Consider the following 57,194-nt stretch of genomic DNA (forward strand, 5'->3'; position numbering starts at 1 on the left):
TACAGGAGTTGCTGTGACTGATGCTGAAATCGCGAAATCAAAGGGATTTTCATCCGTATCATCATTGACAAATTGCAACGTACCTGATTTATTTCCTGCTGCTGTCGTATCGACTTGAACTTGCAGGTTAGCACTTGCACCTGCTGCGAGAGTTGTCGGTAAATTTCCAACTAAGCTAAATCCAGTTGGTAGGGTAAGGTTGCTGAGGTTTAAAGCTGCTGTACCGAGATTTTGGACTGTAAAGGTTTTGGTGAGAGTGCCACCAATTAATGCACTGCCAAAGTCGATCGCACTTATCGTACCATCAACTATATCTGTTGTGCCGTCTAAAACTTGGATTTCTGGTAATGGTGTAGCTGTGACTGATGCTGAAATCGGGAAATCAAAGGGATTTTCATCCGTATCATCATTGACAAATTGCAACGTACCTGTTTTATTTCCGGCTGCTGTCGTATCTACTTGAACTTGCAAAGTCGCACTACCAGCGGCTGCAACTGTTGCAGGTAAATTTCCGACAATGCTAAATCCGGTTGGTAAAGTCAGGTTGCTAAGGTTTAAAACTGCTGTACCAAGATTCTTGACGGTAAAGGTTTTGTTGAGAGTCGCACCGACTGTGACACTGCCCAAGTCGATCGCACTTGCAGTACCATCAACTATATCTGTTGTTCCATCTAAAACTTGAATTTCTGGTAAGGGAGTTACGTCGTTATCGGTGTTAGTCACCGCGACATCTGTGGGATTAAATCCGTTGTAATTAGTGTCCGTACTGGTAGCGGCGGCGGTGACAATGTTATAGGCTTTATTCCCATCTACTAGATTGTCATCAACTCCCGTTGCGGTGACTGTTTGGGGAGTATTCCAATTCGCTGAGGTGAAAGTGACTGAAGTTGGGGAAACTGTTCCTTCGGCGGTGTTATCGCTGGTTACACCTACTGTCACATCTGCCGTCGGTTGAGTGTTGAGTTGAACTGTAAATGTAGCTTTCCCTCCGGCTTCTGTGGTGTTTCCACTAATGGCGGAAACTGTAAATCCGGCGGTGTCATTATCGGTATTAGTCACCGGGACATCTGTGGGATTAAATCCGTTGTAATTAGTGTCGGTACTGGTAGCGGCGGCGGTGACAATGTTATAGGCTTTATTCCCATCTACTAGATTGTCATCAACTCCCGTTGCGGTGACTGTTTGGGGAGTATTCCAATTCGCTGAGGTGAAAGTGACTGAAGTTGGGGAAACTGTTCCTTCGGCGGTGTTATCGCTGGTTACACCTACTGTCACATCTGCCGTCGGTTGAGTGTTGAGTTGAACTGTAAATGTCGCTTTCCCACCAGCCTCGGTAGTAGTTAATCCTGTGGTTGGTGTGATGGTAATGCCAGCATTATCATTATCAGTAATTGCCACACTTTGGTTAGTAGTAGTACCTAATCCTATCCCTGTGGACGGGTTGCTAATTGTTAAAGTAGCTGTTTCCACACCTTCGGCAATTAAATCATCATTAACTGTTAGGGTGACTTGCCCCGTATTACTTCCATCTGGTATCGTGATTTGAGTGGGCATAGCAGCGGTAAAATCAGCAGCGCTAGCAGTACCAGTTAATGCTAAGTTAAGTGTTTGAGCGCCGAAGACGTTACCTTCTGCAGTGGCGGTAAAGGTAATAGCAGTTTTCCCGGCTTCGCTGGCAGTATTTGTGCTGGCAGTGAGGTTAACTTTCGGTACGGGAATGGTGATATTAAAGGTGGCTATGTCAGAAAGGTCAACACCACCATTCGCCGTACCACCGTTATCTTGCAGTTGCACAGTTACGGTGGCAGTACCGGGTTTGCCAGTGGGAGTGTAGGTCAGCGTGCCATTGGTTGCTACACTTGGTTGAGTTGTAAATAGGGTGTTGTCGGTGTTAGTAACCGTGTAGTTGCTAACTGTTTGAGTGGCTTCATCGCCGGGGCCGAAAGTAACGTTATTTACCCAATTACTGACGGTTTGAACTGTATTTGTCCAAGCTGTTAGGGTTTGATTGCCTAAGTTGCTGAAGCTGGGTTTGTCGTTGACGGGGGTAACGGTGATGGCTGCGGTGTCGGTAGCGGTGCTGAAGACTGTGCTACTGCCGTTGGTGCTGCTATTAGCGGTGCCGCCGTTGGTGCCAGAGAGCGTATCCCAGGCGCGGAAGGTGATGCCGTTGGTGACGGTGCCGTTGTAGTTGGCGTTGGGTTGGAAGTAAATGCGGGTATTGGCATTGGCGGTGAGTAGGCGAGCATTGGTATTGGATACTGCGCCCAAGGCGTTCCAAGTAGTACCTCCATCTATGGTGTAAAACCAACTGCCGTTAGTGTCGGCGGCGGTGATGGCGATGCCTGCCACTGCGCCAATGTCGGGGTCGGTGATGTTTGTACCTATAGCAGCAATAGATGAGATGAGGTTGCCGACAGCGCCAGTGGGAGCACTAGAGTCTTCTAGGATGTTGGTGAGGGTGACGGTGGTATCGGCAAGGACGGGTGCAGTGTTGATGCTGCCGTAAACATCGTTATTATCTTGGTTAATTCCTTGACCGTTGGCGGGGGTGTTGGCAGCGGGAGCGCCAGCTTGGTTGGCAGCGGTGTTGCCGGTGAAAGTTGCTCCAAATGACATGACAGTGGGTAGTGCGGTGGGCATTCCCTGATCGCGACCATAGCGGTTGAAAAGAGAACGCATGGCAAAAAGTGCCCCACCTTTACCTTTGCCGTTGCCACCTTTGCCGTTGTTGCTGTAGCGGCCGTAGCCGCCGGTGGCGATGCCGCCTGTAGCAGTGTTGTTGGTAAATGTGGTGCTGTTAAGGATGAGAGTACCTTGACGGATGAATACTGCACCCCCCATGCCGTCGCCGCCGTTGTAGTTGCTAATGCGGAAGCCGCCGCCACTTGCGCCACCACCTCCGGGACCGAGGCCGCCGAAGCCGTAGCCGCCGCCGCCGCCGTAGCCACCGCTGCCGTTGCCGCCGGAGCCGCCGTAGCCACCTCTGCCGTTTCTACCGCCGAAGTTACCTCCGCCTGCGTTGCCACCTCTGCCGAAGCCACCGCCGCCGCCGAAGCCGCCGTTGCCACCGTAGCCATTAGCGCCGTTGCCACCGCCGAAGCCGCCGTTGCCACCGATACCAGTGCCGCCGCCGCCGCCGAAGCCGCCGTTGCCACCGTAGCCAGTGCCGCCGTTGCCACCGTTGCCGCCGTTGCCGCCGGTGCCGGTGCCGCCGTTGCCACCGATGCCGCCGTTGCCGCCGGTGCCGGTGCCGCCGGTGGCGGTGCCGCCGTTGCCACCGGGGCCACCGTTGCTGCCAGTCTGGTTGGCACCATTATTAGCCGGAGTGAGAGGCACAAAATTAGCACTGCCACCCGTGCTACCAACCCCACCATTTCCGCCAATGGCAGAGTTGTTAGAAAAGGTGACAGAATTCAGGCTGACTGTACCGTTATAAACAAACAAGCCACCCCCCATACCTGCGCCCCCACCATTACCATCTCCGCCCTGGGCACGCCCCCCCCTCATGGTCATGTTGGTGAAACTGACGGTTCCAGACTTCACAAAAAAGAGGCGAACGTCACCCGTATCATTGATGCCACTGTTATTGGCATCTCCACTGACTGTGAAACCGCCACCAATAAAAGCGATATTGCTATCGATTAGCTGATTCGGAATTTGCGTAAACGTGACATTTGTTTGGAGAGTAATTGTGTCATCTCCGGCTGCGGTATTAGCATCTAAAATTGCTTTGCTTAAAGTACCTGCTACAGTGCCCGTGCCATCATCGGTTGCCACTGTGACATTAAAATTTGCCAGTGTATAGTCATAATCTTCCATCGCCTGCCGATTAAACGGTACGGCGGATTCAATCTGACCCGTTACTATTTCTAAATCCCAGTCGCCCCCTTTAGCTGCAGAACCCGTCAAGTCGTTAGAGGCTGCGACATCTGCACCTGTGAGTTCACTCAATCGCTTGACAAATTTATTGCCAGTTTCTGTGGCGGCTACATCGCATCCATAAAGTAGGATATCTCCGTTCTCTGTCAGAGCCTTTCCCCACTGTTTTAGCTGAGTGTTGAAAGTTTCTATATCATTCTCATTGAGTACGTCGGCACCGAGTTGGAAACTGCCTTGGTTGCCGTGTGAAAGGATGTGTACGGCTTCTATGTCTTTTTGATTGGCTAAGGCGTTTGTAATTTGTTCGATGCCGCTCAAATTGTTATTTAAAATGAAAATTTGAGCGGCATCGGCGTTTTGAATAAGGCTTTGATAGTCTAGTACGGATGAGTCTACGAAAATAATTTGGTTGTTCACGGTAGATTACCTGATAGTTTTTGCTTGCTCTTAGATCTCAATACTCGTCAAAAATCTATGTTAATTTTGCTTTCGCTACAATGGCGCTGGCGCGGCTATATGTTGCATCTGTCCAAAAAGATAAGCCATCAAATCGCTCAAACAAATCGGGGGGTAAAATGGTTTTTCTAGGTTTAAACTCGACTTGCGGTCGCACCTGATGTAACCCTTGTGTTTTCAGCTTATTATCAAATTCTGGCTCTTGATATTCAACACTATCAAAATCATGCTCAAAATGGTCTTCACCAATAAATTGATAAATCAACGACATGGTTTTAGCGGGGTTTATGGTTAATAGCTCGTAATCAACCAAGAGGAGAGAGGCACTCTGTTCGCTGTAAAATGCTTCTTTAAGGGCGTTATAAGCATAACCCACTAAACGCGAACCTTGGCTTAATGCCTCCGTGCGACTGTAGACTGTAGCCCGTTCCGCTGGATTATTAAATAACCGGGAAACATCAAAGGCGTTACGCCGAATCAGTAGCTCGATGCTGTCCATAATCCAAGCGATGTTTCTGACACAGCAGATGACTTTCGCTTCCGGAAATAGTTCCTGAATTAATGGCAATTTGCTGCACCAAAGGCGATTGGTATCGAAGACAATTTCTTTATCAACTTGCGGGTGGTAGTAAGCAGAAAAGATGCTCATAATCAGCGCCCGTTTTTGTTCAGGCGAAATAAACGTGGAAAACTCATTGTCTTCGCTCATGGCTTCCAACATTCGCTCTACTAAACCCCCCACGGGGCTAGTCATGGCGGCGTGAAACCGGGGGTTTTGTCGCAGGATGGCTGCTAGTAAGGTAGAGCCTGAACGCGGCAATCCCGAGATAAAGTGGGCTTTCTGGAGCATCCAGTTGGAATATATTTAAGGTGGGCAAGTAGTCGGCATTTGAAGAGAAGAAAGCCATCGCTTTTGCGGTTGCTACTTGCTGTATCATTGCAGACTATTGACTTTCAATAATCTCTGGAGGCCAGACAGTGCATCCAGCATCTGAGACGGTATCTGCTTTAAGTTGGATGTTGCATAACTTTACGGAATTACCGCCGAGTTTATTGCAAAATCTATCTTGCGGTAGATGGCAGTCAACTGAGTTTAGGATTATACACTCGCGAGTGGGAGAAAAGTGCAATCGAACTCGGCCAATAATAATCATAACCTCGGTCATTGCTTTGGAAAAAAGTCTGCTCAGAGAAATCTTGACCAAAATCAGTCCTGACCGAACCCGCAACCCAAGCGTTGGGGGGTCTTCTACCGGGATTCTGGGATCTAAGAAGGTTTTTTGGTCGATCGAACTTCTGCAATTCTCAATTACCAATCAAACAATCTAATTGTGCTTGCATTTGAGTTGTAACTAAATCGAAACAAGCATCAACATAATCGCGATCGCGCGCCGCCTCCGAACCATACCTCTCAAATACAATCGGTTCGCACACGCGAGTCCGAATTTGCACGGGTAAAGGCAGGTTCGGCAAAGGCCCAATACCCAATCCCCAAGGCAATCCAAAATACACCGGAAATACCACCGGATCGATGCCCAACAACCACGGCATACCCCATTCATGCAATTGCTTAACTTGTTCGTACAAATCTGCCAAAACTATCAAAGTATCGTGGGCACCGTGGGATATAATTGGTACAATTGGTACTTCTTCTCGCAATGCTAATTTGATAAATCCCTTGCGCCCCGCAAAGTATATTTGATCGCGCAAATGGTAGGGGCGAAAAACATCTTGAGCGCCGCCCGGATAGACAAGAACTGCGGCATTTTTCCGCAAAGCTGCGATCGCCATTTTTGGATGTGCCTGGAGGGCACCACACTCAACCCCCATACTAGCAATCTCTGGGGAAACCTTCCATACCGTGGGGTGCATCAATCCGTAGGCCAAGCGTTCCGTGCCGTACCTGCGGAACCATTCGTATAGGAACATAAACATATCGGGAGCGGCGAGTCCCCCGTTGTGAGAACCGACAACGAGCATTTTTCCATGAGCGGGGACGTTGTGCCAGCCGTCGCTTTCTACGCGAAAATAGTAGCGGTACAGCCATTCCCAGATTGGCAACAGAAGCTTAATGAAGTCGGGATTGCGATCGTCTAAAGATAGACCGTCAAAGGGATATTTAGAGGATTTGCCGTCTTTTTTGTTAGTAGTTTTTGTCACTGCAAAGATATTTAACGCTTCGATCATTATATAGCAGAAGGAAGAAAATTCTAACTCTCGAAGAGAGAAGGCTTGAGTTATTTGGGAAAGGAGGAATAAGGGAGGAGATTAGTTGGGCTTTTCCTGTTCTTGTGTGTGGGCTAATCGCCCTCGCCCTGCGAAAAAAAAGATTTTTTTTATCATTAATATACTCCCATTCCGAAGGAATTTACCGCATTAGTTTCAGTAAGTGAAAACCTCATAAACATCGAGTGCGGTTGCTATAGCAATATAATTAAATCAGAATTGGCGCCAATATTTGGTTTCTGATTTGAGCGGGCTGGTTTTGTTCGGAGGTTTTGTGCTGGTTGTCTCCACAGGAACCAAACCGTTTGCAAACAGCTACAGCAACTGTCGCTGATGGCGGGGCGGCTTTAGCGACAAAAACACAACTGTGTCTCAAGCCGATAAGTTTCCGTTTTGGAAGATTTTATCAAATTGACGCCAGCCATCGGGTCAAGGCTAGCGATTGGTGCTGTTTGCCACAATTTTAAGAGGACTGACGCACGTACTACGATTTTCTCTCCGAAGATGTAGTGAAGCAATCTCAAACCCTTGATTTAACGCCCTTGAGTGCGTAAGTCTTGTTTTAGTAAGGTACGATCGACAGTGGAGATCGAAGAACTGTATCCGGCTTCCGACACGCCAGTACGACGATGGGGTCGAGCGCGCCAATCGCCTGTCACTCAGAATCTGGCAGCATCTCAAGCACCATCTCGGTCTCGAATCTGCCAAGAATTCACCTGAGATGTAGCCCCATATTACTCAACTGCAACAACTGACAGCTAAATAGTTTAACGAACACCTGACAAGATATTGGCGGACAACAGATGACTTGGATTCCTAGCAAACTGTCCCGCATTTAAACGGTTAACTGTTGACTGTTGACTTTCCGGCTCTCTCATTCCCTGACTCGGACACTCTCGCCTTGTCCCTTCCCGGCTCTGCCATAATGAGTCATTTATCGGCGTAGCAGCTTTATTTGTCTTCGCTCAACTCACCAAACATTAAATAATATAAATAAAACTTGACTTGTGGTCCTAAAAAAGTTATATAAAGCTTTTTGGTGGAAGACAAATCGATTTTTTTGCTATATTGACCTGCAATTAAGATAATGATTGTGGTTAAGTGAGGAGTTGAACGGATGAAAAACTTGAATTGCTGGAATAAACCCGCTGCATTGCTGGGCGCGATCGCGCTCTCCGCCGTCTGTGTGCAAGCGAAGGCGATCGGTGTTGCCGCCCCATCAACATCCACTGCCAGTCAGGATGGTGAAAATATTTCATTTGAAGATAGTGCCACCTTTCAAATAGCCCAAGCTGGCAACAGTTGCCGCAAAGTCACTCCCAAAGAAGGTTTGACCGTTCGCCAGAACCCAGACCCCAAATCCCCTAGAGTTGGCGGTGTACCAATTAACACTCAGGTAACGCTGTCCCAGGGCGCTACTTCAGTTAAAGCCTCCGACGGTCGCCTCTGGATTCCAATTACCGCTCCCGTAAAAGGGTATGTAGCTAGCGGATACCCCAACAACGAGGCTAATTTAGGTTCGTGCACGACAGCCAGCACCACAATTAGTCAAACTTCCCCTAGTCCGGCACCCGCACCCGCACCTGCTGCGACACCAGCACCGGCACCTGCACCGGCACCGCGTCCAAGTCCAGCACCAGCGCCAGCACCAGCGCCAGCACCAGCACCAGCGCCAGCACCAGCACCAGCACCAGCACCAGCACCAGCGCCAGCACCAGCACCAGCGCCTGCACCAGCACCAGCGCCTGCACCAGCACCAGCGCCTGCACCAGCGCCTGCACCTGCACCAGCGCCCGCACCAGCACCTGCAACGGGTCCGGTAAGTCTGTGCCGCCAAGTAGAACCTCGCGTAGCGCCGAGGGGTCTAGCTATCCGCACCGAGCCTTCCAAGACTTCTGCTGTTAAAGGCGGTGTAGCGGCTAACGGTCAAGTAACGCTTGTGCCGAACTTCCAGTTAGTGAAAGATAAGAATGGAGAAAATCGCAATTGGGTTGAGATTTCAGCCCCTGTGCCCGGATTCATCTCGGCTGGAAATTTGATTATGTGCAAGTAAATTTCTGAGTTCGATCGCTCTTTTTGACTAAAAGAGCGATCGACACCAAAAATAGTTTTAAGATTGTCGCGCAGCCAGGGAACAAGGCCGAACCCAGACTGCTTCTGCGGCTTACGAATGAATAACTTATTTCTATCGGGAAGCAGCGGTAGCGAATCTTTCTGTGCCTCTGTTTTTCGTGAGTAGGGTCAAGTCCTAGCTTGGTTCCTCGCAACCCACGCGGGATGAATGAATTTAAGCAAAAAGCCGATCGACCTTTCTAACTACAGATGCCGCTTGCCCAATCTTGGTGTCCGCGATTTGGTTGACACTTCGATTGTCGGCCAATCCAGACAATTTCCCACTTATTTGGCCTGAGTCTGAGTTCGATGCGGTGCCGCATTCCAGCAACAGAATCGTCAGCTAAACCGACGACGGTTTGGACAATTACCGCTGTTTCTCGCCTGGGATATTCAACCGAAATTTGGTCGCTTTTTCTGCCTTCAGATTCTCGGTCACTGCTAAAGAGTTTTGCTGCGATATCTTTGGGATTGGAGACGGTAATTTTGCGATCGGCAAGGAACTGTTTAGCGTTAATTGCTTCGTAGTTCGATCGGGCGGCGGGCTGCCCCATTGCTGCGATGGGAATTTGGATGCAGGCGAAAACAGCTAGGAAAAAGAGCGATCGCTTGACAATTGATTGGTTCATGAGGCTGCAGATTGTGCGAGAAATTTTTGTCTCCGAGATGCGAAAGCCGCCAACTCTGCCTCGGTGAATTGAGTTTGCTGCCATGAGGGACGCGAGATTAGTCGATCGCACCAAGCTTTAATTTTAGGATAGCCGTCTAGGGACACACCACCCCAAGATAGCAAGGGCACGACGGTGCCGGCAACGCACTCGGCAAAGGTAACAGTGTTGCTAGCGAAAAAAGGGCGATCGTCCAGCAAGCCTTCAAAGAATTTCAGCACAGTATCGACTTTTTCCTTAGCCTTTTCGATTTCCTGCGCTGGGGGAGTTCCCCGTCCCATTTTTTCACTGCTTAGGGGGTAAAGTTGCGGTATAAGTTCGTTAACCGTGACCAATTCTACCATCCTCACAACTGCCAAATCTTTCGGTTCTTTGGGCAGCATTGCCGGTTCGGGATACTTCGTTTCTAGATAGTCAAGAATTGCTAGAGACTCGACGACAGTAAAGTCATCATCGACCAAAACAGGGATGCGGTGAAAAGGATTGATTGCCACAAATTCAGGCTGCAAGTGATCGCCATCCAAGTGGATTTCTACTACTTCAAAGTCGAGGTTTTTTTCTAAGAGGGCGATCCAGACGCGGCGGGAGTTGGGGGAAATGGGAGTGTGGTAAAGTTTCATGATTCTTGCGTTGGTTGTTGAGAGAGTAAGCTGTTGAGGATTGAGTTGTCGAGTGCGCTTCTGAAAATATTTAGACTGTAGTCAATTTTACACGCCAATATAGTGAGCGCACTTCTCCAACAATAGGACATCATTACCTGTATCGCGATCAAGCCTAGATAGCAATTGATTTAAAAATCAATAAAAATCAGATTTCCAGATATGAACCGCACGCTGTGCTAGATGCCTCTGACGGACTGCAATCGCGTCGGGCGTCCAATCTTCTGCCATGATGTTCTTTGTTAAAGCATAAACACTCTGCTGATATTTTTGTACTTTAATCCTATAGTTTTTTTGTCCAATATCGCGATTAAAAGAAGGTTCCAAAAGAGTTAAATTACCAAGACGGTAAACCATGTCCTCTATCTGGATTTCAGTAAAATTTTGTCGCCAGTCATCAGTCGGTACTTCAGGTAAAATGTGTTCTATTGAAAAACTATCTTCATTAACCTCTATGCCAGAGGCATCTGCCTCTAAGTTGCAAAAAATGTAACGAACTAATTTACGCTTTTGATTTTTTGTAGATATAGAAAGCAAAGAAAAGTCCTGCTGAAATTTTTCATCCTTAACATAGCCCGGACGCAGTGCATCAAAAACCTGCCGGGTACCCGTTATTTTTCCGCTGGTAATGTCGAGCGCAGCGTTATTGTAAAGAAATTCTAATTCATTGGGATTCAAGCTGCTAACGATGCTGTAACGAAAGGAAATAGCAACTACAAGCTTTAGCAAGCGGGTAAAATCTTCAGGCGAGAACTTCTGATAAGCAGCAAATAGGGTTGGATATACCTGCTTGACCCGAAATAAGTTCAGCGCGCGAATATATGGTTGATTCTGTGGAGTATCGCGCCAGAATTCATCATTGGGACTACCAAGAGCTACAAATAAGCTGCTGAAATTCTCAAGTTTGTCAAGCAAGTCAAAAGCTTGTTGACCATCTTTGACAGATTCTCGAACTAATTTAAATAAGCGCTCGCGCCGCACTCGGGAATGATTTAGACTGAGATAGTAGCGCAAAAATGCGGGAAAATCCTCCATCTGAACCATATTAATAATCCGCTTCCACTGTCGCTGCGCCGCTTTTAAATCGTCTGGGCCTTGAAACAGTGAGAAAAGGTAATTCTTCAACAAATCGGTGGAAGTTAGCTCTAACCCCCTAGCATTCAGTGTCTCGAAAACAGTGTAAGCATTCAATTCATCTTCGACGCTAATTTGGATAAAAAGTAGCCGTTGAGCAACAGTATCTCCAAGAAAAGCAGTTAGCTTTTCTCCATCCTGAAATATGTCAGGCAGTTTTTCTAATTCTTTGGAAAAGTAATCAAAAGCTTGCCATAACAGTTGATTAGATTTCGACAGCGCTCGGATATTTAAGGGTTTTCTAAGATTGATCAGATTACTTTGATAAAAATCATCATTATTTTCATTTAAAAATAGTTTGCTAGAGTAACGGAGAGAACGCGGATCTCGATCGCCCAGATAAGTACGCTTGAGAATTTCTTGCCGATCTCGGTTGGCTTCAGGCTGAACATTTTGCTCTACCAACCGTCGGATTTTTTCAATAACAGCAACGGCAATAATGCTGAGAGTGGCTAATCGCTGTTGACCGTCGATGACTGTAAATTCTTTATCAGCAGTAGCGGAGCTTTGCAGAACGATCGCTCCCATATAATGGCTGACACTGAGGTTGTTGTGCAGCATCAAAATATCTTGCCAGAGGTCTTCCCAGTTCTCCTCCGTCCAGGAATAATCGCGTTGGAATGGCGGTACTCGATAGATTTTGCCATTGCTGATTAAGTCCCCGAAGCTAGTAGTCCGAGTATCTAAGAGGTTAGTACGAGCCATAGTACGAAATAATACAAGTTACTTTAATTGTAAAAAGCTGCTTCTATTATATGTAGAAGCAGCTTGAACAGAGATTTTAATTATTTTGTGTACGAATAATTATTCTGTATTGAGCGTTTAGTTAATTTCACTTCAGAGTTAAATTCATGCGTACAGTAAAAGCACTTTCTATTCTAATATAACAGGGCGGACATTATTGCCCGCCCTGTTATATTAGCGATTAGTAATCAAACGATCGACTTAGTAATCGAAGTCGCCGCCGCCCATGCCGCCGCCAGCGCCAGCAGCAGCAGCGCCATCCTTCGGTTCAGGCTTGTCAACAACGATGCACTCAGTTGTCAGCACCATACCAGCAATAGATGCGGCATTTTGCAGAGCAGAACGAGTCACCTTCGCGGGGTCAACGATACCAGCTTCAAACATATCGACAAACTCATTTGTCGCTGCGTTGAAACCGACGTTAAACGGCTTTTCTTTGACGCGCTCAGCAATCACAGCGCCATTCAAACCAGCATTTTCAGCAATCCGCTTCAGAGGAGCAGCCAGAGCCCGTGCCACAATCAAAGCACCGGTCAATTCTTCGCCCTTCAGGCTGCTGTTAGCCCACTCTTCTAATTGAGGAGTCAGGTGAGCCAAAGTTGTACCGCCACCAGGAACAATTCCTTCTTCGACAGCAGCTTTGGTTGCGTTGATCGCATCTTCAAGACGCAGTTTGCGATCCTTCATTTCTGTTTCGGTAGCCGCGCCGACTTTGATGACTGCGACGCCGCCAGCCAATTTGGCCAAACGTTCTTGCAGCTTCTCCTTGTCGTAGGAAGACTCGGTTTCGTCCATTTGACGGCGAATTTGTTCGCAGCGGGACTTGACCGCGGCTTCGTTACCTTCGGCAACAATTGTGGTGCTGTCTTTGGTGATGGTGATGCGGCGGGCTTTGCCGATCATGTCGAGCTTGGTGTTTTCCAGTTTCAAACCGGCGTCTTCGGTGATTAGTTGACCGCCGGTCAATACGGCGATATCTTCTAACATGGCTTTGCGTCGATCGCCAAAACCGGGTGCTTTAACAGCAGTCACGTTCAACACACCGCGCAGTTTGTTGACAACGAGGGTAGCTAGAGCTTCTTTCTCAATGTCTTCTGCAATGATCAACAGCGGGCGGCCGGAACGAGCTACTTGTTCGAGCACAGGTACTAAATCTTGTACCAAAGCGATTTTCTTGTCTGTCAGCAAGATGAAAGGTTCTTCTAGAATCGCTTCCATCCGTTCGGTGTCAGTGACGAAGTAGGGAGAAATGTAGCCTTTGTCGAAGCGCATCCCTTCGGTGATTTCCAATTCGGTGGTCATAGACTTCCCTTCTTCCAGGGAAATCACGCCTTCCTTGCCCACCTTGTCCATTGCGTTAGCAATCATTTGACCGACTTCATCGTCGTTACCAGCAGAGATGGAGCCGACTTGAGCGATGGCTTTGGAATCTTCTACTTGTTTGGCGTGTTCGGCAATTTTTTCTACCAAAAACGTGGTTGCTTTGTCCACACCGCGCTTGAGGGCGATCGCATTTGCGCCGGCTGCTACGTTACGCAGACCTTCTTTGACCATTGCGTGAGCCAAAACGGTAGCAGTTGTGGTACCGTCGCCTGCTGCGTCGTTGGTTTTGGAAGCTGCTTGACGGATCAGGGCAACGCCTGTATTTTCTACGTGGTCTTCTAGTTCGATTTCTTTGGCGATGGTAACACCGTCATTGACGATCTGAGGAGCTCCGAATTTCTTTTCGAGAACCACGTTACGGCCTTTGGGGCCGAGGGTTACGGCCACTGCTTCGGCCAGAATGTCCATACCGCGTTCGAGGGCGCGACGTGCATTTTCGTTGTAGATGATACGCTTAGCCATAGTTTTTGGGGATTTGAGGGTTTGAGATTTTGGATTGGGGATTATGGATTTTAGTCATTTGTCCCGTGTCATTAGTTGTTTGGCGGCGTTCGCTTTAAACTAATGACTGATGACTAAGGACTGATGACTAATGATTAATTAGTTAACGATCGCCAGAATGTCTTTTTCTGCAAGCAAGACGTATTCGTCTGTGCCGAGTTTGATGTCGGTGCCGGCGTACTTCGAGTAGAGAACTTTGTCGCCGACTTTGACTTCCATTTCAGTGCGGCTGCCGTCGTCGTTGCGCTTGCCGGGGCCCACGGCCGCGACTTCGCCTACTTGGGGCTTTTCTTTTGCTGTGTCGGGCAGAAGGATGCCGCCGGCGGTTTTTTCTTCGCTAGCGCTTACTTTTACGAACACGCGCTCGCCTAACGGTTTAACGGTAGAAACACTCAGTGATACTGCTGCCATAAATAAATCTCCAGATTACAGATTGTCGTGAGTCAGTCGTCAGGGGTCACGATGAAAGCAACAGCGGACTACTTACAACTGACATATTAGCACTCTCGACTCCTGAGTGCTAATTTAGCTTTAGTCAGGGGCGATCGCAACTTAGTTGTCAGTACGGGTTCCCGAACCGAGCATGAGTTGGAGGAAGGAGAGGGGGGAGTGGGGGCTGTGGTGATGACTTTCGACCGCTAACCAATTACTTTTGATTGATGAATACAATGACCGAAAATAACGAGGAATCTTGCAGCCAAGGCTTGAGCGCTTGCGTCCAAAGCCTGGGAATCGCTCAAATCGAGCGGCATATTTTTATCTGTGCCGACCAAACCGTGCCCAAGTGCTGCGATCGGCAAACCAGTCTGGAGGCGTGGAATTACTTAAAAAAACGCTTGCAAGAATTGGGGTTGGACAAGCCAAGTGCCACTCGACCAACCTGCGTCTTTCGCACGAAAGCCAATTGCCTGCGAGTATGCGCGTCTGGCCCGATTATGGTAGTCTATCCAGACGGAGTGTGGTATCGCGACGTTACTCCCCCCGTCATTGAGAGAATTATTCAGGAACATCTCCTAAACTCAAAAGTCGTTCAAGAATACGCTTTCTTAACTCATCCTTTGCCTGTGCCTTCTGAGGCCCAGCCAAACATTTAAGTATAGCGCTGTTTAAAGTACAGGGTTATAGGTAAAGTGTTAAATTTAAGGTTAAGGGTGAGAATTTGAGACAGTTTGGCGTCCGGGCGATCGCACCTGCTACAGTTCACTAAAACTGTAGTTAGGTTCTTGTCTTCCTTGTGCGGCTTCCCGTGCTCCTGGTGTTTCTCAAAAGGTACAGTAAAAAAAATCGATGCGAGGAACTGTGAAATTTTGTGCAAAAATTTCTCAGTGGCAGACACTAAGCAGGTTGCCAAACTACACTAGAAACAGTTAAATACGTAAGTAGGGAGTCTGCTTAAATTTCTCTATATCAGAAGTATCATTTAAAACCGGGGCATTAACCTGAAATTGAACCGATCGAGATTAAATATTTAACTTGGGCTCTGTTAGCGAGTCTCCAATCAATCAAGGCTGATCTTGATACGGCGATCGTGCATTACAGGTTTGGGCTGCATTCCAGGTCGTAAGACACTGACAAACAGCCGTCAATTATATGGTTGGAAAGCGGTAATACCCGCCCCGCTTTCCCTCACCGCCATCCCTTCAGCCGACCGTCGTCCTCCACTCCCAGCCTGGTGGCGGGGGACTGACGGAAAAAACAGAAGTGAAAACAAGGAAGTGTGCGGGATACTTTAGCGGGAATAAACATGACAAAGGACAATAATTCAGGAGAGCAAAAACGGCTGATGCTGGTTGACGACGACCCCAACTTGATCTTGCTGGTCAAGGACTACTTGGAGTTTCGGGGTTACAACGTCATTACAGCAGAAAACGGCAGAGACGCTCTGGAAAAACTAGAACAAGAAGTTCCCGACTTGATTATCTGCGATGTGATGATGCCGGAAATGGACGGCTACACTTTAGTCAAACACATCAGAGAAGACCCTCGCACTAACTGGATTCCGGTTCTTTTCTTGTCCGCAAAAGGTCAAAGTTCAGACCGAGTAAAAGGCTTGAGCACTGGGGCTGACGTTTATATAGTCAAGCCTTTTGAACCAGAAGAACTGGTAGCCCAAGTGGAATCTTCTCTGAAAGCAGCATCCCGCTTGATTCGCCACTCAAATCCCGGTATGGAGAGTGGCCCAAAAATTAAGGCGCGCCGCAATGTCGAATTGACTCCCACTGAGTTAAAGGTGGTACAGTTGCTAGCCCAGGGTATGGCAAACCGCCAGATCGCAGACGTGATGAATGTCAGTCAGCGGACTATCGAAAGCCACGTCAGCAATATGCTGGGCAAAACAGGTCTGCACAACCGGACAGAGTTAGCTCGCTGGGCTCTTGAAAGCAAAAAGGCTTGAGCGGACGTACTCTGCGCTATGAAATCAGGGGAGCAAAATCTACTGCTATGCGCTTCGGTATGCCTGCTTGGCGGTAGGGCGGTACGGCGGTAGTTTGAAGGCGCCATTAACCTTGACACGGCAGCCGGTATTGAGTTACTAGGCGTATAGTTTTTGAGGGCACCTCGCTCAAATGCAAGCAGGCTTAAAAGAACCCTCTGGCGGTAGAGCCGAAAATATGAAATACTGGGGAGATGGAGTTTTCTGAAGTTTAATCTATTGCCTCAGTTAGCTCCATGTTGCTAAAATGTGATATTTAGATTAACTTCTTTCTACAATTATTAGGTCTAAGTTTCTATGACAAACTTAATGAACCGCCTTTCTATTTTTGTGGACGGGAACAATATGTTCTACGCTCAACAAAAGAACGGCTGGTTTTTTGATCCTCGCAGGGTGCTCGAATATTTCAAAACTTCGCAGCCGAATGTCATCTTGATCAATGCTTTCTGGTATACGGGTCTGAAAGACCCCCAAGATCAAAGGGGATTTCGAGATGCTTTAATCAGTCTAGGTTACACGGTTCGCACAAAAATTCTTAAGGAATATTACGACGATGCTTCGGGCAGATATTCTCAAAAGGCTAATTTAGACATAGAAATTGTGGTTGATATGTTTAATACCGTGGATCAATACGACCAAGTTGTGCTCTTTAGCGGGGATGGGGATTTTGAGCGGGCGATCGAACTGCTCCGCTCGAAAAATACTCATATTACTGTGGTATCCACCGAAGGAATGATTGCTAGAGAGTTACGAAATGCTACAGATAGGTATATAGACCTAAATGAAATTAGGGAACATATCGAGAAGATGGATTATTAGTCATTAGTCAGTAGTTATTAGTCATTAGTCATTAGTCATTAGTCAGTAGTTATTAGTCATTAGTTAGGGGTTAGGGGTTATTAATTATTCGTTATGGGCGCGAGACAGAGGACTGGTGGCTGGAGGCTAAAATCCAGAAAAACGGACAAGTAAAAATCAGGAAAACACTTTTTTAGAGCTATGAAAACTCAACCAAGTCAAGACCGGATTATTATTTTCGATACGACTTTGCGGGACGGAGAACAATCTCCGGGTGCATCTCTGAATGTGGATGAAAAGCTGACGATCGCTCGCCAGTTAGCGAGATTGGGCGTGGATGTGATTGAAGCGGGTTTCCCTTTCACCAGCACGGGAGATTTCGAGGCCGTCCAAAAAATAGCCCGATCGGTTGGCACGGAAGATGGTCCGACAATTTGCGGTTTAGCACGGGCGAGAAAGCCGGATATTAAAAGAGCAGCAGAGGCTCTGAAACCAGCAGCAAATGCGCGAATTCATACGTTTCTGGCTACGTCTGATATTCACTTGGAGCACAAGCTGAAAAAGACGCGGGCTGAGGTTCTGGAAATTGTGCCGGAAATGGTGGCTTACGCTAAGTCTTTTGTGGATGATGTGGAGTTTTCGCCGGAAGATGCTTGTCGATCGGAACCGGAGTTTTTGTATCAAGTTCTGGAAAGGGCGATCGCAGCGGGTGCGACTACTGTTAATATTCCCGATACTGTCGGCTACACAACTCCGAGCGAGTTTGGGGCTTTGATTCGGGGAATTAAGGAAAATGTGCCGAATATCGATCGCGCAATTATTTCGGTTCACGGTCACAATGACTTAGGATTGGCTGTTGCTAACTTTTTGGAAGCCGTAAAAAATGGTGCCAGACAGTTAGAATGCACAATTAACGGGATTGGCGAACGGGCGGGAAATGCAGCTCTGGAAGAGTTGGTAATGGCGCTTTACGTGCGGCGCCAATATTATAATCCGTTCTTGGGCCGGCCTGCTGATTCTGAGGAACCGCTGACAAATATTGACTCGCGCCAAATTTACAAAACTTCCCGCTTGGTTTCCAATTTGACGGGGATGTTGGTGCAGCCAAATAAGGCGATTGTCGGGGCAAATGCTTTCGCTCACGAGTCGGGAATTCACCAAGACGGGGTGCTGAAAAATAAGCGGACATACGAAATTATGGACGCAGAGTCGATCGGCTTGACAGAAAATCAAATCGTCTTGGGTAAATTATCCGGCCGCCACGCATTTCACACTCGCTTGAAAGAGTTGGGTTTTGAAATGGCAGACGATGAGCTAAATAAGGCTTTTGTCAAGTTTAAAGATTTGGCAGACAAGAAAAAAGAGATTACTGATTGGGATTTAGAGGCGATCGCCAATAACGAAGTGCACCAAGCACCGGAACTGTTCCGGTTAGAATTGGTGCAGGTTTCTTGCGGTGACAAATCTCGCCCGACAGCAACTGTCACTGTGCGGAATCCGGCGGGCGAAGAATTGACCGATGCTGCGATCGGCACTGGGCCTGTGGATGCGATTTACAGGGCAATTAACCGGGTGGTAAACGTACCGAACGAGTTGATCGAGTTTTCTGTACAATCGGTAACAGCGGGCATAGATGCGATCGGTGAAGTAACAATTCGCTTGCGCCACGAAGGCAAAGTATTTTCCGGTCACTCAGCCAATACCGACATTATCGTAGCGTCCGCAGAAGCATACATCAGCGCTTTAAATCGCCTGTATCAGGCATTGCAGTCTAATCCTGAAAAAGCCTCGGAACAGCCAACTGCGATCGGAAACCAAGTTGTTGCAAAAGCACAGCGCTGATAAATTTACTGTCAGCCATTTTTCTTGAAACAAACCGCAGACGAACCCAGATCGAAGCAGATAAATCTCAATTAATCTGCCTGAATCCGGGTTTATCTGCGGTTTAAAATTACTGTTTTTACTAATAACCAACTCTTGAAAAATGCAAGACGAAACTTTAAAAAAAGAGCGGCAATTCCACGATGCTTGGGCATCCACAATCGATATTGACGGCATTCGAGTCAATGATTACTTTGAAGCTTGTACCGCCCCAGAAAATAGATTTATCGTCCAGCAAATGGGCGATATTACAGGCAAACGCCTGTTAGATTTAGGCTGCGGCGCGGGAGAAAATAGCGTTTATTTTGCTAAAAAAGGCGCCGATTGTGTGGCTGCGGACTATTCTCAGGGCATGGTAGAAGTTGCTCTGAAATTGGCTGAGAAAAACGGCGTCAAAATAGACGGCTGCACGGTGAATGCAATGGCAATGGATTTCCCGGACAATAGTTTTGATATTGTTTATGCTTCTAATTTGTTGCACCATTTACCGGAACCAGAAAAGGCAATTCGCGAAATGCACCGCGTCCTGAAGCCTGGGGGTAAAGCTTGTTTTTGGGACCCGATGAAGCACAATCCGGTGATTAATGTTTACCGCAGGATGGCGACTGAGGTGCGCACGGAGGATGAAAGTCCTTTGGATATTAATATTGTAAATTTTGTCAAGTCTTTGTTTTCCGAGACGGCTTATGATACGTTTTGGCTGACATCGCTGTGGATTTTTTTGCGCTTTTATTTAATCGAAAAAGTGCATCCGAATGAGGAGCGTTATTGGAAAAAGATTATCATTGAACAACAGAGATTGAAACCGGAATACTCTCGATTGGAAGGGTTTGATGGGTTTTTGAAGAAGTTGCCTTTGATGAAGCGCTTGGCTTGGAATTTGGCTGTTGTGGCAACGAAGTAATTAAAAGAAGTACAATAAGTCAAAGCATTTAATTAAGAGGCTAATTATGCCAGAAACTATTACTGCTATCTACGAAAACGGGGTTTTTCGTCCCTTGAGTTCTGTGTCTTTCAAGGATGGGGAAACTGTGCAGATTCAACTCTGGCCACATGATCCAAAAAAGCAGGCAGAATTGGCAATCGAGTTTTTAGTTGACCGAGGATTGGTGACTCCACTACCTAACGCTGCCCATAACGTCGAGGCTGTCACTGATGAAGATGTGTATGAATTGGCTAAAAGATTAGGGGCAAAACCGGGCAAGCCTCTATCGGAAATGATTATCGAGGATCGCGGCCCGTGGTAAACATTTATTTTTTGGATAGCAGCGCCCTCATCAAAAGATATGTGGTTGAAATTGGCAGCCCTTGGATAAAAACGCTCACGGATTCCCAGACTGGTAACTCGCTGCTTGTAGTCCGCATCACCTGGGTGGAAGTTCTTAGTGCTTTTGCACGCAGACAACGTGAAGGCGGTATAACTGCTGCGGAAGTGGCTGCACTTATTCAAAAATTTCGCTCGGAATTCAATAGTCGGTATAGAGTTATCGAAGTTGATCTGGCACTGGTTGAAAGGGCGGGTGAACTAATTGTTCAATATCCACTGCGGGCTTATGATGCTGTGCAATTGGCGACTGCTTTGCGCGTTCAATCTGTTTTAACATCAATGCCAGAGACTCAACTAATTTTTGTTTCGGCGGATAACAGGCTGCTGAATATTGCTCAGTCTGCCGGATTGGCGATCGACAATCCTAATAATTATCCGTAATCAAGCGGTTTGTAGTGAGGAATGCACGTCTTCATACCAATCAGAGGACTAAAGTCATCACTAGAAACTAATTTTAGTGCGATCGTTATTTATAGGATTTCTTTCAAAGTTTTAACTAATATGTGATTTTGTTCCTCCGTACCTATACTAATCCGCAATTTGTCTTCTAATCGCGGCTGATTGAAGTATCGAATCAATATTCCCCGTACTTTGAGTGTTTGATAAATTCTTTCTGCATCGCCGTTTGGTGGCCGCACTAACAAAAAGTTGGTTTGCGAGGGCAAAACGTCAAAGCCTAATTCCTGGAAGCTAACGGCTAGTTTTGCTCGCGAAGCCTTAATCTTTTCGGCGTTGGCCGTTTTGTGGTCTCGATCTGCGATCGCAGCCGCCCCCACTGCATAGGCTAAAGCATCCACATTATAGCTGTCTTTGATTTTATTTAATTCTGCCAGCAGCGCCGGATTTGCTATGCCAAAACCCAGCCTCAATCCTGCTAGGGAATAACCTTTTGAGAGCGTCCTCAAAACTATAACATTGCTGTAGTTTTTTGTCAAGTTCAAAGCATTGTCTTCGGCGAAATCTACATAAGCTTCGTCGATGACAAGGATGCCCGATAACTCTTTAGCCAGTTTCTCCAAATCTGCAATAGATATGGCTGTTCCCGATGGACTGTTTGGCGAAGCTACAAATGTCACAGCACCTCGGGCTGCTATTAGCAAATCGACTGGTAACTTGTAGTCGTCGGGATAAGGAACTTCAACAAATTCTGCATCTTGAATTTCGGCCAAAGTGCGGTACAATACATAGGTAGGCGCGGGACAAACAATCTGTTTCCCTGATTCGCCCACAGCGCGAACTATCAAGTTTAATAAATCGTCGCTGCCGTTACCTACAACAATCCAATCGTCAGCAACTCCCAAAACTTGACTAGCAGCAATGCGGAAACTTTTGCCCGTTGGATCGGGATAGCGCCGCAGCATTTCTCCGTCTATTTCCTGAAGCACTTTTAAGGCTTTGGGAGAAGGCGGATAGGGATTTTCATTAGAATTTAGTTTAATAATTTTTGTGCCTAGCGGTGGCTGTTCCCCCGGCACATAGCCAGACATTTCGTGGATGTTTTTGCGAAAATAATTCATCTATTAATTGAGTTTGTGGAACGGGCATCTTGCCCGTTCTTGATAATGGTGCAAGATATCAAGTTAAACAAATTATATCAAACAATTAGTGACTATCCGTGTTATACCCAAATCAATTAACTTTTGCATATCCGCTCGATCGTCCACCGTCCAGGCCACAATGTCAACTCCCTGACTCCGGCTTTCTTGAATTAGTGCGGGGTTTTCCAGCAAAACGCGATACTGGCTGCTAATCAAATTATCGTGATAGGTCACAGCTTGAGCTAATTGAGTTTTGTACGCTTCTAGATTAGCAACAATGTGTCCGATCGCCAAATCGGCAGATAGCCGCCGCACTTGTTCCAGAAATCCATCGTTAAAGGAAGTAATAACGCATTTTTGTTGAATTTCTTCGCCCTTCAAAGTATTGACAAAATCGGCGACATCTGCATCCGACCACTCGCAGTGAGGTTTAACATCAAAGTAAAGAAATTTGCCAACATTTTTGAGTATGGTTAATGATTCTTTTAAAGTAGGAATCTTTTCTTGTGAAAATTCATCGCTAAACCATTTTCCCGCATTAAGTGTCTGCAATTCAGACAGGGTAGTTTCCCTAACTTTGCCAGAAACTCCAGTGATTCTATCTAATGTGGCGTCGTGAAAAATCACTGCTACGTTGTCGGCGGATAGCTGGATGTCAAATTCGATCGAATCAGCTCCACGGGCGATCGCCAGTTCAAAAGCTGCTAAAGTATTCTCGGGGGCGATCGCCGAAAATCCCCGATGTGCGATAATTTCTAAATTCACTGTCTTGTGCCCTCTAAAAAATCTGCCACAGTTTGATTAAAAGTTTCCGGTTCAGTCAAAAAAGACCAGTGATTCCCGGGTACTTTTGCAACGGTAAGATTTTTCAAGTATCTCTTGTATGGCTGCATTTGCCAAGCCATGCGATTTACGCCTTTTTCCGGCTGTAGAAACAAAGTCGGTATCTCAATATTTTCAGTTAAACCCGCAACTTTCATCACTTCTGCAAATATCTGATTTCTGGCTGCAATCGCAAATTTACTGCCCCAACTTCCGTCGGATTTTTGTTCGATTTGGTGTTGGAATACCATTTGCTGCAAGTCACTCCAATCTGCGTATTCTCCCGATTGTTTTGCTGCTGCTTCTGCTTGGGATAAAGTCGCAAACGGGCCCACACATTTGAGACAGTCTAATTTTCGGTAAACAATTGGCAGGGTGAGTTTCATCGCGGCGGGCAGTTTGGTGATGAAGATGGGGTCTACTAAAATCATACTGCAAAAGCGATCGGGATTTTGCCTCGCCCAAATCGCTGCTAGTTTTCCCGTCCAAGAATGTCCTAAAATGTGTGCGTCAGACCAGTTGAGATGTGCCATCAAAGCTTCTAAATCTGCGATCGCACTTTCAAAAGTATAGCCTGTGTTCGGTTTGCTACTCTCTCCGTGACCGCGCATATCTGGCGCTACAATATGATAGCGGTTGGAGAAATAATTGCCCAAGCTAGTCCAGACACACGAACTATCTGCTAAACCGTGTAACAACAGCAAACGCGGAAGTTTTTTACCTGTTTCTGGCTTCCATTCTAGGTATGAAAGTTCCCTTCCTGGCAGGTGCAAAGTGTTACGAATTGGCATGATTAGGTGGTTTTATAGTTGTATAAATTTGATTTAACTTTTTTATGAACAGGCAAGATGCGTGTTCCACAAAAAGTGAATTTTCTTCAACATTTTTCATAAACAGGCATCTTGCCTGTTTCACAAAGAATAAATCTTCTTGTGGGGTGGGGTGGGCTTCTAGCCCGCCCTTCTAACTTAACCTTTGCCCTTCAAACTCAACAAGATAAACTGAGTTTTCTGCGCTTCATCAAAATTGTCATCGCTGACCAAAACTAGACTCTGGCTGCCATCTGGCAAGCGCGGGCCGAGGGTCATCCCTTCTAAATTGTACAGCGGAATTCCGAGTTGGCTTAAGTCTAGCAGCAACTTTTTCTTAACAGGTTCGACTGCCACTCGCCCTTTAAAACTCTGGATTCTCGAAGTATCTGTAGCCGCCCCAACCGCTACTTGATAAATCCTAGCGCCGTATCCCGACAGCCCAAAAGAACGTTCTAAACTCAGAATCTGACCGCCACCGACAGTTACTAATTCTGTTAAACCGTTCAAAATAGTCATGGGAACTTGGTCGAGGGTATAAAGATTTTCTGAGACTAATTGCGGCGTTTTATCGACGATAATATAATGTAAAAGACGGAGTTTGCTTGCCTGTTCCGGGTCTAAATCTTGCATTAACGGCGCTTCCGTAGCTGCGAACAAACGAAACGGATCTAGACCGCCCGGACTAAAGGTTTCTGGGTCTATGGTTAAAGATTCAAAACCTAAATTGTCCCCCACTCCTTGCTGCTGTTTTTCATCGCTGGCATCGGGAATATACCGCTTTGGTATCGGCAATTTTCCGCGCATTTGCCCTGTTTTGAGGTCAAATTCACCGAGAAAAGGAGGGATGCCAACATGAGTAACGCCTTCGCTGGCGACAAATACTGAGTTGCGGGGAGAAAGGGCGATGCCTTCGGGATTGATGGAACCCCAAGAGAAGGTTTCACCGTCTGCTTTTTTGAGGGATGTAACGCCTTCAACGGTAACTTTTTTCAGGCGAATATTTGCTGGATCGCTTGATGTGAGGTCGAGTCGGATACTGTAAAATCTGGCTTCTCCGTTTTCGCTGGGGTCGTCGGAAAGAGCGTAAAAGCGATAAGCTTTGGAATTGACTGCGCTAATACCTTTGGGGTCGTAGGTAATTCCTGACAAACCGCCGACTGGTGCTCCTTCAAAATTGATTTTTGGCAATTCGTACTCGCCCAAAAATTCTAGAGACATTTCTGGAAAAGAGCGGTCCTTTGCAACTGCGGGAGGGGGGGCGCAAGCTGTGCAAACAGTTAACAGAATTAGGGCTAGACTGAATAAGCATAAAATACGTTGGCGAAGCCCTCGAAGAGGATCGCCCAGCGTCTTTAAATCCCAATAATTGCTCAGTGCGGTGACATTTATTTTGTTGCTCTTGTTGAACAGTTTGCTTTTGTGCCATCTTTGTGACATAATTTATACCGTTTTGTAGATATGCAAAACTTGATGTTTCCAGAAGAGATGCCAAATCGCGGCAACCAAATTTTGAGAATGAGAAGTTCTGTGCCAATTGGGTGCTTGCTTTTCTTGTGGCTGTGTGCTGGTTCTATTGCTAGCGCCCAAACTAATCCACCAGGCCTCGATCAATTTTCTCCTAATCCTTTAGAAATTACCACACCCGATCCCCTAGCTCCCGCTAATGAATCTTTGAGCAGCACTCAGCGGGACGAACTGACCGCGGCTTTGGAGCAGTTAAACTTAGAAGCAGCGGCTAAACTGGAAGCTGGAGACGGCGCGGGTGCTTTTGAAATTTGGTTCCGAGAATTGCGGCTGCGTAGGTATTTGGGGCCGACGGCGGAAATTGCTGCTTTGAGTCGGGTGGGAAGTGTTGCTTGGAGTAACGGTAAAAACCTCGAACTACAGCTTATTACCAAACGGTTGCAAGCAATTCAAAAAGAAGTCAAATCCCAAGTACCACTTAATACTGAGTTGCTCCCCGCCTTCGCTGCAGCTTTTCAGCAGGTGCGCGCTAAAGGCCCGACTGTAGAAGTTTACCAAGAAATTCTCGAAAATGCGCGCCAAAACGAAGATATATTGGCTCAAGGTCAGATTTTGAAGGCGATCGGGCTAATTCACATCAATTGGTTGAGTTACGATAAAGCTGCTCCGGTGTATGAGGAATTGGCAACTTTAATTCAGGAAAACCGCGCTTTATTTGCTGCTAATTCTGCTGTGCCAAATTCTGCTGTAGTTGCGGGAAACGGCGCGCCGCCGCAGCCTGTAACTCCTCCAACTGAGGTAGATACTCTCAGACAGTTAGCTTACGTTTACCAGCAGTCGAAACAACCCCTAAAGGCGATCGCAGCCAGGGAAAAACTAGCATCGGTGTATCTTAACTTGCAAAACCCGAGTGCTATACCACCGATCAAAATTTCGATCGCCAGCGATTATCAAACCATAGGCCAAATCAATTTAGCAGCTCAATACTATCAAGAAGCATACAACTTAGCCGTTCCCATTCAACAGTATGCCCAAGCTAGCGAAGCTTTGGATAAATTAGCATTGCTTTACCGAGCGCAAAAGCAGTGGGAGCAGACTTTGCGGATTTATCAAATGCAGTTGCTGTTAGAAGAGCGGGCTGACAATTTCTACGGATTGATGAACGCTTATGACAATATTGGTCAAGTTTATCAAGAGATGAAGGCTTACGATAAAGCTTTGGAATCCTATCAAAAAGGGTTGGACGTGGCTAAAAGATTGGGACACAGACAAGAGTATTTTGCTAAGAAAATTCAAAAAGTTAACAAGCAGTTGCAAAAAACTTCGTAGTTGTCAGCCGACAATAATGCCAATTTGCGATGTCAGTAATTTAAATGGAGTAAGGTGCGCACTGCGCACCCTAGGAAAATACTTGGGACTGGTAACTTTCTCGCGAGATAGAATAATACACTACATCTGTTTCGTAGTAATGAGCATTTTTTTCATATTTCATGCCAACTTTCTGTATCACCCGCTGGGAGGCGATATTTTCTGGGCGGGCGATCGCAACTATTCTATCAAGCTGTAATATTTCAAATCCATAGTTTAGACTACCAAAAGATGCTTCTGTCGCCAATGCTTGATTCCAATAAAGTTTGTTGAGTACATAGCCAAGCTCAACTTCCGATGTTCTGTCCAGAAAACCCAGTCCGCAGCGACCAATCATTTTACGGTCTATTTTATGTACTACAGCCCACATTCCAAAGCTATTTTCTTCCCAACGTTTGAGCATGGTATGAATAGCGATTTCTGTTGCTTCTCTACTTCTAACTCCTGTGAGGTATTTCATGATTTCCGGATCGCTGTAGATGCGGTACAGCTCATCTAAGTCGTCTGGTGTAAATTGTCTCAGATACAATCGGGCTGTCTCTATTTCTTGCATTATTAATATAATTAATCTCACTAAATTATGATACCATTTTTGATAAGTCTTGCTACAAACATTTTGGTCTGATTTCCTGTCTCAACTCAACTCAACTAATTTAGACTGGTAGATTTTTCGCGAGATTGAATAATATACTCGATCGGAATCGTCGAAGTTATGCTGGTATCTCATCCCCACTTTTTCCATTACCCGCCGCGAGGATCTGTTTTCGGTATCTGCAACAGCAACAATTTTTTCTAGTTTCAATACTTCCAATCCATACTTGAGGCTAGCCACTGCAACTTCCGACGCTAAACCTTTCCCCCAATACGCTTTTGCTAACACGTAACCGACTTCTACTTCAGGTGTTTTTCCTAAGAAGCGAAGCCCCCCGTCCCCTATCAATTGGTTATTTTCTTTATTGACAACAGCCCACAAACCGAAACCGTGTTTTTCCCAGTCTGCGATTATCCCAAATAAATCTGCTGCTGTTTCTTCTCTATTTCTGACGCCTTCGCTCAGATACTTCATCACTTCTGAATCGCTGTAGATGCGGTACAGCTCATCTAAGTCGTCTGGCCTAAATTGTCTCAGATACAATCGGGCTGTCTCTATCTCTTGCATGATGATAATATAACTTCTATCAGTAGATTCTAATACCATTTTTGTCTGGCTAGAAACATTTTGGTTGGGTTTCGTTCCTCAACCCAACCTAAGGTTTACTGATATTCATGCAAAATATTGATTCTCTTTGTTACAATTATTAATTAGATATATTGTACAGTTTTTGCCATCAATGACGATTTCCTCACCAGTAGCAGACACCAAAAACAAATCCGGCCAGGAAACAGACTGGCGGTTATTCATGAGGTTGGCATCTTACGCAACCCGCAGCAAACGCTTGTTGATTATTTCGATCGCACTATTAGTACCCCTAGCAGTCTCAGGAGCAATTCAACCGATTCTCATCGGACAGGCAATTTCAGTAATTCGCTCGGAACCTACCTACGAATTCTTGCGAGGATTGTCGCTATCTGCTGCATTGAATATTTTGGCTATTTTGCTGATGCTAACTATAACACTTAGATTAGCACTGCAATCAGTTCAAGGCTATTTAGTCACGAAAGTAGGGCAAATAATTACTACAGATATTAGAAATGATTTGTTCGCCCACGTCACATCGCTAGCAGTGAGATTTTTCGATCGCACTCCTGTCGGTAAATTGATGACTCGCCTCACCAGCGATGTAGAAGCTTTGGGAGAGGTTTTTTCTTCAGGGGCGATCGGCATTGTCAGCGATTTATTTTCAATTTTAGTAATTGCCATTTTCATGTTTACCATGCAGTGGCAACTAGCTTTAATGTTGGTGCTGATGATGATACCAATTACGGCAGTCATAATTTATTTTCAGTACCAATATCGCATAGCAAATTACACTACCCGAGAAGAACTTTCCGATCTCAACGCCCAACTGCAAGAAAACCTGACGGGTATTGGTGTAGTGCAGCTATTTCGCCGCGAAAGATTCAACTCAGAATTGTTTCGCGTCACCAATAAACGCTACATTAAAGCCGTTGACAAAACTATTTTTTACGACTCAGCCGTATCTGCGACATTAGAATGGATTGCTTTAGTAGCGATTGCAGCCGTTTTGTGGATGGGCGGTCAAAGGGTTTTAGCCGGTAATCTCAACTTCGGTACTCTCTCGGCATTCATTTTATTTGCTCAGCGTCTCTTCGATCCGCTGCGGCAATTTGCCGAGAAATTTACCGCCATTCAAGCAGGATTTACCGCCGTCGAACGGATTAGCGATATCCTCAACGAACCGATCGAAATTAAAGATCCAACCAGCGGGAAGAAGGAAGAAGGAAGAGGGAAGAAAGAAGAAGGAAGAGGGAAGAGGGAAGAACGAAGAAGGGCAGGTTATTCACCGTTGTTGATAACTGGACATCCAGAGGCAACTGCTTACAACTTGTCTCCGTTCGATCGAGGATTAGCAGATAATCATCAAAATCCAGCAAGTTCAGAATATCGTTTATTGGCTAACAATCCCCAATCACCCCCCGCCACCCCCCCCAAGCTTCGGGGGAGTGAAAATGCCAAATCGCAGAATTCTGAATCTGGAGAAATCCAATTTGACAACGTGTGGTTTGCTTACAAACAAGACGAATATGTCCTGCAAAACCTCAATTTCACCATCAAATCCGGCGAAAAAGTAGCATTAGTTGGCCCCACCGGTGCAGGCAAAAGTTCGATTATCCGTCTCCTGTGCCGCCTTTACGAACCTAGCCGAGGACGGATTCTGGTTAATAATGTGGATATTCGGGATTTGCCTCAAGCAGAATTGCGGAGGCACATAGGCGTGATTATCCAAGATGGCTTTCTATTTGCTGGTGACGTGAAGAGCAATATCAGCCTGGGAGAAAGTTACTCGATTGAGGAAATTCAAGCAGCAGCAGAAAAGACAAATGTTGCCCGTTTAATCGAACAGTTGCCTCAAGGTTACGACACGCAATTGCGGGAACGGGGAACCAATCTTTCGGGGGGACAAAAGCAATTATTAGCGTTTGCTCGCGCCGCCATTCGCAATCCCAGTATCTTAGTTCTAGACGAGGCAACTGCTAGTTTGGATGTGGGGACGGAAGCTTTAATTCAAGAAGCTCTAGAGCGTTTGATGGCGGACAGAACGGCGATAATTATTGCCCACAGGCTCTCGACTATCCGAAATGTCGATCGCATTTTAGTGCTCAAACGCGGGCAGTTAGTAGAATCTGGTAGCCACGAAGAATTGTTGCAGCTAGAAGGGTTGTATGCCAGTTTGTACAAGTTGCAAATGCTGGGAAGTTAATATCTGAAGGAAGGAGGAAGAAAAAAACTTTTCGGAATCCCCAGATACCTGGCTTCTAGAAGAAGTCGGGTATTTAAAATAATCAAAAATCAAAAATTTGCTCACTTGCCAGAAATCATTTTCCCCAGGGTTTCCGGCAGGTGAATTATATGTTGGAAAAGCTGGTTGGGCCCGATGCCAAACAATAACTGCATCGCCAGCACAATTGCTGCTAAAGCAATCGCTGTCCCGATGCTGGCTTTCAACACTTTAAACGCCCAATTAAAGACTAGCCAAGATACAAGTAACGCAGCAATTAAGATAATTAGTTCTATTGGCATATAACATTTTTAACTCTATTTAAACTCTACATACCTTACGCAGCAATACCAAAGCAACCGGGTTTTTTATCTATGTTAAAGGTTCAAATGCAGTATTTCGGTAAAAACCCGGTTTCTGCGTCCAAGACTACTCTACTTATTACTTTAAGCAATACTGCCGCGCTTCCGTGTTTCCTTATAAGAAATTCCGACATTTTTTAAGCCGGCTTTAATCATTTGCTGCTCTAACAAAGCGAAAAAGCGACTTCGATCGCTCCCCGTGACTACCGCTTGATTGTGAGCTTCTGCTAGCGTCACCGGATACCCGCCACCTTTGTGTACTTGAGCCAGCATCATTCCCAATGCTAAATCTAGCTGTGCTGTATCTTGTGCTACCCATTCTGGCACTTCTATTCTAGCAATTTCTGTGCCAACGTGAACGTAACAGAAATAGACAGAATTAAGGCCGTACAAATCTAAAATTCGAGCTTGGGATTTCCACAAAGGGCTTCTTTGTCCCGGTGACAGGATTGTTGCCCACAATATGGCATCCCGCAGAGGTTCAAATTCTTGACAAGGTGCTTTTTCGGCGAAAGAAATTGTGGCGGCAAATCCGACGTTCGGGCAATTTGTCATGCAGTCTGGTACTTCGTGAGTGCAAGCTTCAAACCGCAAAAAAGATAAGCTTTCGCTGCTGCGAGAAGCGCTTAAGTATCCTAAAAGCGGAATTCCTGCTAAACGCAACTTGTCCCAAGCTTCTAAAATTGGCAGCAAAATTTGATCGCGCGCATCGGTGGGTAACTGTTCCAAAAACCAATAAATCAGGGAACCATCTACCATTGCTAAAGCTGGCGCGGGCAATTTATTGTCGTTAACTTTTGCCCAATTGCATCCCATTTCTGCTAAGGCAATTGCTTCGGAAACTGCTCGCCGGTATCCCATCCATTCTTCGGTTCTAATTCCCCACTGCCGCGAACCGTACAAGTCTTCGGGTTTGTAGAAAACCTCGGGTACGCTGTCTAAAACTGGGTGGCGGCTTTGTCCGTAGTGCAGCATGACTGTGCCGACGTTTAGCAGGTAGCAGTACGCTATTTCGTGATGGTTGGGGGAAATTTGCGATCCGTCTGTGGCAAAGACTGTGTGAGCCGCGGGGGGTGCGGTGATGTAGGTGCGATCGTCTAAGGGCTCGATCGGCGTGGCAGCATTGAATAAAGTGCGATCGCGCCAATTCTCTTGCAATTCCACCAATTTTTCCTGTTCCGCTGCAGCCTTTACCAGCAAATTCTGAGCCACTTCCAAACGCTGGCGAGCGGCCTGAGCTTCCACATTCAAATGTTGGCTCATTCCCTGCATTGCCTTGGCTGCTTTAGTTAAATCGAGCATGGGTTTTAAGTCTCAATATTAGAAAGCTTTCAAGCTAAGAAATTATCAAAACACTTTTCAATTTTTTGGTTCCGAAGCTTGGTTTTTTGTCATACACGCGGTTTGAGCAACTAAAACACTTCGTGCCCGCCCCATAAATAGTAAAATAACCGGGTTTTTGAGGTCAAGATTACCTGCAATAGTCTATGAAAAAAAACATTTTTTTGTGGCGATAGCCTTGCTTTTTTGAGGAGTTTCTGTTATATTTATCTTATAATCAAATGGTAAAAATAATATTATTTTTGCCATTTGATTATATTAAAATACCATTTCTGCGCCGCAAAAGTCAACAAAAAAGATGTAAAATTTTGTGAGTTTTTTAGACTATGAAAAGCGAAAAAAATCACAAGTGTAAACAAATCTAAAATTAACATTCGAGCGGCAGCCAATCGGCAAAACCTCCGGCAAACTGCGACAGAGAAAGCAATTGAACTGGTGGATTTTGAGCCACAGATTCCCGTTCTGGCAAAGTATTGTAACCCCAGTCAGCCAAAAATAACCTCACTTCAGATAAATCCGGCTGCTGCTTCACCGACAGCAAAGTTTTTAACCGATCTTCCACAAACCAAATAGTCGAGTCTTTGCCAGACGCAGCCAAAAATTCCCGCAAAATTTGGTGTTTAGGTTTGTTGTATTCCTTACCAAAAATTAACTCGGACGGCATTTGTACCCCTGCTAGCTGCAAAAGTTCCCGCACAAAACGACCTTCCTTTGTAGTGACGATCGCCACTTTCACCGAACTATCCTGCAACGAGTGCAGGCGAGCGGCAACCCCTGGATAAAAGCGGTGCAAAGACAGCCACCCAGCTAAATCCTCAGCAATCCAATTATCGCGCAATCCGTCTAATATAGCGCCGACAGACTGCGCTTTTAAATTATTTTCGGTCAACAAATACGGTACTATATTGGGCCAATCTAGCAAAATTTGCTCTGGAGAAATTCCTGTCAGTAGTGCGCGGATCAGCAGTGGCATTTCCCAACCAGTTTCAATAGCCGGCCGCACTCGGTAAAAACTCAAAGCTAAATCTGGCTCTGGTACTGTTTCGACTGGTTTCCAGATTTGACAGTAGGTACGCCAAGCTGTTTGGAAATATTCGATTAGTCCGTCACAAATCACACCGTCAAAATCAAGAGCTAGAATTGTCGGAAAGTTATTAGCCATCAATCGATTTTAGATTTTAGATTTTAGATTTTAGATTTTGGATTGAAGAATTGAAGAATTTGAGAATTGAACAAAGCGATATCACTGATGAATCCGGGGACTGGTTATCGGATACTATTTTTTGGTTGGTTGTGCCAGGATAAAGACGGGGGCTTGTACCCTGGCTGCTTTCGGTCACTGGATTGAATAATTGAAGAATTGACTGTGCAAACACTCAGCAATGATTGGAGAACAGCCGTTATTAAAAAGACTGAACTAGCGGTTGAGCGGCAATCGATTCTAGTCCTTGGGACTGCAACAATTGCGTCCATTCGGTCGTCAGCCGCGAATCATCGGGTGCGAGGCGCCGCATTTCGGCTAGAGTAGCAAGAGTCTCGTACCAAATCCCATTTTTAGCATAAGCAATCACCTTAGCCATAGGGTCGGGATTGGCCAAATCCTTCTTGAGATTTGCCTGCGGTTCAATTCGCTGCATCCATCCTTTAACAATATAATCTCCAGAACGCTCCAGAGGATCGCAGGCTAGTGCAAACGACCACACATATCGCTTACCAACCTCAATATTTTTTGTCTGGTCTTTCTCAGAAAGGCTAACTCCCACAATTCCGGCTTTGTCATTTTTGATAGTAGTTTCGTAGACTACTTCTGATTCATCTGCGTTTAGCAAAACAAACTCTACTTGAGCTGCGGGTTGAGAAACATATACAAAAAACGTTGGCGATTCTGTTAGCGTTAAACCAATATTGCTTTCAGGTATTAAGGGAGTAATGAATAAACCATCCCGTAACTTACAGCCTCGATGCGTCCCCCCTTGCCGGTTGTCGGGGGCTGTTACATCTGGGGGTGTGAAATTAACATTCTGACTCAGCAGAATGGGTGCAGGCACAGCCTGCATCGGTGTAAGCAAACTGGGGAGAGTAACGGCGATCGCCAAGACAGCCATCACCAGTGCAGTAAAATGTAGAAAACGTTTCATTTTTCCACTCACTTGTAGAAATATTTATAGATCGCATCTCTAATGTTAACCCGGAGTTTTAGCCCCGGGTGCGATCGAGTAAATGGGTCAATTTTCACATCGCCATCGGCAGACCGACAAAACTTCAAGAAATATCGAGATTTAAAGAGGCGCCACCAGTGGTTGAGCTGCAACTGATTCCAGTCCTTGGGACTGCAATAATTGCGTCCACTTGGCTGTCAGCTTCACATCCCCCGGTGTCTGACGCCGCATTTGGGCTAAAGTAGCGAGAGTTTCGTACCAAATCCCATTTTGAGCATAAACGTTGAGCCTAGTCATCGGGTCGGGATTTGCCAAATCGCTCTTGAGAGTTGCCTGCGGTTCAATTCGCTGCACGAACCCTTTAACAACTAAATCCGCTGATCGGTCTTCGGGGTCGCAAACTAGCGAAAATGACCACACGTATCGCTTACCAACTTCAAGGGATTTGTTGTTGTCCGTAGCAGGAATGGTAACTCCAACAATCCCAGATTTGTCCAGTTTAAATGTTTTTTCGTAGACCACTTCCTCTTCCTTGTCGTTGAGGACAGTAAACTCTATTTTTGCCGAGGTTTGAGGAACATAGACAAAAATTGTGGGAGACTCTGTTAAGGTTAAACCGATATTAGTTGGAGGCACTAAAGGAGTAATAGATAAACCCGCTGGACAAAGCTTGTTGCCGCGATGTGCCCCTCCTTGTCGGTTGGTGGGGGCTGTTACGTCGGGAGGCTTGAAATTAAAATTTTGACTCAGCAGAAGCGGCTGGGATTGTGCGCGCATTGGTGCAAGTGAACTGGGTACGGTAGCTGCGATCGCAGATACGGCGACCGCAAGTGTAGCCCGATGTAGAAAACGTTTCATTTTGTTGTACCTTTCACTATAATTCCAAACACAGGCATTCGCTGATGGCGACAAATATTTTTGAGCTGCTAGTCGAGGGCGCAGATACACAATTTATACCTTGACATATCATCAATAACATTTATTAATTCGAGCGGCAAGGGGATTATCTGTCGGAAAAATCAGGTTGCCTAAATCGCAAGTATCATTAGATACAGTTGCTCGCCACGTACTGTAAATTTTTGTAACACAGCGGTCGGAGTTTCCGAGTGTTCTAAGATGGAGGAAGTCTCCAGCAGGGGGGAAATGTGAAACAACTGCTGTTCCAGAAACGAGTCAAACTTTTATGCTGGGATAATGAGTAAAATATCTAATAAAATTCGATCGGCAGTGGCTCAATTGAGTCAAATGTATAAACCATCACTAGCATTGGCTAAGTCTGTATTAATTGCCAGCGCGGCAGTAACATTATCTTTGATGGGAGCCCGACAGCTAGGAATACTCGAACCATTAGAATTAAGCGCTTACGACCAAATGGTGAGGTGGCGTCCCGAAGAACAGCCAGACTCGCGTTTGCTAATAGTGGGGATTACCGAAGCAGACATTCAGAAACTGAAACAGTGGCCGATATCCGATCGCAAAATAGCTGAAATCTTACAAAAACTTGACAAAATGCAGCCGGCCGTGATCGGTTTAGATGTACTGCGAGATGTACCTTTAGGAGACGGGCGCGAGGAATTAACCAAAATTTTACAAAAAAGCGATCGCATTATCGGGGTATGTTTAGTCACCGACGGCAGCCCGGACAATCCCGGTTCTCCGCCTGCGCCGGGGCTGCCAGAAAACCGGGTGGGATTTGCAGATTTCGGAGTCGATGCCGGTGGCATACTCCGCAAGGCTTTATTATTTATGAAACCGCCGACAATTGAGGGCAACTCCTCGGCCCAAAAACATCTTTGCAATGACAATTCTCAAGTTTTAGCTTCCTTCAACCTCCAGCTAGCACTCCGCTACCTGCAAGGGCAAAAAATCTCTCCTCAACTTGCGCCCGATCAATCTTTATGGCTGGGAAAAACCCAATTAAAACAACTAGCAAGCAATGACGGAGGATACACAAATACCGAGGTTAGGGGATATCAAATATTAATTAACTATCGTTCCAGGCGACAAGTTGCCAACCAAGTCAGAATTACGGATGTTTTAGAAGGGAAAGTTGACCCTAATTTAGTTAAAGATAGAATAGTGCTCATCGGTTATACCACAGAAACCGTTAAAGATTTATTTTATACTCCTTACAGTGGGCGACAGAAAAGCAACCAATTCATGCCGGGGATCGTGGCACACGCACAAGTAGTCAGCCAAATTTTGAGTGCAGTTTTAGACAACAGACCCATGTTATGGTTTTGGCCGGAATGGGCAGAAATCCTGTGGATTTCGGCATGGTCAATTGTCGGAGGAACGTTGGCATCGCGGATGGCTCACCCAGCGAAGTTGACAGTGACATTCGCAGCCATGCTGTCTGGGTGTTGCGCGCTCAGCTTTGGGATTTTTCTGTTGGGAGGGTGGGTGCCTGTTGCAGCGCCAGCCTTAGCATTAATCTTAACTGGCGGTAGCATTGTATCAGCAGAGAGATTTAATAAAGCCGGATACGGGAAAGCAATTAGCGATCGAGTAAAACAAGTCTTCAAAATCGAAATAGACCAAGCCAAAAAAGAACAGCAAGTCGCAGAAATCACAGAATCTGATTTCTTTAAAGAATTGCAGCAAAAGAAAGATAAACTGAGAATTAGCAAACAAGAAACCTCTGAAAAATTACCTTCCGAACCCCAAGAAATAACTACAAGTACCGCAGAGATTCCCAAGGTCGAAAGTCAGACAGACGACTACTTAACTCAGTTGCAGGAAAAAGCCAAACTGCAGAAGCAGCGCGCCCCTGTGACTGAATCGGAAAGCAGCTCACCAACGGGTACGTGCGAGACGGACGGCGGTGCTAGTTCAGCCGAAACCAAACCCCATGACGAGTTCAGCGATTTGCAAGCCAAAGCCAAACAGATGCGGCACCGCAGGGTCGCAGAAAAGAGGATAAAAGATGAAAAAATTGATAGTTTAGCAGACAAGGAGGATTTAGGGGGCAAGGAAGAATGACAGAGAACTCGACTGCATAGAGAATTGCATCATAATAGGTTCTCGCCGTTTCTTACCCTCATACGCAGATCATGTCCAAAATCATCTCTGTCCACTCTTACCGGGGCGGAACTGGCAAATCGAACACGACAGCAAACTTGGCATCTATTATCGCTCGTGGCGGAAATCGGGTCGCTATTGTGGACACCGACATTCAATCGCCCGGGATTCACGTGCTGTTCGGTTTCAGCGAGAGCAACATGGATCGCTGCCTGAACGATTACCTGTGGGGCCGGTGTCCGATCGCGGATACGGCCTACAATGTGAGTTCGCTGCTGCCAAAATTAGCCAGTAACGGCAACCTCTACCTGATTCCTTCGAGCATTAAAGCAGGCGAGATAGCGCGAGTTTTGCGCGAAGGCTACGATGTGGGACTGCTTACCGACGGCTTTCAAGAACTGATCGAGTTTCTGGAATTAGACTACCTATTTATCGACACGCATCCGGGGCTCAACGAAGAAACCCTCCTCAGCATCACCATTTCCGACATCCTGCTGCTGATTCTGCGTCCGGATCAGCAAGATTTTCAGGGAACGGCTGTCACGGTAGATGTGGCCCGCAAATTAGAAGTTCCCAAGATTTTGATGACGATCAATAAAGCCCCAGAATCCCTGGATTTCGAGGATTTGAAGCAGCAAGTAGAGAGTATTTACAACATCCCAGTGGCAGGGGTACTGCCCCACAGCGACAAGATGATGTTGCTCGCCAGCAAGGGAGTGTTTGCGCTGCACTTCCCTAACGACCCTCTAACTAAGGTTGTGGAAGGGATTGCGAAACAGATTGTGGGATAATTGGTGCAGCGAATGCCGATCGCCCCCCCAGGAGTGAGTTTCGATCTCAATTCCTGCAGAGCGATGTCCTTCTGCCTATCCGGCTGCCAGCAGAGGAACTTTCTCAGCGACAATATTTGGTTAAAGAGTCAGGAGAATGGCGACAAAATGAGATACAAATAGATTATGAGAATTTGTTAAAAAACTTTAGGAGGAGAACTCATGGATTTTGACTTCCGCATACTAATAGTATTGATGCCCGTATTGTTGGCGGGCGGCTGGGCTGCTTACAACATCGGCAGTATAGCTCTCAAACAAGTGCAGAAATTGTTGAACAAGCAAGCTTAAACTCAGCCTCTTTTCAGGTAATCCCGCAGCCGACTGTTTTTTGAGATACAAAACAGTCGGCTGATTTGTGCATTGGCTCTGCTTAAGTGATGGCTGATTTTGGGCGGGCAATTTACGACTGCAGAGAGATGGGGCGAAAGCCAAAGAAAAGTTAAATTTAAAAATTAAGCAGAAACTGGGTACGCTCCAGCAAAATATTTTGTTGCAGCAAACGAGCCTGGGTAAAAAAACCTAGCTGTGAAAGCAGGGCGATCGTGTAACTCCAGATTTTGATGTTTTGAACTCTACTCATAACTTCTGAGTAGAGTTCCATAAAAATATTGGGTAAGCACGTTATCGCAGAAAATATGAGACAATCACAAAAGTATTTGCCCTAACAATCGCCCTAAAAACTACGAAGTTTAACTGATAGGGAAGATAGGTCAAATTGTCAATGTTAAATTCCTATATCTTTAGATAGATTATGCTTTTTCCCCGATCGAGCGGCATTCTACTCCATCCCACATCCTTTCCCAGTCAATTTGGCATTGGAGACATGGGAATAGAAGCATATCGCTTTATTGACTTTTTAGTAGAGAGCGACCAGCAATACTGGCAGGTATTGCCGCTGGGGCCGACAGGATACGGCAATTCTCCTTATTCGTGCTATTCAGCAATGGCGGGAAATCCCCTGCTGATCAACCCAGAACTGCTGCGGGACGAGCAATTGCTCACAGATGAAGACTTCGCTAATTTACCTGAATTTCCGCTCGATTATGTAGACTTCGAGCGGGCGATCGCCTTGAAAGTGCCTTTGCTCAAAAAAGCTTGCGAAAATTTCAAAGCCAAAGCATCTCCTATCCAGCAAAAAGAATTCTCAGCTTTTTGCGAAAGCAAAGAGAATTGGCTGGAAGATTACGCCTTATTTATGGCACTAAAAGATCACTTTGGCGGTGTTAGCTGGAACAATTGGGAAACAGAAATTGCCCGTCGAAAACCAGAGTCGCTAGAGAAGTGGCGTCAGCAGCTAAATGCTGAGATTTATTACTACAAATACGTTCAGTTTGAGTTTTTTCGCCAGTGGACAGAGTTGAAACGCTATGCTAACCTGCGGGACATTAAAATTATTGGCGACATTCCGATTTATGTAGCTCACGACAGCGCGGATGTGTGGTCTCATCCAGAAACATTCTGCTTGGATGAAGCCACAGGAGAAGCAGCTTTAATGGCAGGAGTTCCCCCAGATTACTTCAGCAATACAGGTCAATTGTGGGGCAACCCCGTATACAATTGGGAGAAGTTGCAAGCAAATAATTTCGAGTGGTGGGTGGAGCGTTTTGAAGCGATTTTCGCTTATGTAGACGTGACTCGTATCGACCACTTTCGAGGATTTGAGGCTTACTGGGCGGTGAAGCGCGGACAAGAAACTGCGATCGAGGGAGAGTGGATTAAAGCGCCGGGAATAGCTTTGTTGGATCTAATTAATGAGAAGTTTGGCAACTTGCCAATTATCGCTGAAGATTTAGGGGTAATTACTCCTGAAGTGGAAGCTTTGCGCGATCGATACGAGTTTCCAGGAATGAAGATTTTGCAGTTTGCTTTCGGCGCGGGCCCTGGCGATCCTTTTTTGCCTTTCAACTACGAACGCAACTGCGTAGTTTACACCGGCACCCACGACAACGACACGACTGTCGGCTGGTTTAATCAACTGCAAAACTACGAAAGAGATGAGGTTTTACGTTACTTGGGCTGCATCGATCCCCAAGGAATTCACTGGTCTTTAATCCGCATGGGTTGGATGTCTATTGCTAATATGGCAATTGTGCCGTATCAAGACTTGTTGGGTTTGGGTACAGACGCGCGGATGAATTTTCCGGGGAAAGCAGAAGGAAATTGGGGGTGGCGATATCGACCAGAAGCTTTGAATTGGGAAGTGCGCGATCGGCTCAAAACTATGACTTACATCTCTGGGCGCGCTCCTAATAAACATTGATCTTATGGAATGGGTAGTTGGTAATGGATAATTGGTAATTGTTAATGGGTAATATTAAATCTGTTAGCATCGGAATTATTCCTATCTCTATTCTTTTAATCTGCGTGAATCAGCGTCAATCCCTTGTCATCTGCGGCTGGAGAAATTATCTTTTTTTGACCGCAGATGAGGGCAGATAAACACAGATTAACGCAGATGAATTAGATCGATTCCGGTTGGACTATCCGTGATTCTTGATCTGTGACGGGATTTGACTATTCCGATGCAACCGGAATGGATCTAATTGGTAATTGGTAATTGGTAATGAGTGAATCAAGACGGACATTCTAATTAAAAGCTGGGGGCTGCCCGCTATTACCTATTACCCATTAACCATTACCAATCAACACTCAGCCTTCATTCTTGGGCGGTGCTGAAGGCGTGAGTTCATTTGCTTTAAAAACAACTTCTTTGGCGACTCCAGGATCTCCGAGTTGTTCGGCTTGTCCGTTATTAACAGCCACCATTACCCCGCCGGCGTTACCTGCTACCACTACCAATTGCTTTTGGGCCCCCCAGGTGCGAACAGTCCCGGTCGGCAAAGTTCCCTCAAACTCTGTTTTACCATCGACTTCAACCTGCATCCACGATTCTGCTTTAAAAGTGACGCTAACCATCACTGGTTTATTCCCAGATTTATCTAAACTTTGACCTGTTCTTACTGCTTCGACAGCTTCGTAACTATCCGGTTTCTGATTTTTTGAGGATCGAGATGCCTCAGCAGCAAAACGAGCTTGGTCTTTCTGCTCAAGCGCTAGTTCTTCGGTTCCCGCACCGTTTCTTGCGGTAACAGAACCGCTTATCAATTGAGATAAAACATTGACCGAACAGATAATTAGAAAGGTGTAAAAGAGGTAGAGGTGCATCGGCCGCAACTGAGGCCCATCTTGCCAGGATAGCTTGGTTCTCGATCGGGCTGGCGGTTCGATCGGAAAAAATTCGGCAAACTGAGCTCCGTCCAAACCCATTGCTTCAGCGTAGCGCTTGATCAAACCCTGAGTGTAGACTGGTTCGGGAAGTTGGTCTAGTTCACCGTCCTCGATGGCTTGCAGCAGATTCCGCCGAATCATTGTTACCACGGCTACTTTGTCCAAACAAATAGACTGCTGTTCGCGGTACTGACGGAGTTGAGTTCCTATTTCCGCTAGCTTCTTTTGAGCTGTTTCTGGCTCTTGGGAGTGCCGTTTCTGCTTAGTGGTTTTGAAGAATAAAAACAATAAATTCTTTGTCATATGCTGTGCTCCTGGGAATTTACTGGCACGCTTATTGATGTTAGGTTGACTAGATTCCATAAATAAATAATTTCCGCATCTTCTAGGGGTCGGCAGCAGCCTGGTGGCAATATTGGCGCACCGGGCCGCTGCAATTGAATCGGGCCAATGGCTGTGCGGTGCAGGCGCACCACTGGATATCCCAACAGCTCGGCTGTTCGCCGAATCTGTCGGTTTCTGCCTTCTGATAGAATGACTTCTAACAGAGTTTCGTCAAGCGCGCGATCGATAACTTTTACTTTCGCGGGCAAAGTTTTTCTGCCGGACAAGATGATGCCCTGACGCCACGTTTGTAGTATGCGTTCCGGGGGATCGCCCCGTACCCAAACCTGATAAGTTTTGGCGATCGAGTGACGCGGATGGGTCAAACAAAATGTCAGCTTACCATCATTGGTGAGCAAGAGGGCGCCGGTGGAATCTGCATCTAAGCGTCCTACGGGGTGGATGCCTTGACCGGAGCGCAGTTGTGGTGGCAGCAAGTCGAGAACTTTCGATCGGGCTCTTGGATCGCTGCAAGTAGAAACTACGCCTGCCGGCTTGTTGAGCAACAGATAGACCTTTGCGGGTCGATCCGTTGGTTTCACGGGGACTCCATCGACTTGGATGAGATCGCGATCGGGATTCGCTTTTTCTCCTAAGCGAACAATATTGCCATTAACTCGGACTCGTCCAGCTACAATCATCTGTTCTGCAAGACGGCGAGAGGCAATGCCCCACTGGGCGAGGATTTTTTGCAGCCTTTCATCAGACATGACGGGAGTGTGGAAATCCCCAACGAGCCAACGGTGGGGAGGAAACACGACACGGTTAATTGATTAACCGTACTAGCAATGCTCAATTCCTGCTTGGGAATAAATTATAATGCTGACCAATTATTACAGGACGCCCGGCAAGAGTGCAGATTGTCCTTGTGCCCGGTGCAGATTGTCCTGATGGCATTACCCTGAATGCTGTGCAAAAACTACGAGGAAAAGACTCGCGGCAGGCACAGGTTTGCACCGTTGGTTTGCGGCCGGTTTGAAAGGTTTGGGTCTGACCCGACCATAAACCAACACTACCATAAATCCCGTACTCCTGGTTAAATTTATACGCTCGATCGCGAATTTTTCATCGGGATCGCACAACTCGTGAACTACCCAAAGATCCCAAGGGGGGAAAGGTGAGAATTTTTCTGCTTCTGGCGTTGCTGATGCCAGATTTCTGCTTGATTTTCGAGTTAATGGGACTTGTTTTCATCAACCCGGTTTCTAAGGAAAATCAGAGGTTGACAGCGGTCTATCTGTCCATAAACCGGGTTTTTGAGGCCGGATGTGCAAGTTCTAGTTAAATTTCTGTGCTTGAATATTAAGGTTTATATTCTGAAATTGTTTATGACTGTCGATCGAAACTCTATTCAATTTGACAATAGAGATGCCGCTGCTGGCTCTGGTGAGACTGTTAATCTCGGCGAGGAGCCGGGGAGACCTTCGCCCAGTCAAGGCAGCCGCATCGCAAGCGCAGTGCTGTCTCCGGCGGTGCAGTTGTGGCTGCGATCGCAAGTTCAGCAGGTGGACGAGTTGAAGGTGAAAATTGAGGGGAGCGATCGACAAATCTTCGGCGGTGCGATCCCCAAAGTCACGGCTGCCGCTCGCGGTGCTGTGTATAAAGGATTACACCTAACAGAAGTTGCCATAGAGGGTTGTGGCATTCGCATCAACCTCGGTCAAGCTCTCAAAGGCCAACCCCTGCGCCTCCTGGAATCCGTTCCCGTGGCAGGCGTTTTGAGGCTTAGTCAGGCGGATTTGAATGCGTCGCTGAAAGCGCCTTTGCTTGCTGATGCTTTGAACGAATTTTTGCTGCCTATGCTGCCGTTGACAGATAGGGAAAAGTCGCTGAAGTTGCAAAATTCGCAGATTATAATTGAGGCGGGTTTGTTGACGCTTTCGGCGACAATTTTTCGCGCTGGCGGTAGGCAAATTCCTTTGGTATTGCGGACGGGTTTGCGGATAGCCAGCGGTCGCGAATTGATGTTTGAATCACCAGAAATCGAAATGGATGGAGAATTAAAGAGCAGTGATTTCAAGGGTTTTAAAATTGATTTTGGGCCGGAAGTTGAGATAGAAGAGTTGATCTTGAGTCCGGGGGAAATTGTTTGTCGGGGAGGAATTAGAGTTTTGCCTTAGTTAATTAACAGTTGACAGTTGACAGTTGACAGTTGACTTTAACCTGCGTCATCGGCAAAGCCTGGGAATATATACCGAATTCCTAATTCCCCATGCCCAATTCCCAATTACCGATTAATTAAAAAAGAGTCGATCGCAGGCAACAGTAAAGTCACAAAATAGTAGACTAAGGGCGCGGTAAAAACATAACTGTCGGTGCGATCGAGAATGCCGCCGTGACCGGGGATCAACTGCCCCGAATCCTTAACGCCGGCGTCTCGCTTCATCATCGACTCAGTTAAATCTCCCAACAGGCTAGCAACGCCAATCAACAGACCAAAAGCAGCCCCAGTATACGGCCACCCCGGCCAGTTTAAATACCAAGACCCAGCGACTGCCACGGCGATGCTGCCGCAAACTCCAAATACGGCACCTTCAACGGTCTTTTTGGGGCTGATGTGGGACAGGCTAGTGCGGCCGAAGAATTTGCCGACAAAATAAGCCCCAATGTCAGCGGCCCAGATGCAGAGGAAAGCCAGCAGCAGCGAAGTCAATCCTAAAGATATATGGCTAGAAGTTGTCCAAGATGGGGACGGGTAAATGTTAACCGGCAAATTGCTTGCTACTGCTTGCGAAAGTTGGGTTGTAGCAAGATTGCCTGGGTCCAGGCCTACTCGCAGCCGTACCCAATAGCTGGGTAAATAACCGCCGTAGAACAATCCTAAAACTGAGGAGGCAATATCGGCGATCGTCGATAATTTAGGTTGAAATAACAGGTAGAAACAGATTAAGGTTCCCGCTAAGGGGAACATGGCGTCTACGAGTTGCGGTGCTAGGGCAGCAGTAATTAACAGGCCTTGACTGACTGCTAAGGTAGTTTTGGCAGCGGGTGCAATCCCTTTAGCCCTGGCTAGTTGAAAATATTCCAATTGACCTAGGTAGACGATGACTCCAAAGCCGACGGTGAAGTACCATCCGCCCATAATAATCATTCCCAAAGCAAGGGCGATCGCAACTATTCCACTCAGGATACGAGACCAAGGCATAAAATGAATTTCTCTTGCAGACGGCGGTGGATCATTCGATTTTGGATTTTGGATTTTGGATTTTGGATTTTGGATTTTTATAGAGCACGAGTTGATCCCTTGCACAGCTAACCCCCATCCCCCATCGGTCATCCAATATCTCAAGTCAGGCGGTCAATCCAGCGATGGTGGCCCCTATTCTTAAGTATGAAGGTTAAGTGAACTTAAAAAAGATTAAGAATTACAGAATTAATCGGTGTATCCATGTCCAACTTCGTGTCGTGCCTTCTTCTTGCTTCTAATCAAGCTTTTCGCCGCTGAGAATAAATATGGGATTGACGGCGGCAAAGGTTTGACTCAGGCCGCGAGTCTCCAAGCGGTTGACGGCGGACTGGACTACCTCGATGTTCCGGGCTTGCAACTCGGCGAACCCTTCTGAAATGGCGTACAGATTCTCTAAATTGGATGCTGTGGCGACAACTCTACCGTGAGGTGGCAAGTACCGCCAGACTTCTTGGAGAATGGCTTTAATGGGGCGACCTCCTTCGATGCAGACTCGGTGGGGGGGTTGGGGCAGGTTTTCCAGGCATTCCGGGGCACTGCCTTCTATGACTTCTACGTTGTCGAGCTCGAATCGATCGCAATTTCTGCGAATCAAGCTTGCTACTTCTTCGTCCCTTTCGACGGCAATAATCCGACCTTTGGGGCACAGCAAACCTGTTTCTACGGCGATCGTACCAGTACCTGCACCGATGTCCCACACGACTGAATCTGCTTGCAGCCGCAGGTGGGAGATTAACAGCAGTCGGACTTCTCGCTTACTCATGGGAATTCCCGGTAAACGTTCAAATAAGTCATCCGGGATGCCTGGAGTGACGTAGGGCCAAAGCATAGTTATATTTTTGATTTTTGATTTTTGATTGAAGCTAGACCGAAGTTGGAACTTGCGGAAGAAGTAGAAATTCTCCCAATTTCCCCCAAGCCTTAATATTTACTGTCGCACAACCTTGAGAGTTTGGAGGCCGGGATCGCTGCAACCTGTGATTTTTCCGCCGGCGGCCAGGATTTGTTGCAGGTAGTCAACGGCTGCTGGGGTAATGATTTCACCGGGCATCAGGACTGGTATTCCTGGGGGATAGGGACAGATGAGTTCGGCGCTGAGTCGATCGACTGCTTTGTCTGCAGGTACTGTTTCCGCTGGGAAAAAGAAAGCCTCGCGGGGGGAGAGGAGAGGGGGAGAGGGGGAGAGTGGGAGAGTGGGAGATTGGGCAAATCTTCCATCGGACATCGGACTTCTTCTCTCGGACTTCTTCTTTCGGACTTCTTCCTTCTTCCTGACATCCGTTACATCCGTTACAGAATCCGTTGCCGAACTTCCTTCTTCCTTCTTTTTTCTTCCTTCTAAAAGAGTACAAGCTTTAACTAAATTGTCAATATCTGATTGTGTATTTCCCAAGCTGATAATAAATGTTAAATGTTTGGGCATTGGTAATTCTGCGGTGACGCCGAGTTGACAGTGCAGAATTTCATCGGCTGCAAATCCTGTGATTCCTAAATCTGATACTTTTACTGTTAGCCTGGTTCGGTCTAATGCTGCAAAACCCGGTGTATTTAACGGTTCTAAAACTGATAAGCCGGGAATTTGACTGATGCGCGATCGCGCTTTTTCTGCTAGCTGTAAAGTTTGGGCCATTAATTCTTTGCCGTGGAGTGCGATTTGTTGGCGGGCTGCGTCTAGGGATGCTAATAGTATGTAACTGGGACTGGTAGATTGTACTAGCTGCAATGCTCTATTTAATTTTTGGATATCTATGCGATCGCCCTTGACGTGCAGCATCGATGCTTGTGTCATTGCACCGAGGGTTTTGTGGATTGATTGTACTGTTAAATCGGCGCCGGCTGATAGTGCTGGTTCTGGCAAGTTTGGATGAAAGTTAAAGTGCGCGCCGTGGGCTTCGTCTACTAATAACGGTATGTTGTATTGATGGGTAATTTGGGCGATCGCCCGCAAATCCCCGCAGACGCCGTGATAGGTTGGGTAAACTATCATTACTGCTTTGGCGTCGGGATGTTGTTCTAATGCTGCGGCTGTGGCTTCTGGGGTGATGCTGTTGGCAATATCCCAATCCGGGTTGTACTCTGGATTGACAAAAATTGGAATTGCACCGGACAAAATCAAACCTGAAATCGCCGATGAGTGGATATTTCGAGGCAAGATAATTTTATCGCCGGGGCCGCAAGTTGCTAAGGTGGCGGCGATAATTCCGCAAGTCGAACCGTTTGCCAAAAACCGAGTTGATTGGGCTCCAAATGCTGCGGCGGCTAAGTCTTGAGCTTCGGCAATTGCACCTTCTGGGTTAAAGAGATTATCTAACTCCGGCAATTCCGGCAAATCCGATCGAAATACTGTCGCACCGAATAAGTCAATTAGGGGTTGAGAGAGTCCTTGTCCGCGTTTATGTCCGGGGGCATAAAATGGGGCGTGTGGCTGATTTGTGCGATCGCGCAAGGCATCTAATAGAGGCGTTTGTTGTTGAGTGTTTGCTGGTGACACGCTTAATCTTGATTGCTGTATTTGATATCTAAGTAGAGCGGTATGAAAAAACCACAATATCTTGTTGTAGGGGCGGGTTGAGCCAATGTCTTTACTCTCACGCAGTTTATTTCTGTACTCACGCGCCCTCGCTATCTAATGTTTATTTGTAACCACATACTTAGTTTAATACCAAAGGCATAATTTTGTACGGAAGTAACAGTTAATTATAGTTATTTAGATAGATGTCTCCGTCGCAATCTTTAGTTTATTATTATGATATAAGACACTACCACAACTCAGTTATTTTTGTTGTAAAATATAGCTAGGAGTGGCGAGCCAATGTTTTTGAAACATCTCTATTAGCGAGCAAAACACTAACATGATTTATCCCACTCCAGATCCATTTCCCGGCCCGCAGATTCCCAGTACCGAACCGGGGCTGCCGACTATACCCGCATCACCACCAGTGCCGGGTCCCGTTCCCGAACCGATTCCCGGGCCAGTACCGGAGCCGGTACCTGCGCCAATTCCCCAGCCAATTCCCGAACCGGTGCCGGAAACTGTACCCTCTCCAATTCCTCAGACAGTGCCGGGGCCAATTCCTCAGACAATCCCTGGACCTGTATAAATTATGTTTTAGTCGATCGCGAAATTTAAGATGGTTTGTCAGGTCGATCGCAAAAACCGGTTTCACCCAAGTCCCCAATCTTTTTGGTGAATATCAGACTTGAAAAAACTCGGTTTTTGCCTAAATTATCAATTAATTGAAGTTGAGCGCAGTCTCTTTACAAAGGTCAACAGCATCCAAATCCGTGGATTTGCCGTCAGAGTATTCGGCTCTAACATCAAAAACACAGCCCGCATCCGACCCGCCGTAGTCCGCTTGATTCCACTCAAAATCTGCCTTTTCCCGATCGGCAATGGGGGCCTCTAGCTCGTTTTGTCCCCAAGTATCCTTATCGGGAGGAGACATATAGACGGCTGTCATCGTCTTGCCGCTGTTGTTAACCACCGAAATTTTGACCATCTCAGCGAAAACGCTAGCTGGTGTCAGCGCTAACAGGGGCAGCGACAGCCCCGCAGCGATCGTTACTTTGCTTAACAATTTGTTAACCATTGAGCCATCTACCTCAAGTTAGATATTTATTCAAGCTTAGCTGTAGAAGTTAGAAGGGACAAGGCAGATATATTGCTATTGCTTATGATATTTTGAAACAGTGATATGTTTCTAAATACCTATGCTTACTGCCGGAATTGTCGGACTGCCTAATGTTGGCAAATCTACTTTGTTTAATGCTCTGGTTGCTAATGCCAAGGCGACTGCTGCTAATTTTCCTTTCTGTACGATCGAGCCAAATACGGGTATCGTGGCAGTGCCAGACGAACGGTTGAAGGTGCTGAGCAATATTTCCAATTCCGTGCAAACTGTGCCGACGCGGATGGAATTTGTTGATATTGCTGGTTTGGTGAAGGGGGCGAGTCAGGGGGAAGGACTGGGAAATCAGTTTTTATCTCACATTCGGGCCGTAGATGCGATCGTCCACGTTGTCCGCTGTTTTGAAAATGACGATATCATTCACGTTGCGGGTTCTGTCGATCCGATCCGAGATATAGACATTATCAATCTCGAATTAATTCTAGCAGATTTAGCTCAAATTGAACGCAGGCTCGATCGCACTCGCAAGCTCGCCCGCAACAATAAGGAAGCTCAAGCAGAAGTGGATGTACTCGAAAAATTAGTCGTGGTTTTGAATGCGGGGAAACCGGCGCGGCAGTACAATTTCACAGATGAAGAAGCTGAATTAGTTAAAGGTTTGGAATTACTCACCAACAAACCAATTATCTATGCTGCTAACGTGTCTGAGGACGATTTAGCAACAGGAAATAGCTATGTCGAACAAGTGCAGGAAGTAGCAGCTAAAGAAAATGCTAAGGTAGTCATAGTTTCGGCGCAAGTTGAGTCAGAATTGGTGGAGTTATCCGAGGAAGAACGAACGGATTTCCTAGAATCTCTGGGGGTAAAAGAAGGTGGCTTGAAATCTCTGATTCGAGCTACTTACGAATTATTGGGTTTGCGGACTTATTTTACTAGCGGGCCGAAAGAAACTCGCGCTTGGACGATTATCGCGGGAATGTTAGCACCGCAAGCTGCGGGGGTTATTCACTCTGATTTTGAACGGGGTTTCATCCGGGCCGAAACTGTGAGTTATGAAGATTTGGTTGCTACGGGCGCGATGAATGCGGCTAAGGAAAAAGGGTTAGTTCGCAGTGAAGGAAAAGAGTATATTGTACAAGAGGGGGATGTGCTGTTGTTCCGATTTAATGTTTAGCTTTTTTAAGGAGATGAACACATGGATATCGTTTCGCTGGCAATTGCTTGGCTGGTAACTTCGGTGAGCTTTTTTATTATTTCCAAGTTGCCCATCGGGGTGGACATTGACACTTTTGGAAAAGCGATGATTTCGGCGGCGGTTTTTGGATTGCTGAATGCTTTGGTGCGGCCGCTTTTTGTGGTTTTGGGTTTTCCATTGGTGTTGGTAACTTTTGGTTTGTGGATAATTGTTATCAACGCGATTATCTTTGGATTGGCGGCTTGGCTAGTCGAAGGATTTCGCTTGCGGTGGGGAATTTGGAGTGCTTTGCTGGGTGCTATAGCCCTCGGTTTTATCAACTCTTTGCTCTATCAGGTGTTGAGTACGCTGCCTAATGTAAGGTAGATCCGGCTAATGCGGGGGACGGAAGGAAGGGGCGGGTTTATTCATCCTGTTAGTTATCGCAAATATTTCAGGTGAAACACGCCCCTAGGGCAAATATTTTAGATTTAATTCCCCCATCTCAGGTATTTGTTTTTTGGTATTGGTTGAGTTATTAGCCTTCGCAGTAGTCGATAAATTTGTCGGGAACTAAGCGCAATTCGCCCGATCGAAAGCGCTCGACCGGCATCCAAAGTGCGGTAAATACCCACTCTCCGTCTGCAAAGGCTAGACTCTCCAATTGATAAAATTTGGGATCGACAAATTCGCACTGATAGAGTTGTATTAGTTCGTGTCCGGCCTGACCATTAAAAATAAAAAAATTTTCCAAACAAGCCAAATATTTGATATTTGTTAACTCGGCTTTAATTTCTTCTTTAAACTCTCTTTGCAAAGCGTCGATGCTGTGTTCTCCGAATTCTATGCCACCACCCAGAGCTCGGTAAAATGTGTCTTGTTTGACCGGATCTTCGCATTCTGACACGAAAATGCGATCGCCCGAGCGAATTAATCCTAAAACAATTACGCGAATTGTACCTTTTTGCATAATTTAGTTATCAGTCATCAGTCATGACGCATCAACACCAAAACAAAAGAAACCGGGTTTCGACTTCGCCCAACCAGCAGGTTTTTTGCCGTTGATGCGGGCTGTAACGAAGTATGATGCAAAAAACCCGGTTAATTACTACCCGTGCGTAAGTTCTATATTACTCAGCAATCATCACTCATTATCCGTGTATCCGTGTCATGCCTTTCGTGTCAAGGGTTAATTATCAGCGGCAAAAGCCTCTCGACGGCGAGTGTTGTCAACGGGCCAGTCTGTATTTTCCCCGCCAATAATGAGTTTTTCAATCGTTACGAATTCTTTGCTGAGTTGCTGGAAAACATTAATCAAAACATCGAGGCCTATCGCATCGCTAGTGCCCAAATCAAACCAGCAGCGAGCCCAAGAACCTTGATACTCCATGTCTCCCATATTGTGCATCAAAGCCATCATACTTTGGTCGGCTAGATTAACATCGTAATTCATATCACTGATATCTAAGCCTTCATCTTGAACTTGCAAATTTTCCGCATTAAATCCTCCCAGTTTTCCCAAGAAAAACCAAGAGTCAAACACTTCTTCAACATACTGTTTTTCACCGTTTGAAGGCACGTTGCTGAACTTCAGCCAAATCCAGAGGTCAAAGGGGTTAAACTCGCGAAACTCTACTTGCATCGTTTTTTGGTGTTTTTATAGTGGTGGTAAGGCCGCGGGCCCCCAGACTCCATCTGCATCTCTAATTTTATCGCGCATCGGGTCGCAGGCGCGAGATTTGCTGTCGAGGCGGTTACGGGTTCTGCACTGCTGAAAGAAGATTTCGGCTACTAAACTGCGCGGCAGTTGGTCGGGTTTTGCTAAGGCGGCGTCGAAGTTTTTTCGGGCTTCCTCAAGTAAGGTTTTGTTGCCGTCTTTCCCCTGGGATTGGGAAAACAAGATTTGTGCTTTTAGATAGAGAACTTCGGGATTATTTGGCGTTTCTGCTAGGGATTTGTTGGCAAATTCTAAAGCGCGATCGTACTTTTTCAAGTCTCGATAGCCGACGGCCATGCCGCGATACGCTAAGTAGCGAGGAGAGGCTTTTTGTTCGAGTCTTTGAATGGCTTCGTTGGGGTTGGAAAAGGGCAGGTTGGTGGCTAGAATTAAGTCCATGTAGCCTTTGAGCAGGTTGAGTTCTGGATCGTTGGGCGCTATTTTATCGGCGGCATCTAGGTATTGAAATACTACTCGCAATTTACTCAAAGCTTGGGGCGCCCCTTTAGCTGTTCCTTCTTTGGCTATAATGTTCGCCCCTTCTAGAAAGTGACCTGTTGCTGTGTAAATATTGCCGCGCAATGGATTAGTTTTAGTTAATTTTTCGCCGACTTCGCGGGTTTTTTGTGCGTAGGAATTCATCGAGTTTAAGTCCTGCTCGATGTATGAGAGGGAAGCTGCCATTGCATAGGCTAGCGGCTCGTTTGGTTCGGCTGATAGTGCTTGTTGAATTTGAGTTTTTGCTTGTTTGTAGTTTCCTTGCTCAAACATTGTTTTAAAAGCGGTTTCGGTGTTGGGCCCGATCGCCTGCGGGTTGCTGTTGCGAAAGGGATCACCCGCTACTGCCGAGTTAATGCAGATGCTGAGGGCGATCGCTCCTGCACAGGCGATCGCCCGCACTGTCTGTTTAGAACTTAACATTTGCTTGCCAAGCGATGCTAAAGGGGTTTTCGTCATCGTCAATTCTCTCAATGGAATATACTGTAAACTAGAAACAAGAGAGTTAAATTTTCAGACTTTCGGGTCGCGACCAAAAAAAGAGTGAAATTTGCTTGATTTTTTGTGGTTGTTGAGGTATATTTTAATAAGGGAAGTGTGACTTTTAATATATTTAAGGACATATTTCCATTATTAAAATATACCATGAAACAACAGAAAAATCAAACGCCCATCCTGAAAAAAAAGGAAAGTTTTGTAAAGATTTATGTAAAATAATTGTGTGCGATCGGCCCAAGCTAGAAACAAATCGCTGAGGCTGGATAATTAATCCGTGTATCCTTGTCAAAATTCGTGTCAAAATTCGTGTAGTGCCTTCCTTCTCCCCAATCACCAATTGCGTTAATGCTTTATCTAAAAAACTTAGTATATCATCCTACCGCCTGTCCGAATGCTATTCTGAAAAATATTAACTTAGAACTTCCCTCGCAGCAAATGGGGCTGATTGTGGGTCGCAGCGGTTCAGGCAAAAGTACGCTCTTAGAAATATTAGCAGGTTTAGCGGAAAAAACTAGCGGCGACATCCGTTGGCGGGAACAAGAATTAACACCGGAACACTTGCAACAGTTAGGAGGTTTAGTGTTCCAGTTTCCAGAAAGACATTTTTGCGGTGGCACAATTTTAGAAGAATTGCGGTTGGGGCATCCTGAATTGGGACAAGAACAAATCAACAAAGCAATGGCAGAAGTGGGACTCGGACATTTGCCACTGCGCGCTTCTCCCCACGCTTTGAGCGGCGGACAACAGCGGAGGGTAGCCTTGGCGGTGCAGCTAATTCGGCAGCCGCATTTGCTACTTTTGGACGAACCGACGGCGGGTTTGGATTGGTCGATGCGGCGGCAGTTAGTAAGCTTGTTGAGTAAGTTGAAAAGTCACTGGACTTTGTTGATTGTAACTCACGATGCTAGCGATTTGTTGAGCGTTGCCGATCGCTTTTGGACTTTAGACCACGGGGATTTGCAGGAGGTCGATCGGGCTAAGTTAGAAGCTAAGGAAACGAGTTGCGTTTGATTTTTCTGGCGTTCCCCATGGTTTCCCGGCGAATAGAATTCGCGTCTATACAAACGAAGTCCGCCTACGCGGACAGCAAGAAACAAGTGAGAATCGAACTAGATGATAAATGAGATTAAAATGCCTGTGTTGCCCCAGATGAACGAGTTGTGGCAAAAAACGCTGAACTGGCAGCCGGATGAGTCGCAGCAGCAACAATTTCAGCGGCTTTATGAGTTAATTGTTGAGGGAAATCGCTCCTTGAATTTAACCCGAATTACTGAGCCGATGGAGTTTTGGGAAAAACATTTGTGGGATTCTCTGCGGGGAATCGCCAGACTGCTGCCAGCTAATCACAATTTGGCGGAAAATCCAGAATTTGCCGCCGAGTCGGTGCAGAAAGCGATCGACATTGGGACTGGTGGGGGTTTTCCGGGGTTGCCGATCGCGATCGCCCTGCCGCATTTATCAGTTACCTTGCTCGATTCTACGCGCAAAAAAATTGCTTTTTTGGAAACAGTTGTGCCGTCTTTAGGGATAGGAAATGCGGCGACTTTGTTGGGTAGATCTGATGAAATTGCCCGACAGCCGCATCACAAACAAGCTTACGATCTAGCACTTCTTAGAGCAGTTGGAGCAGCTTCTATTTGTGCTAAATACGCGCTGCCATTCCTTAAAAATGGCGGTTTGGCTGTACTTTACCGTGGGAATTGGACGGTGGAGGAAGAAACAGAGTTGCAAAGGGCGATCGAGCATTTGGGCGGTAAAGTTGAGTCAGTCGAAGCATTCACAACGCCGACGAGTCAGGGGGCGCGGCACTGCGTTTACTTGCGGAAAGTTGTACAGCAGTTCGAGCGTCCCGTGCGCTAGCTATAGCCGTTTTTCAATACTAACTATGCTTGCCAATAAGATTGCACTGGTCACAGGTAGCTCGAAAGGAATTGGTGCTGGCATCGCCCTTGAATTAGCCAAATCGGGTGCAGATATTTGTGTCAACTATTGCGATTCTCCAACATCTGCACTCGAAGTCGTCAACCAGATTCACTCACTCGGCCGTCGCGCTATCGCGATTCAAGCAGATGTCTCACAGCGCGACCAAGTGGAAAGGATGGTGGATACGTGCGAACAAGAACTGGGTCAAATCGATATTCTAGTGACAAATGCGATCGCTAGCGTCCGAAACACCTTGCTAGAAACTAAATTTGAGGATTTACAGCGGACACTAGAAATAGGGGTGTACGGTGTGTTTCACGTATGTCAAATAGTTGCCCGCCGTATGGTGGAAAGGAAGGCCAAAGGCTCGATTATCCATATCTCATCCCCGCACGCCCATTTTCCGTATAAGGGTGCGATTGACTACAACACCACCAAAGCAGCCTGTCATCACCTCGTTCTTTCTATTGCGAATGAACTGATGTGGCACAAAATTCGGGTCAACATCCTAGAGCCTGGGTGGACTGACACTCCGGGTGAGCGACGTTGGTACAGCGACGAATTGCTTGAGTCGTTCAGCAACCAAATGCCTCTGGGCCGCATGGGATTCCCGGAAGACTTAGGCAAAGCAGCAGTTTTCCTGGCATCTGATGCGGCTGGCTACATCGCGGGCAGCGTGTTAAAGGTAGATGGTGGACTGTATATTGAGGGCAGCCCGAGTTTGACCTCAGAATCTCAAGATAAGTAGGTAGGCGACATTAAACTAATTATCTAACAGTATGTAAACAGGGCTAAGTCAGCCACGCTTAAGGCTCAGGATATTTTACAATCGTTTACTTACTTAATTGCGTTTTACAGCGCCTACCTACTTAAAACCGAGTTTGTTGTTGGGCTGTTTGCGCTCGATCGCAATAACAAACTTTGTTGAACTAAGCGTTAGCCTTGTCGTAGCGCTTGTTAATTTCCGCCCAATTAACAACATTCCACCAAGCTTTTAAGTAGTCTGCCCGCAAATTTTGGTATTTGAGATAATAAGCGTGTTCCCAAACATCGTTACCCATAATTGGATAGTTGCCATCTATCAAAGGCGTGTCTTGATTGGCCGTAGTTGTAATCTCAAGTTTGCCAGCTTTATTGCGGACTAGCCACACCCAACCGCTGCCAAAACGCTTGGCGCCGGCATCGTTAAATTTTGCTTTAAAATCGTCAACACTGCCGAAAGTTTGCTTAATTGCTGTTGCAATTGCCCCTGTGGGTTCGCCGCCCCCGTTGGGACCCATGATTTCCCAAAACATAGTGTGGTTTAGGTGTCCGCCGCCATTGTTACGCACGGTTGTGCGAATATCTTCCGGCACTTTGCTCAAATCTCGCAGCATATTTTCAGCACTCATATTTTTGAGCTGCGGGTATTTGCTGACAGCATCGTTGAGGTTTTTAACGTAAGCGGCGTGGTGTTTGTCGTGGTGAAATTGCATTGTCCGCGCATCGATGTGCGGTTCTAAAGCATTGTATTCGTAGGGCAGAGGTGGCAGTGTAAAAGGCCCCGGAGTTTGGGCTATTTTTGGACTTTCTGCAACTGGACTTGCTTGCGATACATTATTTCCTGACGCTTGGCAAGCACCTGCGGTAATAGCTCCGACGGTGGCTGTCACTAAATACAAGAAATCTCGGCGTTTGAGAGTCATAAAAAGTACCTAAGTGAATTATTAACTGTTTTATCTCAGATTAAAGCAAAATGGGAGTGAGTTGAGAAAAAAAGTTGTATCGCCCGAATGGATGAGACGGATGGGCGATGGTTGTGAGAGTTTCTCAAGTATAGGCTAATTGTGTGCGCGTAACTAACTCACGTGCTCCGGTTCACCAACCCGGTTTCTGTCTCGAAACCGGGTTTTTTTTAGATTATTCTTGGGACAAGCGCTGGATGGCTTGGCCTCCAAAAAGCCGATCGGCTGCTTGAAGAATACCGGGAATTTTAGCAGCGTGGGGACTGTGGGCTAGACAGCGGCGCAAGTCTAATTCATCGAGGCGATCGGCTTTTTGGCCGGGGAACCAGTGACTGGCATTACCTAAGAGGTTGTAGCGCATCTTGCAATAGTCTATCGTATCGTAAGCCTGCGCCAAATTCCACAGCCACAAAATCACATAAATATTAATACCTCCGGGAGTATTTTCGATAGTTGGTAAACCTACGTGCCACGTCTTAAACCAATCTTCTCCTAATTTATCAATTGCTGCTTTTTCTAACTTTTCTAATATCGGTGGCAAAATTTCATCGGCTCTATCTAACAATTCTATAGCTTTCAGATGTTCGTTAAAATCTTCAGGTTTGGCTGCGCCCAAACTCAAAGTGTGTACTTGCGGATGCGACAAACAAAACAAATCGTTAAACACCATCGGACTCAGCGGATAGCACAAGTCTACCAATTGTTGTGGCGGGTTGTAAAGTTGACCGCCTTTGTCGGAAGGACTGATAATAAAAACGCCCATATCGTGACGTTTAGCAGCTTCAATAGCGGGCCAATTACTTTGATTGATGTAGTACCAGTGCAAGTTAAGATAATCAAATTGATTAGTTTCAATTGTTTTGACAATCACATCCGTCGGGCCGTGAGTGGAAAAACCAATAAACCGAACTTTGCCTTCTACTTGCAACTTTTTCGCCACATCCATGCAGCCGCCCGGACGCATAGACTCCTCTAGCAATTCCCACGTATTAATGCCGTGTAGCGACAGTAAATCGACGTATTCTAGTTGCAAATAAGCTAAGGATTTATCAAAGTCTTCGCGAAACTCTTGGGAGTTAGGTTTGGGACTAACTTTTGTTTGCACTATCAACTTTTTGCGGGGAAAATTTGGGAAAATTCGCCCCAATTGCATCTCGGAAGTGCCGTAACCGCGAGCAGTTTCTATGTGATTGATGCCGCATTCAACCGAGTAGCGAATCGTCGCTTCTAGATTTTGTTGATTGTCTGGCGGAATTTCACTGGCTGGCACGTCTTGCCATTTGTACTGATATCTCATGCCACCACAGGAAAAGACGGGCATGAATAATTCTGTGCGACCGAATCTGCGATATTGCATCATAATCAAAGTCAAAGCTATAGCAGAAAGAAGAAGGAAGTTCGGCAACGGATTCTGTAACGGATGTCAGGAAGAAAGAAGTTCGGCAACGGATTCTGTAACGGATGTAACGGATGTAAATGATAGAAGGAAGAAGGAAGAAGGGAGAAGGAAGAATGAAGGATGAATATGTAACAATCACAAGGGTTTCATTGATTAAGAACTTCTTAATAGTCTTGGTGGTTGCTATAGGGTAAGAAACCTTGTTTTTGGTATTTTTGCGGGTTGTAAATCCCATATTGCAGCATTCTACTGAACAGGCAAGATGCCTGTTCCACAAAGAGTCTTTGACCACCAGTGAGGCAGTTTTGACTATTTAGAAATCTCCCGGACTACTGGTTTTCCGTCTTGGATTTCCCCGACTAAAACCAAATCTGTACAGTTGACAAACAAACCATTTTCTAACACACCGGGAATGTTATTCAAGCTTTTTTCCATTTCTCCCGGGTTGGCAATGTCATCAAATTTGACATCAATTACCATATTACCTTGATCGGTAATTACGGGGCCTGC

General features: G+C 46.3%; 56 protein-coding genes (1 of these 56 running past the window's edge). 23 read left to right on the forward strand and 33 right to left on the reverse strand.

Annotation, left to right across the window (positions count from 1 at the left end; all coding sequences use genetic code 11):
- The 3 genes from QUA27_RS14140 to QUA27_RS14150 all read right to left on the reverse strand — a co-directional run.
- Positions 1-4,299: DUF4347 domain-containing protein (locus tag QUA27_RS14140; RefSeq protein ID WP_333068649.1), on the reverse strand; the 4,299-nt coding region annotated here is incomplete at its 3' end.
- 55 nt (positions 4,300-4,354) lie between these two features.
- Positions 4,355-5,188, reverse strand: coding sequence for a sulfotransferase family protein (locus QUA27_RS14145; RefSeq protein WP_333068651.1), 834 nt, complete (start codon positions 5,186-5,188; stop codon positions 4,355-4,357).
- A gap of 455 nt (positions 5,189-5,643) precedes the next feature.
- A complete protein-coding gene (locus QUA27_RS14150; protein WP_333068652.1) occupies positions 5,644-6,525 on the reverse strand; it encodes a lysophospholipid acyltransferase family protein in 882 nt (293 codons plus the stop codon).
- 344 nt (positions 6,526-6,869) lie between these two features.
- Here QUA27_RS14150 and QUA27_RS14155 point away from each other — a divergent pair, with 344 nt between their 5' ends.
- Positions 6,870-7,031 (forward strand): hypothetical protein, encoded by a 162-nt coding sequence (locus QUA27_RS14155; RefSeq protein WP_333068653.1) that lies wholly within the window; start codon positions 6,870-6,872, stop codon positions 7,029-7,031.
- Between the two features lie 66 nt (positions 7,032-7,097).
- Here the strand turns inward: QUA27_RS14155 and QUA27_RS14160 are convergent, their stop codons facing one another.
- Positions 7,098-7,223 carry a hypothetical protein gene (locus QUA27_RS14160; protein ID WP_333068654.1) on the reverse strand — a complete coding sequence of 42 codons (126 nt, stop codon included), beginning with the start codon at positions 7,221-7,223 and terminating at the stop codon, positions 7,098-7,100.
- A gap of 458 nt (positions 7,224-7,681) precedes the next feature.
- On the opposite strand from QUA27_RS14160, the gene QUA27_RS14165 reads away from it, so the two are divergent.
- Complete coding sequence (locus QUA27_RS14165; RefSeq protein ID WP_333068655.1) at positions 7,682-8,617, forward strand: SH3 domain-containing protein; 936 nt, start codon at positions 7,682-7,684, stop codon at positions 8,615-8,617.
- Between the two features lie 259 nt (positions 8,618-8,876).
- Here QUA27_RS14165 and QUA27_RS14170 read toward each other — a convergent pair whose 3' ends face one another.
- The 5 genes from QUA27_RS14170 to groES all read right to left on the reverse strand — a co-directional run bounded on the left by QUA27_RS14170 (position 8,877) and on the right by groES (position 14,176).
- Positions 8,877-9,305, reverse strand: a complete 429-nt coding sequence (locus tag QUA27_RS14170; RefSeq protein ID WP_333068656.1) for a hypothetical protein — start codon at positions 9,303-9,305, stop codon at positions 8,877-8,879.
- Positions 9,302-9,964, reverse strand: coding sequence for a glutathione S-transferase family protein (locus QUA27_RS14175; RefSeq protein ID WP_333068657.1), 663 nt, complete (start codon positions 9,962-9,964; stop codon positions 9,302-9,304). Before QUA27_RS14175 ends, QUA27_RS14170 begins: the two co-directional genes overlap by 4 nt.
- A gap of 177 nt (positions 9,965-10,141) precedes the next feature.
- Positions 10,142-11,842 (reverse strand): DUF262 domain-containing protein, encoded by a 1,701-nt coding sequence (locus tag QUA27_RS14180; RefSeq protein ID WP_333068659.1) that lies wholly within the window; start codon positions 11,840-11,842, stop codon positions 10,142-10,144.
- Positions 11,843-12,082: 240 nt separating this feature from the next.
- Positions 12,083-13,726, reverse strand: coding sequence for a chaperonin GroEL (gene groL / locus QUA27_RS14185; RefSeq protein ID WP_015174510.1), 1,644 nt, complete (start codon positions 13,724-13,726; stop codon positions 12,083-12,085).
- A gap of 138 nt (positions 13,727-13,864) precedes the next feature.
- A complete protein-coding gene (gene groES / locus QUA27_RS14190; RefSeq protein ID WP_006633072.1) occupies positions 13,865-14,176 on the reverse strand; it encodes a co-chaperone GroES in 312 nt (103 codons plus the stop codon).
- Positions 14,177-14,433: 257 nt separating this feature from the next.
- Here groES and QUA27_RS14195 point away from each other — a divergent pair, with 257 nt between their 5' ends.
- The 7 genes from QUA27_RS14195 (at position 14,434) to QUA27_RS14225 (ending at position 20,586) form a co-directional block, all read left to right on the forward strand.
- Positions 14,434-14,859: a (2Fe-2S) ferredoxin domain-containing protein gene (locus tag QUA27_RS14195; protein ID WP_333068660.1), complete on the forward strand. Its 426-nt coding sequence runs from the start codon at positions 14,434-14,436 to the stop codon at positions 14,857-14,859.
- 650 nt (positions 14,860-15,509) lie between these two features.
- Positions 15,510-16,160, forward strand: a complete 651-nt coding sequence (locus QUA27_RS14200; protein WP_006633074.1) for a response regulator transcription factor — start codon at positions 15,510-15,512, stop codon at positions 16,158-16,160.
- A 336-nt stretch (positions 16,161-16,496) separates the two neighbouring features.
- Positions 16,497-17,018 carry a LabA-like NYN domain-containing protein gene (locus QUA27_RS14205; RefSeq protein ID WP_006633075.1) on the forward strand — a complete coding sequence of 174 codons (522 nt, stop codon included), beginning with the start codon at positions 16,497-16,499 and terminating at the stop codon, positions 17,016-17,018.
- A gap of 180 nt (positions 17,019-17,198) precedes the next feature.
- A complete protein-coding gene (locus QUA27_RS14210) occupies positions 17,199-18,839 on the forward strand; it encodes a 2-isopropylmalate synthase (protein WP_333068661.1) in 1,641 nt (546 codons plus the stop codon).
- Between the two features lie 142 nt (positions 18,840-18,981).
- On the forward strand, positions 18,982-19,782 hold the full coding sequence (locus QUA27_RS14215; protein ID WP_333068662.1) for a class I SAM-dependent methyltransferase: 801 nt from the start codon (positions 18,982-18,984) through the stop codon (positions 19,780-19,782).
- A 46-nt stretch (positions 19,783-19,828) separates the two neighbouring features.
- On the forward strand, positions 19,829-20,125 hold the full coding sequence (locus QUA27_RS14220) for an antitoxin family protein (RefSeq protein WP_333068663.1): 297 nt from the start codon (positions 19,829-19,831) through the stop codon (positions 20,123-20,125).
- Entirely contained in the window at positions 20,119-20,586 is a 468-nt protein-coding gene (locus QUA27_RS14225) for a type II toxin-antitoxin system VapC family toxin (RefSeq protein WP_333068664.1), read from the forward strand. The genes QUA27_RS14220 and QUA27_RS14225 overlap by 7 nt, the downstream gene beginning before the upstream one ends.
- A gap of 89 nt (positions 20,587-20,675) precedes the next feature.
- On the opposite strand, the gene hisC is transcribed toward QUA27_RS14225, so the two are convergent.
- From hisC to QUA27_RS14245, 4 genes are all read right to left on the reverse strand, one after another.
- Positions 20,676-21,722 (reverse strand): histidinol-phosphate transaminase, encoded by a 1,047-nt coding sequence (gene hisC / locus QUA27_RS14230; RefSeq protein WP_333068665.1) that lies wholly within the window; start codon positions 21,720-21,722, stop codon positions 20,676-20,678.
- 72 nt (positions 21,723-21,794) lie between these two features.
- Entirely contained in the window at positions 21,795-22,508 is a 714-nt protein-coding gene (locus QUA27_RS14235; RefSeq protein ID WP_333068666.1) for a glycerophosphodiester phosphodiesterase, read from the reverse strand.
- Positions 22,505-23,356, reverse strand: a complete 852-nt coding sequence (locus QUA27_RS14240) for an alpha/beta fold hydrolase (RefSeq protein ID WP_333068667.1) — start codon at positions 23,354-23,356, stop codon at positions 22,505-22,507. The genes QUA27_RS14235 and QUA27_RS14240 overlap by 4 nt, the downstream gene beginning before the upstream one ends.
- Before the next feature lie 177 nt (positions 23,357-23,533).
- Entirely contained in the window at positions 23,534-24,814 is a 1,281-nt protein-coding gene (locus tag QUA27_RS14245) for an esterase-like activity of phytase family protein (RefSeq protein WP_333068668.1), read from the reverse strand.
- Positions 24,815-24,835: 21 nt separating this feature from the next.
- Here QUA27_RS14245 and QUA27_RS14250 point away from each other — a divergent pair, with 21 nt between their 5' ends.
- Entirely contained in the window at positions 24,836-26,170 is a 1,335-nt protein-coding gene (locus tag QUA27_RS14250; protein WP_333068669.1) for a tetratricopeptide repeat protein, read from the forward strand.
- Positions 26,171-26,240: 70 nt separating this feature from the next.
- On the opposite strand, the gene QUA27_RS14255 is transcribed toward QUA27_RS14250, so the two are convergent.
- On the reverse strand, positions 26,241-26,762 hold the full coding sequence (locus tag QUA27_RS14255) for a GNAT family N-acetyltransferase (protein ID WP_333068670.1): 522 nt from the start codon (positions 26,760-26,762) through the stop codon (positions 26,241-26,243).
- Between the two features lie 81 nt (positions 26,763-26,843).
- Positions 26,844-27,407, reverse strand: a complete 564-nt coding sequence (locus tag QUA27_RS14260; RefSeq protein ID WP_333068671.1) for a GNAT family N-acetyltransferase — start codon at positions 27,405-27,407, stop codon at positions 26,844-26,846.
- A gap of 133 nt (positions 27,408-27,540) precedes the next feature.
- On the opposite strand from QUA27_RS14260, the gene QUA27_RS14265 reads away from it, so the two are divergent.
- Positions 27,541-29,592, forward strand: a complete 2,052-nt coding sequence (locus QUA27_RS14265) for an ABC transporter ATP-binding protein (protein WP_333068673.1) — start codon at positions 27,541-27,543, stop codon at positions 29,590-29,592.
- Positions 29,593-29,693: 101 nt separating this feature from the next.
- Here QUA27_RS14265 and QUA27_RS14270 read toward each other — a convergent pair whose 3' ends face one another.
- The 5 genes from QUA27_RS14270 to QUA27_RS14290 form a co-directional block, all read right to left on the reverse strand.
- Positions 29,694-29,912: a hypothetical protein gene (locus QUA27_RS14270; RefSeq protein ID WP_333068674.1), complete on the reverse strand. Its 219-nt coding sequence runs from the start codon at positions 29,910-29,912 to the stop codon at positions 29,694-29,696.
- Between the two features lie 144 nt (positions 29,913-30,056).
- Complete coding sequence (locus QUA27_RS14275) at positions 30,057-31,274, reverse strand: DNA double-strand break repair nuclease NurA (RefSeq protein WP_333068675.1); 1,218 nt, start codon at positions 31,272-31,274, stop codon at positions 30,057-30,059.
- 406 nt (positions 31,275-31,680) lie between these two features.
- The gene (locus QUA27_RS14280; protein ID WP_333068745.1) at positions 31,681-32,475 is read right to left on the reverse strand and encodes an HAD family hydrolase; all 795 of its coding nucleotides are present in this window, start codon (positions 32,473-32,475) and stop codon (positions 31,681-31,683) included.
- 241 nt (positions 32,476-32,716) lie between these two features.
- Positions 32,717-33,451, reverse strand: a complete 735-nt coding sequence (locus QUA27_RS14285) for a DUF928 domain-containing protein (protein WP_333068676.1) — start codon at positions 33,449-33,451, stop codon at positions 32,717-32,719.
- Between the two features lie 141 nt (positions 33,452-33,592).
- Positions 33,593-34,330: a DUF928 domain-containing protein gene (locus QUA27_RS14290; RefSeq protein WP_333068677.1), complete on the reverse strand. Its 738-nt coding sequence runs from the start codon at positions 34,328-34,330 to the stop codon at positions 33,593-33,595.
- Positions 34,331-34,666: 336 nt separating this feature from the next.
- Between QUA27_RS14290 and QUA27_RS14295 the strand changes: the two genes are divergently transcribed.
- The 3 genes from QUA27_RS14295 (at position 34,667) to QUA27_RS14305 (ending at position 37,611) form a co-directional block, all read left to right on the forward strand.
- The gene (locus QUA27_RS14295) at positions 34,667-36,454 is read left to right on the forward strand and encodes a CHASE2 domain-containing protein (RefSeq protein WP_333068678.1); all 1,788 of its coding nucleotides are present in this window, start codon (positions 34,667-34,669) and stop codon (positions 36,452-36,454) included.
- A gap of 71 nt (positions 36,455-36,525) precedes the next feature.
- Positions 36,526-37,284 carry a MinD/ParA family ATP-binding protein gene (locus QUA27_RS14300; protein ID WP_333068679.1) on the forward strand — a complete coding sequence of 253 codons (759 nt, stop codon included), beginning with the start codon at positions 36,526-36,528 and terminating at the stop codon, positions 37,282-37,284.
- 201 nt (positions 37,285-37,485) lie between these two features.
- Complete coding sequence (locus tag QUA27_RS14305; RefSeq protein WP_015174534.1) at positions 37,486-37,611, forward strand: photosystem II protein Y; 126 nt, start codon at positions 37,486-37,488, stop codon at positions 37,609-37,611.
- A 157-nt stretch (positions 37,612-37,768) separates the two neighbouring features.
- Here QUA27_RS14305 and QUA27_RS14310 read toward each other — a convergent pair whose 3' ends face one another.
- Positions 37,769-37,903: a hypothetical protein gene (locus QUA27_RS14310; RefSeq protein WP_333068682.1), complete on the reverse strand. Its 135-nt coding sequence runs from the start codon at positions 37,901-37,903 to the stop codon at positions 37,769-37,771.
- Positions 37,904-38,074: 171 nt separating this feature from the next.
- Between QUA27_RS14310 and malQ the strand changes: the two genes are divergently transcribed.
- On the forward strand, positions 38,075-39,583 hold the full coding sequence (malQ, locus tag QUA27_RS14315; protein ID WP_333068683.1) for a 4-alpha-glucanotransferase: 1,509 nt from the start codon (positions 38,075-38,077) through the stop codon (positions 39,581-39,583).
- A 389-nt stretch (positions 39,584-39,972) separates the two neighbouring features.
- Here the strand turns inward: malQ and QUA27_RS14320 are convergent, their stop codons facing one another.
- Entirely contained in the window at positions 39,973-40,854 is an 882-nt protein-coding gene (locus tag QUA27_RS14320) for a helix-turn-helix domain-containing protein (protein WP_333068684.1), read from the reverse strand.
- On the reverse strand, positions 40,851-41,645 hold the full coding sequence (locus QUA27_RS14325; RefSeq protein WP_333068747.1) for a pseudouridine synthase: 795 nt from the start codon (positions 41,643-41,645) through the stop codon (positions 40,851-40,853). The genes QUA27_RS14320 and QUA27_RS14325 overlap by 4 nt, the downstream gene beginning before the upstream one ends.
- Before the next feature lie 618 nt (positions 41,646-42,263).
- On the opposite strand from QUA27_RS14325, the gene QUA27_RS14330 reads away from it, so the two are divergent.
- Positions 42,264-43,055 (forward strand): LmeA family phospholipid-binding protein, encoded by a 792-nt coding sequence (locus tag QUA27_RS14330; RefSeq protein ID WP_333068685.1) that lies wholly within the window; start codon positions 42,264-42,266, stop codon positions 43,053-43,055.
- 107 nt (positions 43,056-43,162) lie between these two features.
- On the opposite strand, the gene QUA27_RS14335 is transcribed toward QUA27_RS14330, so the two are convergent.
- The 3 genes from QUA27_RS14335 to QUA27_RS14345 form a co-directional block, all read right to left on the reverse strand.
- Positions 43,163-44,080, reverse strand: coding sequence for a phosphatidate cytidylyltransferase (locus QUA27_RS14335; protein ID WP_333068686.1), 918 nt, complete (start codon positions 44,078-44,080; stop codon positions 43,163-43,165).
- A 277-nt stretch (positions 44,081-44,357) separates the two neighbouring features.
- Positions 44,358-44,951: a precorrin-6Y C5,15-methyltransferase subunit CbiT gene (gene cbiT, locus QUA27_RS14340; RefSeq protein ID WP_333068687.1), complete on the reverse strand. Its 594-nt coding sequence runs from the start codon at positions 44,949-44,951 to the stop codon at positions 44,358-44,360.
- 99 nt (positions 44,952-45,050) lie between these two features.
- Positions 45,051-46,613 carry an aminotransferase class I/II-fold pyridoxal phosphate-dependent enzyme gene (locus tag QUA27_RS14345; RefSeq protein WP_333068688.1) on the reverse strand — a complete coding sequence of 521 codons (1,563 nt, stop codon included), beginning with the start codon at positions 46,611-46,613 and terminating at the stop codon, positions 45,051-45,053.
- 361 nt (positions 46,614-46,974) lie between these two features.
- Between QUA27_RS14345 and QUA27_RS14350 the strand changes: the two genes are divergently transcribed.
- Positions 46,975-47,223 (forward strand): gamma-aminobutyric acid A receptor, epsilon-like protein, encoded by a 249-nt coding sequence (locus QUA27_RS14350; RefSeq protein ID WP_333068689.1) that lies wholly within the window; start codon positions 46,975-46,977, stop codon positions 47,221-47,223.
- Positions 47,224-47,355: 132 nt separating this feature from the next.
- On the opposite strand, the gene QUA27_RS14355 is transcribed toward QUA27_RS14350, so the two are convergent.
- Positions 47,356-47,712, reverse strand: coding sequence for a hypothetical protein (locus QUA27_RS14355; RefSeq protein WP_333068690.1), 357 nt, complete (start codon positions 47,710-47,712; stop codon positions 47,356-47,358).
- A gap of 121 nt (positions 47,713-47,833) precedes the next feature.
- On the opposite strand from QUA27_RS14355, the gene ychF reads away from it, so the two are divergent.
- Complete coding sequence (ychF, locus tag QUA27_RS14360) at positions 47,834-48,925, forward strand: redox-regulated ATPase YchF (RefSeq protein WP_333068692.1); 1,092 nt, start codon at positions 47,834-47,836, stop codon at positions 48,923-48,925.
- 21 nt (positions 48,926-48,946) lie between these two features.
- Positions 48,947-49,312, forward strand: coding sequence for a phage holin family protein (locus tag QUA27_RS14365; protein WP_333068693.1), 366 nt, complete (start codon positions 48,947-48,949; stop codon positions 49,310-49,312).
- A gap of 151 nt (positions 49,313-49,463) precedes the next feature.
- Here the strand turns inward: QUA27_RS14365 and QUA27_RS14370 are convergent, their stop codons facing one another.
- The 3 genes from QUA27_RS14370 to QUA27_RS14380 all read right to left on the reverse strand — a co-directional run bounded on the left by QUA27_RS14370 (position 49,464) and on the right by QUA27_RS14380 (position 51,599).
- Positions 49,464-49,895 (reverse strand): NUDIX hydrolase, encoded by a 432-nt coding sequence (locus tag QUA27_RS14370; RefSeq protein WP_333068694.1) that lies wholly within the window; start codon positions 49,893-49,895, stop codon positions 49,464-49,466.
- A gap of 219 nt (positions 49,896-50,114) precedes the next feature.
- Positions 50,115-50,567, reverse strand: a complete 453-nt coding sequence (locus QUA27_RS14375; protein WP_333068695.1) for a DUF3531 family protein — start codon at positions 50,565-50,567, stop codon at positions 50,115-50,117.
- A gap of 15 nt (positions 50,568-50,582) precedes the next feature.
- Positions 50,583-51,599, reverse strand: coding sequence for a Sll0314/Alr1548 family TPR repeat-containing protein (locus QUA27_RS14380; RefSeq protein WP_333068696.1), 1,017 nt, complete (start codon positions 51,597-51,599; stop codon positions 50,583-50,585).
- A gap of 384 nt (positions 51,600-51,983) precedes the next feature.
- Between QUA27_RS14380 and QUA27_RS14385 the strand changes: the two genes are divergently transcribed.
- From QUA27_RS14385 to QUA27_RS14395, 3 genes are all read left to right on the forward strand, one after another.
- Positions 51,984-52,649: an ABC transporter ATP-binding protein gene (locus QUA27_RS14385; protein WP_333068698.1), complete on the forward strand. Its 666-nt coding sequence runs from the start codon at positions 51,984-51,986 to the stop codon at positions 52,647-52,649.
- A 102-nt stretch (positions 52,650-52,751) separates the two neighbouring features.
- A complete protein-coding gene (gene rsmG / locus QUA27_RS14390; RefSeq protein ID WP_333068699.1) occupies positions 52,752-53,498 on the forward strand; it encodes a 16S rRNA (guanine(527)-N(7))-methyltransferase RsmG in 747 nt (248 codons plus the stop codon).
- A gap of 25 nt (positions 53,499-53,523) precedes the next feature.
- Positions 53,524-54,309, forward strand: a complete 786-nt coding sequence (locus QUA27_RS14395; protein WP_333068700.1) for an SDR family NAD(P)-dependent oxidoreductase — start codon at positions 53,524-53,526, stop codon at positions 54,307-54,309.
- A 181-nt stretch (positions 54,310-54,490) separates the two neighbouring features.
- On the opposite strand, the gene QUA27_RS14400 is transcribed toward QUA27_RS14395, so the two are convergent.
- Both QUA27_RS14400 and QUA27_RS14405 read right to left on the reverse strand, forming a co-directional pair.
- Positions 54,491-55,246 (reverse strand): Fe-Mn family superoxide dismutase, encoded by a 756-nt coding sequence (locus tag QUA27_RS14400; RefSeq protein WP_333068701.1) that lies wholly within the window; start codon positions 55,244-55,246, stop codon positions 54,491-54,493.
- A gap of 214 nt (positions 55,247-55,460) precedes the next feature.
- A complete protein-coding gene (locus QUA27_RS14405; RefSeq protein WP_445251509.1) occupies positions 55,461-56,645 on the reverse strand; it encodes an aldo/keto reductase in 1,185 nt (394 codons plus the stop codon).
- Here QUA27_RS14405 and QUA27_RS14410 point away from each other — a divergent pair.
- Positions 56,605-56,808, forward strand: a complete 204-nt coding sequence (locus tag QUA27_RS14410; protein WP_333068751.1) for a hypothetical protein — start codon at positions 56,605-56,607, stop codon at positions 56,806-56,808. The two genes, QUA27_RS14405 and QUA27_RS14410, sit on opposite strands and share 41 nt — an antisense overlap.
- Before the next feature lie 185 nt (positions 56,809-56,993).
- Here the strand turns inward: QUA27_RS14410 and rpiA are convergent, their stop codons facing one another.
- Positions 56,994-57,194: the 3' end of a ribose-5-phosphate isomerase RpiA gene (rpiA, locus tag QUA27_RS14415; RefSeq protein ID WP_333068702.1), read on the reverse strand. Its footprint extends 516 nt past the window's final position; 201 of the gene's 717 nt are visible here — the last part of the coding sequence; its start codon lies beyond the right edge, outside the window — the gene reads right to left on this strand; the stop codon is at positions 56,994-56,996.

It is taken from the genome of Microcoleus harperi Pol14_C6, from assembly GCF_036701295.1.
Classification (GTDB): Bacteria; Cyanobacteriota; Cyanobacteriia; order Cyanobacteriales; family Microcoleaceae; genus Microcoleus.

Excerpts from the sequence above, each read along its gene's own strand:
- QUA27_RS14145 (WP_333068651.1), bottom strand. The coding sequence starts at position 5,188 with ATGCTCCAGAAAGCCCACTTTATCTCGGGATTGCCGCGTTCAGGCTCT.
- QUA27_RS14150 (WP_333068652.1), bottom strand. The coding sequence starts at position 6,525 with ATGATCGAAGCGTTAAATATCTTTGCAGTGACAAAAACTACTAACAAA.
- QUA27_RS14165 (WP_333068655.1), top strand. The coding sequence starts at position 7,682 with ATGAAAAACTTGAATTGCTGGAATAAACCCGCTGCATTGCTGGGCGCG.
- QUA27_RS14170 (WP_333068656.1), bottom strand. The coding sequence starts at position 9,305 with ATGAACCAATCAATTGTCAAGCGATCGCTCTTTTTCCTAGCTGTTTTC.
- QUA27_RS14175 (WP_333068657.1), bottom strand. The coding sequence starts at position 9,964 with ATGAAACTTTACCACACTCCCATTTCCCCCAACTCCCGCCGCGTCTGG.
- QUA27_RS14180 (WP_333068659.1), bottom strand. The coding sequence starts at position 11,842 with ATGGCTCGTACTAACCTCTTAGATACTCGGACTACTAGCTTCGGGGAC.
- groL (WP_015174510.1), bottom strand. The coding sequence starts at position 13,726 with ATGGCTAAGCGTATCATCTACAACGAAAATGCACGTCGCGCCCTCGAA.
- groES (WP_006633072.1), bottom strand. The coding sequence starts at position 14,176 with ATGGCAGCAGTATCACTGAGTGTTTCTACCGTTAAACCGTTAGGCGAG.
- QUA27_RS14195 (WP_333068660.1), top strand. The coding sequence starts at position 14,434 with ATGACCGAAAATAACGAGGAATCTTGCAGCCAAGGCTTGAGCGCTTGC.
- QUA27_RS14200 (WP_006633074.1), top strand. The coding sequence starts at position 15,510 with ATGACAAAGGACAATAATTCAGGAGAGCAAAAACGGCTGATGCTGGTT.
- QUA27_RS14205 (WP_006633075.1), top strand. The coding sequence starts at position 16,497 with ATGACAAACTTAATGAACCGCCTTTCTATTTTTGTGGACGGGAACAAT.
- QUA27_RS14210 (WP_333068661.1), top strand. The coding sequence starts at position 17,199 with ATGAAAACTCAACCAAGTCAAGACCGGATTATTATTTTCGATACGACT.
- QUA27_RS14215 (WP_333068662.1), top strand. The coding sequence starts at position 18,982 with ATGCAAGACGAAACTTTAAAAAAAGAGCGGCAATTCCACGATGCTTGG.
- QUA27_RS14220 (WP_333068663.1), top strand. The coding sequence starts at position 19,829 with ATGCCAGAAACTATTACTGCTATCTACGAAAACGGGGTTTTTCGTCCC.
- hisC (WP_333068665.1), bottom strand. The coding sequence starts at position 21,722 with ATGAATTATTTTCGCAAAAACATCCACGAAATGTCTGGCTATGTGCCG.
- QUA27_RS14240 (WP_333068667.1), bottom strand. The coding sequence starts at position 23,356 with ATGCCAATTCGTAACACTTTGCACCTGCCAGGAAGGGAACTTTCATAC.
- QUA27_RS14245 (WP_333068668.1), bottom strand. The coding sequence starts at position 24,814 with ATGTCACAAAGATGGCACAAAAGCAAACTGTTCAACAAGAGCAACAAA.
- QUA27_RS14250 (WP_333068669.1), top strand. The coding sequence starts at position 24,836 with ATGCAAAACTTGATGTTTCCAGAAGAGATGCCAAATCGCGGCAACCAA.
- QUA27_RS14255 (WP_333068670.1), bottom strand. The coding sequence starts at position 26,762 with ATGCAAGAAATAGAGACAGCCCGATTGTATCTGAGACAATTTACACCA.
- QUA27_RS14260 (WP_333068671.1), bottom strand. The coding sequence starts at position 27,407 with ATGGTATTAGAATCTACTGATAGAAGTTATATTATCATCATGCAAGAG.
- QUA27_RS14265 (WP_333068673.1), top strand. The coding sequence starts at position 27,541 with ATGACGATTTCCTCACCAGTAGCAGACACCAAAAACAAATCCGGCCAG.
- QUA27_RS14270 (WP_333068674.1), bottom strand. The coding sequence starts at position 29,912 with ATGCCAATAGAACTAATTATCTTAATTGCTGCGTTACTTGTATCTTGG.
- QUA27_RS14275 (WP_333068675.1), bottom strand. The coding sequence starts at position 31,274 with ATGCTCGATTTAACTAAAGCAGCCAAGGCAATGCAGGGAATGAGCCAA.
- QUA27_RS14280 (WP_333068745.1), bottom strand. The coding sequence starts at position 32,475 with ATGGCTAATAACTTTCCGACAATTCTAGCTCTTGATTTTGACGGTGTG.
- QUA27_RS14285 (WP_333068676.1), bottom strand. The coding sequence starts at position 33,451 with ATGAAACGTTTTCTACATTTTACTGCACTGGTGATGGCTGTCTTGGCG.
- QUA27_RS14290 (WP_333068677.1), bottom strand. The coding sequence starts at position 34,330 with ATGAAACGTTTTCTACATCGGGCTACACTTGCGGTCGCCGTATCTGCG.
- QUA27_RS14295 (WP_333068678.1), top strand. The coding sequence starts at position 34,667 with ATGAGTAAAATATCTAATAAAATTCGATCGGCAGTGGCTCAATTGAGT.
- QUA27_RS14300 (WP_333068679.1), top strand. The coding sequence starts at position 36,526 with ATGTCCAAAATCATCTCTGTCCACTCTTACCGGGGCGGAACTGGCAAA.
- QUA27_RS14305 (WP_015174534.1), top strand. The coding sequence starts at position 37,486 with ATGGATTTTGACTTCCGCATACTAATAGTATTGATGCCCGTATTGTTG.
- QUA27_RS14310 (WP_333068682.1), bottom strand. The coding sequence starts at position 37,903 with ATGAGTAGAGTTCAAAACATCAAAATCTGGAGTTACACGATCGCCCTG.
- malQ (WP_333068683.1), top strand. The coding sequence starts at position 38,075 with ATGCTTTTTCCCCGATCGAGCGGCATTCTACTCCATCCCACATCCTTT.
- QUA27_RS14320 (WP_333068684.1), bottom strand. The coding sequence starts at position 40,854 with ATGACAAAGAATTTATTGTTTTTATTCTTCAAAACCACTAAGCAGAAA.
- QUA27_RS14325 (WP_333068747.1), bottom strand. The coding sequence starts at position 41,645 with ATGTCTGATGAAAGGCTGCAAAAAATCCTCGCCCAGTGGGGCATTGCC.
- QUA27_RS14330 (WP_333068685.1), top strand. The coding sequence starts at position 42,264 with ATGACTGTCGATCGAAACTCTATTCAATTTGACAATAGAGATGCCGCT.
- QUA27_RS14335 (WP_333068686.1), bottom strand. The coding sequence starts at position 44,080 with ATGCCTTGGTCTCGTATCCTGAGTGGAATAGTTGCGATCGCCCTTGCT.
- cbiT (WP_333068687.1), bottom strand. The coding sequence starts at position 44,951 with ATGCTTTGGCCCTACGTCACTCCAGGCATCCCGGATGACTTATTTGAA.
- QUA27_RS14350 (WP_333068689.1), top strand. The coding sequence starts at position 46,975 with ATGATTTATCCCACTCCAGATCCATTTCCCGGCCCGCAGATTCCCAGT.
- QUA27_RS14355 (WP_333068690.1), bottom strand. The coding sequence starts at position 47,712 with ATGGTTAACAAATTGTTAAGCAAAGTAACGATCGCTGCGGGGCTGTCG.
- ychF (WP_333068692.1), top strand. The coding sequence starts at position 47,834 with ATGCTTACTGCCGGAATTGTCGGACTGCCTAATGTTGGCAAATCTACT.
- QUA27_RS14365 (WP_333068693.1), top strand. The coding sequence starts at position 48,947 with ATGGATATCGTTTCGCTGGCAATTGCTTGGCTGGTAACTTCGGTGAGC.
- QUA27_RS14370 (WP_333068694.1), bottom strand. The coding sequence starts at position 49,895 with ATGCAAAAAGGTACAATTCGCGTAATTGTTTTAGGATTAATTCGCTCG.
- QUA27_RS14375 (WP_333068695.1), bottom strand. The coding sequence starts at position 50,567 with ATGCAAGTAGAGTTTCGCGAGTTTAACCCCTTTGACCTCTGGATTTGG.
- QUA27_RS14380 (WP_333068696.1), bottom strand. The coding sequence starts at position 51,599 with ATGACGAAAACCCCTTTAGCATCGCTTGGCAAGCAAATGTTAAGTTCT.
- QUA27_RS14385 (WP_333068698.1), top strand. The coding sequence starts at position 51,984 with ATGCTTTATCTAAAAAACTTAGTATATCATCCTACCGCCTGTCCGAAT.
- rsmG (WP_333068699.1), top strand. The coding sequence starts at position 52,752 with ATGATAAATGAGATTAAAATGCCTGTGTTGCCCCAGATGAACGAGTTG.
- QUA27_RS14395 (WP_333068700.1), top strand. The coding sequence starts at position 53,524 with ATGCTTGCCAATAAGATTGCACTGGTCACAGGTAGCTCGAAAGGAATT.
- QUA27_RS14400 (WP_333068701.1), bottom strand. The coding sequence starts at position 55,246 with ATGACTCTCAAACGCCGAGATTTCTTGTATTTAGTGACAGCCACCGTC.
- QUA27_RS14410 (WP_333068751.1), top strand. The coding sequence starts at position 56,605 with ATGAATAATTCTGTGCGACCGAATCTGCGATATTGCATCATAATCAAA.
- QUA27_RS14405 (WP_445251509.1), bottom strand. The coding sequence starts at position 56,645 with ATGATGCAATATCGCAGATTCGGTCGCACAGAATTATTCATGCCCGTC.